This is a genomic window from Frederiksenia canicola (assembly GCF_011455495.1).
GTDB classification, from domain to species: Bacteria; Pseudomonadota; Gammaproteobacteria; order Enterobacterales; family Pasteurellaceae; genus Frederiksenia; species Frederiksenia canicola.
Genome location: NZ_CP015029.1, coordinates 1845485 through 1903155, shown reverse-complemented (window position 1 = coordinate 1903155; position 57671 = coordinate 1845485). Strand labels below are relative to the sequence as shown.

Annotated in this window: 47 protein-coding genes (2 of these 47 running past the window's edge); 30 read left to right on the top strand and 17 right to left on the bottom strand. The window is 42.4% G+C overall.

The features are described from left to right. Together smpB and serS are read left to right on the top strand one after the other, a co-directional pair. Positions 1-77, top strand: partial view of an SsrA-binding protein SmpB gene (gene smpB / locus A4G17_RS09085; RefSeq protein WP_236941048.1) — the 3' end only. Its footprint begins 403 nt before the window's first position; only the last 77 of its 480 coding nucleotides appear in the window; its start codon lies off the left edge, out of view; its stop codon occupies positions 75-77. A gap of 56 nt (positions 78-133) precedes the next feature. Next, positions 134-1438 carry a serine--tRNA ligase gene (gene serS, locus A4G17_RS09080; RefSeq protein ID WP_123955906.1) on the top strand — a complete coding sequence of 435 codons (1305 nt, stop codon included), beginning with the start codon at positions 134-136 and terminating at the stop codon, positions 1436-1438. Between the two features lie 84 nt (positions 1439-1522). Here serS and A4G17_RS09075 read toward each other — a convergent pair whose 3' ends face one another. The 3 genes from A4G17_RS09075 to rhlB form a co-directional block, all read right to left on the bottom strand. Then, on the bottom strand, positions 1523-3010 hold the full coding sequence (locus A4G17_RS09075) for a helicase HerA-like C-terminal domain-containing protein (protein WP_123955907.1): 1488 nt from the start codon (positions 3008-3010) through the stop codon (positions 1523-1525). A gap of 34 nt (positions 3011-3044) precedes the next feature. Continuing rightward, positions 3045-3410 carry a hypothetical protein gene (locus tag A4G17_RS09070; RefSeq protein WP_123955908.1) on the bottom strand — a complete coding sequence of 122 codons (366 nt, stop codon included), beginning with the start codon at positions 3408-3410 and terminating at the stop codon, positions 3045-3047. 71 nt (positions 3411-3481) lie between these two features. Next, the gene (gene rhlB, locus A4G17_RS09065) at positions 3482-4720 is read right to left on the bottom strand and encodes an ATP-dependent RNA helicase RhlB (protein ID WP_123955909.1); all 1239 of its coding nucleotides are present in this window, start codon (positions 4718-4720) and stop codon (positions 3482-3484) included. A gap of 178 nt (positions 4721-4898) precedes the next feature. Here rhlB and argF point away from each other — a divergent pair, with 178 nt between their 5' ends. From argF to A4G17_RS09045, 4 genes are all read left to right on the top strand, one after another. After that, the gene (gene argF, locus A4G17_RS09060) at positions 4899-5909 is read left to right on the top strand and encodes an ornithine carbamoyltransferase (protein WP_123955910.1); all 1011 of its coding nucleotides are present in this window, start codon (positions 4899-4901) and stop codon (positions 5907-5909) included. A 32-nt stretch (positions 5910-5941) separates the two neighbouring features. Then, positions 5942-6391: a hypothetical protein gene (locus tag A4G17_RS09055; RefSeq protein WP_123955911.1), complete on the top strand. Its 450-nt coding sequence runs from the start codon at positions 5942-5944 to the stop codon at positions 6389-6391. Between the two features lie 186 nt (positions 6392-6577). Next, on the top strand, positions 6578-7840 hold the full coding sequence (glyA, locus tag A4G17_RS09050) for a serine hydroxymethyltransferase (RefSeq protein WP_123955912.1): 1263 nt from the start codon (positions 6578-6580) through the stop codon (positions 7838-7840). A 66-nt stretch (positions 7841-7906) separates the two neighbouring features. After that, on the top strand, positions 7907-8185 hold the full coding sequence (locus tag A4G17_RS09045; RefSeq protein ID WP_123955913.1) for a DUF1294 domain-containing protein: 279 nt from the start codon (positions 7907-7909) through the stop codon (positions 8183-8185). A 36-nt stretch (positions 8186-8221) separates the two neighbouring features. Here A4G17_RS09045 and A4G17_RS09040 read toward each other — a convergent pair whose 3' ends face one another. Continuing rightward, positions 8222-8845: a histidine phosphatase family protein gene (locus A4G17_RS09040; protein ID WP_123955914.1), complete on the bottom strand. Its 624-nt coding sequence runs from the start codon at positions 8843-8845 to the stop codon at positions 8222-8224. Between the two features lie 48 nt (positions 8846-8893). On the opposite strand from A4G17_RS09040, the gene A4G17_RS09035 reads away from it, so the two are divergent. Further along, positions 8894-9517, top strand: a complete 624-nt coding sequence (locus tag A4G17_RS09035; RefSeq protein ID WP_123955915.1) for a TIGR01621 family pseudouridine synthase — start codon at positions 8894-8896, stop codon at positions 9515-9517. 50 nt (positions 9518-9567) lie between these two features. On the opposite strand, the gene A4G17_RS09030 is transcribed toward A4G17_RS09035, so the two are convergent. Next, positions 9568-12174, bottom strand: coding sequence for a TonB-dependent receptor domain-containing protein (locus A4G17_RS09030; RefSeq protein WP_236941007.1), 2607 nt, complete (start codon positions 12172-12174; stop codon positions 9568-9570). 153 nt (positions 12175-12327) lie between these two features. Beyond that, positions 12328-13098: a formate dehydrogenase accessory sulfurtransferase FdhD gene (fdhD, locus tag A4G17_RS09025; RefSeq protein ID WP_236941047.1), complete on the bottom strand. Its 771-nt coding sequence runs from the start codon at positions 13096-13098 to the stop codon at positions 12328-12330. Positions 13099-13315: 217 nt separating this feature from the next. Here fdhD and fdnG point away from each other — a divergent pair, with 217 nt between their 5' ends. From fdnG to gyrB, 7 genes are all read left to right on the top strand, one after another. Further along, entirely contained in the window at positions 13316-16381 is a 3066-nt protein-coding gene (gene fdnG, locus A4G17_RS09020; protein WP_148087021.1) for a formate dehydrogenase-N subunit alpha, read from the top strand. A gap of 1 nt (position 16382) precedes the next feature. Continuing rightward, positions 16383-17288, top strand: coding sequence for a formate dehydrogenase subunit beta (fdxH, locus tag A4G17_RS09015; RefSeq protein WP_123955919.1), 906 nt, complete (start codon positions 16383-16385; stop codon positions 17286-17288). Next, a complete protein-coding gene (locus tag A4G17_RS09010; protein WP_123955920.1) occupies positions 17281-17958 on the top strand; it encodes a formate dehydrogenase subunit gamma in 678 nt (225 codons plus the stop codon). Before fdxH ends, A4G17_RS09010 begins: the two co-directional genes overlap by 8 nt. A gap of 276 nt (positions 17959-18234) precedes the next feature. After that, positions 18235-20154, top strand: a complete 1920-nt coding sequence (locus A4G17_RS09005) for an HsdM family class I SAM-dependent methyltransferase (protein ID WP_123955921.1) — start codon at positions 18235-18237, stop codon at positions 20152-20154. Continuing rightward, positions 20147-21811, top strand: a complete 1665-nt coding sequence (locus tag A4G17_RS10320) for a restriction endonuclease subunit S (protein ID WP_165894274.1) — start codon at positions 20147-20149, stop codon at positions 21809-21811. The genes A4G17_RS09005 and A4G17_RS10320 overlap by 8 nt, the downstream gene beginning before the upstream one ends. Before the next feature lie 152 nt (positions 21812-21963). After that, positions 21964-22884 (top strand): formate dehydrogenase accessory protein FdhE, encoded by a 921-nt coding sequence (fdhE, locus tag A4G17_RS08995; protein ID WP_123955923.1) that lies wholly within the window; start codon positions 21964-21966, stop codon positions 22882-22884. A 157-nt stretch (positions 22885-23041) separates the two neighbouring features. Further along, positions 23042-25471 carry a DNA topoisomerase (ATP-hydrolyzing) subunit B gene (gene gyrB, locus A4G17_RS08990; RefSeq protein WP_123955924.1) on the top strand — a complete coding sequence of 810 codons (2430 nt, stop codon included), beginning with the start codon at positions 23042-23044 and terminating at the stop codon, positions 25469-25471. A 43-nt stretch (positions 25472-25514) separates the two neighbouring features. Here gyrB and A4G17_RS08985 read toward each other — a convergent pair whose 3' ends face one another. Continuing rightward, positions 25515-26276, bottom strand: a complete 762-nt coding sequence (locus A4G17_RS08985; RefSeq protein WP_123955925.1) for an alpha/beta fold hydrolase — start codon at positions 26274-26276, stop codon at positions 25515-25517. Positions 26277-26430: 154 nt separating this feature from the next. Between A4G17_RS08985 and lysS the strand changes: the two genes are divergently transcribed. After that, positions 26431-27933 carry a lysine--tRNA ligase gene (gene lysS, locus A4G17_RS08980; RefSeq protein WP_123955926.1) on the top strand — a complete coding sequence of 501 codons (1503 nt, stop codon included), beginning with the start codon at positions 26431-26433 and terminating at the stop codon, positions 27931-27933. 71 nt (positions 27934-28004) lie between these two features. Here the strand turns inward: lysS and sucD are convergent, their stop codons facing one another. The 4 genes from sucD to sucA all read right to left on the bottom strand — a co-directional run bounded on the left by sucD (position 28005) and on the right by sucA (position 34392). Beyond that, positions 28005-28877: a succinate--CoA ligase subunit alpha gene (sucD, locus tag A4G17_RS08975; protein WP_123955927.1), complete on the bottom strand. Its 873-nt coding sequence runs from the start codon at positions 28875-28877 to the stop codon at positions 28005-28007. Positions 28878-28888: 11 nt separating this feature from the next. Beyond that, positions 28889-30055, bottom strand: coding sequence for an ADP-forming succinate--CoA ligase subunit beta (gene sucC, locus A4G17_RS08970; RefSeq protein WP_123955928.1), 1167 nt, complete (start codon positions 30053-30055; stop codon positions 28889-28891). Between the two features lie 126 nt (positions 30056-30181). After that, positions 30182-31402, bottom strand: a complete 1221-nt coding sequence (odhB, locus tag A4G17_RS08965; protein WP_123955929.1) for a 2-oxoglutarate dehydrogenase complex dihydrolipoyllysine-residue succinyltransferase — start codon at positions 31400-31402, stop codon at positions 30182-30184. Positions 31403-31587: 185 nt separating this feature from the next. Continuing rightward, positions 31588-34392 carry a 2-oxoglutarate dehydrogenase E1 component gene (gene sucA / locus A4G17_RS08960; RefSeq protein WP_123955930.1) on the bottom strand — a complete coding sequence of 935 codons (2805 nt, stop codon included), beginning with the start codon at positions 34390-34392 and terminating at the stop codon, positions 31588-31590. A 416-nt stretch (positions 34393-34808) separates the two neighbouring features. On the opposite strand from sucA, the gene nrdG reads away from it, so the two are divergent. The 5 genes from nrdG (at position 34809) to A4G17_RS08935 (ending at position 40596) form a co-directional block, all read left to right on the top strand. Further along, on the top strand, positions 34809-35270 hold the full coding sequence (gene nrdG / locus A4G17_RS08955) for an anaerobic ribonucleoside-triphosphate reductase activating protein (RefSeq protein WP_123955931.1): 462 nt from the start codon (positions 34809-34811) through the stop codon (positions 35268-35270). Between the two features lie 11 nt (positions 35271-35281). Then, entirely contained in the window at positions 35282-37063 is a 1782-nt protein-coding gene (gene nrdD, locus A4G17_RS08950) for an anaerobic ribonucleoside-triphosphate reductase (protein ID WP_123955932.1), read from the top strand. A gap of 121 nt (positions 37064-37184) precedes the next feature. Next, positions 37185-37829, top strand: coding sequence for a uridine kinase (udk, locus tag A4G17_RS08945; protein WP_123955933.1), 645 nt, complete (start codon positions 37185-37187; stop codon positions 37827-37829). 8 nt (positions 37830-37837) lie between these two features. Next, positions 37838-38422: a dCTP deaminase gene (gene dcd, locus A4G17_RS08940; RefSeq protein WP_123955934.1), complete on the top strand. Its 585-nt coding sequence runs from the start codon at positions 37838-37840 to the stop codon at positions 38420-38422. A gap of 104 nt (positions 38423-38526) precedes the next feature. Further along, positions 38527-40596 (top strand): transglycosylase SLT domain-containing protein, encoded by a 2070-nt coding sequence (locus A4G17_RS08935; protein WP_123955935.1) that lies wholly within the window; start codon positions 38527-38529, stop codon positions 40594-40596. Positions 40597-40702: 106 nt separating this feature from the next. On the opposite strand, the gene A4G17_RS08930 is transcribed toward A4G17_RS08935, so the two are convergent. After that, positions 40703-43216 carry a glycogen/starch/alpha-glucan phosphorylase gene (locus tag A4G17_RS08930; protein ID WP_123955936.1) on the bottom strand — a complete coding sequence of 838 codons (2514 nt, stop codon included), beginning with the start codon at positions 43214-43216 and terminating at the stop codon, positions 40703-40705. Positions 43217-43495: 279 nt separating this feature from the next. Here A4G17_RS08930 and rplY point away from each other — a divergent pair, with 279 nt between their 5' ends. Continuing rightward, positions 43496-43783, top strand: coding sequence for a 50S ribosomal protein L25 (gene rplY, locus A4G17_RS08925; RefSeq protein WP_123955937.1), 288 nt, complete (start codon positions 43496-43498; stop codon positions 43781-43783). Positions 43784-43892: 109 nt separating this feature from the next. Here the strand turns inward: rplY and A4G17_RS08920 are convergent, their stop codons facing one another. Together A4G17_RS08920 and yjgA are read right to left on the bottom strand one after the other, a co-directional pair. Then, positions 43893-44240, bottom strand: coding sequence for a SirB2 family protein (locus A4G17_RS08920; RefSeq protein ID WP_123955938.1), 348 nt, complete (start codon positions 44238-44240; stop codon positions 43893-43895). Between the two features lie 4 nt (positions 44241-44244). After that, positions 44245-44781 carry a ribosome biogenesis factor YjgA gene (yjgA, locus tag A4G17_RS08915; protein WP_123955939.1) on the bottom strand — a complete coding sequence of 179 codons (537 nt, stop codon included), beginning with the start codon at positions 44779-44781 and terminating at the stop codon, positions 44245-44247. A gap of 156 nt (positions 44782-44937) precedes the next feature. On the opposite strand from yjgA, the gene pmbA reads away from it, so the two are divergent. Continuing rightward, entirely contained in the window at positions 44938-46287 is a 1350-nt protein-coding gene (gene pmbA / locus A4G17_RS08910) for a metalloprotease PmbA (protein ID WP_123955940.1), read from the top strand. Positions 46288-46445: 158 nt separating this feature from the next. Here the strand turns inward: pmbA and priC are convergent, their stop codons facing one another. Then, positions 46446-46958, bottom strand: a complete 513-nt coding sequence (gene priC, locus A4G17_RS08905; protein ID WP_123955941.1) for a primosomal replication protein PriC — start codon at positions 46956-46958, stop codon at positions 46446-46448. Between the two features lie 449 nt (positions 46959-47407). On the opposite strand from priC, the gene A4G17_RS08900 reads away from it, so the two are divergent. Continuing rightward, positions 47408-48469, top strand: coding sequence for a porin (locus A4G17_RS08900; RefSeq protein ID WP_123955942.1), 1062 nt, complete (start codon positions 47408-47410; stop codon positions 48467-48469). A 100-nt stretch (positions 48470-48569) separates the two neighbouring features. On the opposite strand, the gene A4G17_RS08895 is transcribed toward A4G17_RS08900, so the two are convergent. Further along, the gene (locus A4G17_RS08895) at positions 48570-49343 is read right to left on the bottom strand and encodes an alpha/beta fold hydrolase (protein WP_123955943.1); all 774 of its coding nucleotides are present in this window, start codon (positions 49341-49343) and stop codon (positions 48570-48572) included. 106 nt (positions 49344-49449) lie between these two features. Here A4G17_RS08895 and seqA point away from each other — a divergent pair, with 106 nt between their 5' ends. Genes seqA through aroC form a run of 4 tightly spaced genes read left to right on the top strand, consistent with a single transcriptional unit; the run spans position 49450 to position 55872 of the window. After that, complete coding sequence (gene seqA / locus A4G17_RS08890) at positions 49450-50010, top strand: replication initiation negative regulator SeqA (protein ID WP_123955944.1); 561 nt, start codon at positions 49450-49452, stop codon at positions 50008-50010. Between the two features lie 20 nt (positions 50011-50030). After that, positions 50031-51455 (top strand): o-succinylbenzoate--CoA ligase, encoded by a 1425-nt coding sequence (gene menE, locus A4G17_RS08885; RefSeq protein ID WP_123955945.1) that lies wholly within the window; start codon positions 50031-50033, stop codon positions 51453-51455. A gap of 34 nt (positions 51456-51489) precedes the next feature. Next, on the top strand, positions 51490-54756 hold the full coding sequence (gene mscK, locus A4G17_RS08880) for a mechanosensitive channel MscK (protein WP_236941006.1): 3267 nt from the start codon (positions 51490-51492) through the stop codon (positions 54754-54756). 33 nt (positions 54757-54789) lie between these two features. After that, positions 54790-55872 carry a chorismate synthase gene (aroC, locus tag A4G17_RS08875; RefSeq protein WP_123955947.1) on the top strand — a complete coding sequence of 361 codons (1083 nt, stop codon included), beginning with the start codon at positions 54790-54792 and terminating at the stop codon, positions 55870-55872. 54 nt (positions 55873-55926) lie between these two features. Here the strand turns inward: aroC and A4G17_RS08870 are convergent, their stop codons facing one another. Beyond that, positions 55927-56253, bottom strand: a complete 327-nt coding sequence (locus A4G17_RS08870; protein ID WP_123955948.1) for a DUF496 family protein — start codon at positions 56251-56253, stop codon at positions 55927-55929. Between the two features lie 167 nt (positions 56254-56420). On the opposite strand from A4G17_RS08870, the gene A4G17_RS08865 reads away from it, so the two are divergent. From A4G17_RS08865 to A4G17_RS08855, 3 genes are all read left to right on the top strand, one after another. Continuing rightward, the gene (locus A4G17_RS08865) at positions 56421-57068 is read left to right on the top strand and encodes a glutathione S-transferase N-terminal domain-containing protein (protein WP_123955949.1); all 648 of its coding nucleotides are present in this window, start codon (positions 56421-56423) and stop codon (positions 57066-57068) included. Continuing rightward, complete coding sequence (locus A4G17_RS08860; RefSeq protein ID WP_123955950.1) at positions 57068-57484, top strand: ClpXP protease specificity-enhancing factor; 417 nt, start codon at positions 57068-57070, stop codon at positions 57482-57484. Before A4G17_RS08865 ends, A4G17_RS08860 begins: the two co-directional genes overlap by 1 nt. A gap of 165 nt (positions 57485-57649) precedes the next feature. After that, positions 57650-57671: the 5' portion of an ABC transporter substrate-binding protein gene (locus A4G17_RS08855; protein ID WP_123955951.1), read on the top strand. 938 nt of this gene lie beyond the right edge of the window; only the first 22 of its 960 coding nucleotides appear in the window; its start codon is at positions 57650-57652; its stop codon lies off the right edge, out of view.

The window sequence follows — 57671 nt, the reverse complement described above, 5'->3', positions numbered from 1 at the left end:
ACGATAAACGTGAAGACATCAAAGATCGCGAATGGCAAGTCGCAAAACAACGCATAATGAAACATACAAATCGCTAACAAGCGGTCTGATGTTATAAAAATTTTGCAAATTTAAAATAGAAAGGATAGTTGAAATGATCGATCAAAACCTATTACGAACAAACTTGGCGGAAGTGGCTGAGATTTTAAGAACCAAACGTAAATTTGAATTGGACGTTGCCCGTGTGGCAGCATTGGAAGAGCAGCGTAAAGCGTTGCAAGTCAAAACCGAAACGTTGCAAGCAGAACGCAACACTCGCTCGAAAAATATCGGGGCAGCAAAAGCTCGAGGTGAAGATATTTCTGCATTATTAGCGGAAGTAGATTCAATGGGCAATGCGTTGGATTTAGCCAAAGCCGAGTTAGACAAAGTGCAAAATGAAATGCGTGAGCTATTGCTTTCTGTGCCAAATTTGCCTGCAGATGAAGTGCCAGTGGGTAAAGATGACAGCGAAAATGTGGAAGTTTCTCGCTGGGGTACACCACGCCAGTTTGATTTTGAGGTGAAAGATCACGTGACTTTAGGCGAAAATCTAGCGGGCTTAGATTTCCCTGCGGGCGTGAAATTAACTGGCAGTCGCTTTGTCGTGATGAAAGACAAAATCGCTCGCTTGCATCGTGCGTTATCGCAATTTATGTTGGATTTACATACCGAACAGCACGGCTATATGGAAACGTATGTACCGTATTTGGTGAATCACGACACGCTTTTTGGTACAGGTCAGCTGCCAAAATTTGGGGAAGATCTATTCCATACTCAACCGCTAGAGGGACAAGATCCAAATGCTGTACAAAAACCATATGCATTGATCCCAACAGCGGAAGTGCCTGTCACTAATTTAGTACGTGATGAAATTTTAGACGAAGAAAGTCTACCGTTGAAATTCACAGCTCACACCCCTTGCTTCCGTTCAGAAGCGGGTTCTTACGGGCGTGATACCCGTGGTTTAATTCGTATGCATCAGTTTGATAAAGTCGAAATGGTGCAAGTCGTTGCGCCTGAAAAATCAATGGAGGCGTTGGAGGAACTCACAGGCCATGCAGAAAAAGTGTTGCAATTACTTGGCTTGCCATACCGCAAAATGTTGCTCTGTTCTGGCGATATGGGCTTTGGTTCAGCGAAAACCTACGATTTAGAAGTGTGGCTACCTGCCCAAAACACTTACCGTGAAATTTCCTCTTGTTCAAATATGTGGGATTTCCAAGCTCGCCGTATGGCTGCCCGCTGCAAAGCCAAAGGCGACAAGAAAACTCGTCTCGTTCATACTTTAAACGGCTCAGGCTTGGCGGTTGGTCGTACTCTCGTTGCCGTGCTTGAAAACTACCAAAATGCCGACGGTTCAATCACGGTGCCAGAAGTGTTAAAGCCGTATATGGCCGGGTTAGACGTTATTAAATAATGGATACTCTCTGAATGAGAAAGATAAAGGGAAGGTGACAAGCGGTCACTTTCCCTTAATTTTTTGTGAATTGCGGTAAGCGATTTATTTTCGGCTAATCGCCCCTAAAATCCCACGCATAATTTGCTTGGTGACCTGGTTACGCAAGTTTCTACCAACGGATTGTGCTACGCTACCCACCAACTGTTCAGCAACGGATTGCTGGCTTTTCTTTTTAGTGCCAAAAATACTGCCAAGCATACCACCTAGGAAACTATCTTCTTCCGCTTTTGCATTTTGTTCGGCTTGTTGTACCGCTTGAGTTTGCGCATTTAACGTTTCAAATGCCGACTCATTATCCACAAACTGGCTGTAATGCAAATAGAGATCATCTTGTTTTACAAAATCTAAACGTTCCTGTGCCGAAATCGGTTTGAGCTGGCTTTTTGGCGGGTAGATATAAGCGATTTCTACTGGCGTTGGCATTCCTTTTTCGTCCAGCACCGACACTAATGCTTCACCCACGCCAAGTTGAGTGATCGCTTCCACCACATTGACTTTAGGATTTGCTCGGAACGTTTCCGCCGCCGCTTTCACCGCTTTTTGATCTTTTGGTGTAAAGGCACGCAGTGCGTGTTGCACCCGATTGCCTAACTGACCAAGTACGCTTTCAGGGAGATCAAGCGGATTTTGTGTGACAAAATAAACCCCCACACCTTTAGAACGGATCAAACGCACGACTTGTTCGATTTTATCCACCAACACTTTGGGGGCACCATCAAACATCAAGTGAGCTTCATCGAAGAACAGCACAAATTTTGGTTTATCAGGATCGCCCACTTCTGGCAATTGCTCAAATAATTCTGCCATAAACCAAAGTAAAAATGCCCCATACATTCGTGGTGAGTTAATTAGTCTTTCGGAATTTAAGACATTGATCACGCCACGTCCGTCTCGAGTTTGCATCCAGTCGTGTAAATCTAAAGCAGGCTCTCCAAATAAATGCGTTGCACCTTCGTTTTCGAGTGCCAGCAATGCACGTTGAATTGCCCCAACACTGGCAGCGGAGACATTGCCATATTCTATTTGAAATTGTTTCGCATTTTCCGCCACAAATTTCAGCATTGCCCGTAAATCTTTTAAGTCGATGAGCAATAAACCTTTATCATCAGCAACACGGAAAACTAAATTGAGTAAGCCTTCTTGGGTATCGTTCAAATTGAGCAAACGGGCGAGTAGCATCGGCCCCATTTCAGAAATGGTTGTGCGTAATGGAATGCCTGTTTCACCGAATACGTCCCAAAATGAGACGGGAAAACCTGCTAAATAGCTTTCGCCGCCGAGTTGGAACTGCTCGATACGTTCAGCAATTTTGCCTTGAAAACTCCCCGCTTGGACCAAGCCAGAGAGATCGCCTTTGACATCGACCAAAAACACAGGCACGCCATCTTGGCTAAATGCTTCGGCAAGTTTACGTAATGTGACTGTTTTCCCTGTACCCGTTGCTCCAGCAATCAAGCCGTGACGGTTTGCCATTCGGGAAACGAGTGAAAGTGGAATGCCTTCTTTTGATTGTGCGATAGTATATTGCATCTATTTCTCCTTACCGCAAGCGGTCAGATTAGGTTTAAATTTTGCGATTCTTGCGAATATTTTTGTTTTGATGATGACCGACATGAAAACCTCGCTCCCAATTCATGGCAAACTGTTGTGGCAGCTTTGAAAACTGACAAAAATGCATTCGCTGTTGTAGCATTTGATGTTTTTCGTGGGCGAAAGATTTGCCTACCCGATAACCGTCTAAATACCAATCATCAAGATCGTGACATTGGATCGTATTAAGACGTTTAGTCTTTGCTTGTGCCGTTGGTCTTAGCGTTGGATGTGGTATGTTTTCAGCTTGGTTTGATATGGCGTAGAGATTATTTGAACGACAACCTGAAAGTACCGTGAGCATACTTGCGACAACGATTGCTGTGGTAATAAATTTCATTATTTCCTTATAGAGTGAGACGAAAAAGAAGCGGTAAATGACAAGGGGAATCTTACCGCTTGTCTTGCTATTTAACGACTACGCTTACGAGAATTGTATGGCGAACGCAATTTATTGCTGTTATGACTGCGAGCCGGTTTGGGTAATGGCAATAACGCCTCACTGTCATATTGGCTGACTGGAATTTGATGCCCGATATATTCTTCAATGGCAGGTAAATTCATAGCATAACGTTCGCAAGCAAAACTGATGGAGGAGCCGCTTTCGCCCGCACGGCCTGTGCGTCCAATGCGGTGGACATAGTCTTCACGATCATCAGGTAAATCGTAGTTAAACACATGAGTCACATCGGCAATATGCAAACCACGAGCAGCAACATCGGTGGCGACTAAAATATCCAAATCGCCTTGGGTGAAGCTGTCGAGCAACGCCAAGCGTTTTTTCTGTGGAATATCGCCCGTCAGCAAGCCGACACGATGCCCATCGGCACTCAAATAACTCCAAATTTCTTCGCATTTGTGCTTGGTATTGGCAAACACAATGCAACGGTCTGGCCATTCTTCTTCCATTAACGTCAGCAACAATGCCATTTTGTCTTCGTTAGACGGATAAAAAAGTTCTTCTTTAATGCGGTGTCCAGTGCGTTGTAGTGGCTCAATTTCCACATATTCCGCATTGTGCATATCTTCAAACGCCAACTCTCGTACACGATGAGAAAGAGTCGCAGAGAAGAGCATCGTCAGCCGTGCTTCGGGTTTCGGTGATTTCCGCATCAGATAACGAATATCTTTGATAAAGCCAAGATCGAACATCCGATCTGCTTCATCAAGGACGATCACCTGAATGTGGTCTAAATTGATCACCCCTTGTTTGACATAATCAATCACTCGTCCTGTCGTACCGACTAACACATCGACACCTTTTTCAATCGCTTGCAGCTGCTTGTCATAGCCATCGCCGCCGTAGGCAAGGGCGAGTTTAAATTCGGTATGATCTAAGAAAATGGAGGCATCAGACGCGATTTGCACCGCCAGTTCACGAGTGGGGGCAAGAATTAAGGCTCGAGGCTGATGAGATTTCGTTGGAATCGGGTTTTTATAAAGATGGTGGAACATCGCCACCAAAAATGCGAGAGTTTTGCCTGTTCCCGTTTGGGCTTGTCCTGCAATGTCTTGTCCTGCTAGGGTGAAAGGCAGTGTTTTGGCTTGAATGGGAGTGCAAAATTCAAACCCTTTGCTATCTAGTGCCGCTAATACTTGGTCGCACAGGGGGAAATCAATAAAACGTTGTTCAGTAAGATGTTTCGACATCGTTAGCTCCTTTAACAAGCGGTCAGATTTTGATGTTTTTTTGCAAAATGTTCAGAGAATCTGACCGCTTGTAAGTCGATCTTTTTAGGATAAAAACAGCGGAAAGATACCATAAAAGGCGGTTTTTGAGTAGAATCCTTTTTGCATTTCAATCATAACGTTATTCATTGGAGCCGCTATGTCAGCAAACACCCTCAATCTTAAAGATCGCCATTTTTTACGTTTAATGGATTTCAGTCCCGAGGAAATTCAGTATCTACTTGATTTATCAGCGAAATTAAAAGCGGATAAAAAAGCAAAAACGGAAAAACAGACGATGAAAGGCAAAAATATTGCCTTAATTTTTGAAAAGAGTTCAACTCGCACCCGTTGTGCTTTTGAAGTGGCGGCATTTGACCAAGGAGCGAATGTCAGCTATATCGGGCCAAGCGGTTCGCAAATTGGGCATAAAGAAAGTATGAAAGACACCGCTCGTGTGCTTGGGCGAATGTATGACGGCATTCAATATCGTGGCTTTGGTCAAGAGTTAGTTGAAATTTTGGCGGATTATTCAGGCGTGCCAGTGTGGAACGGTTTAACGGATGAATTTCACCCAACGCAAATTTTGGCGGATTTCTTAACGATGATCGAACATAGCGACAAGCCTCTGAACCAAATCAAACTCGCATATTTGGGTGATGCTCGCAATAACATGGGCAATTCTTTCGTGGAAGGGGCAGCGTTAATGGGCCTCGATCTGCGTTTGGTGGCCCCAAAACCATTCTTCCCAGAGCAAACATTGTTAGAGGAAGTTGCTGAAACCGCTGCGAAGAGCGGGGCGAAAATCACTTGCACCGAAAACGTTGCCGAAGGCGTGAAAGACGTTGATTTCGTCTATACGGACGTGTGGGTCTCAATGGGCGAGCCAGAAAGTGCGTGGGAAGCTCGTATCAATTTGATGAAACCGTATCAAGTCAATGCCGAATTGATGAAGCTGACGGGCAATCCAAACGTGAAGTTTTTACACTGTTTGCCAGCGTTCCACGACGATCAAACCACTGTTGGCAAAGACATCGCCGCCAAATATGGAATGAACGGATTAGAAGTCACCGATGAGGTGTTTGAAAGCGACGCTTCCATCGTGTTTGACGAAGCGGAAAATCGTATGCATACGATCAAAGCGGTGATGGTCGCGACCTTAGGTGAATAGTTTTTCATAAGTTTGCTGAAACGGAGAACATTATGACAGAAAAACAATGGGCCACAATAGTTGCAGTTAGCATGACACTGATTACAACAGTGATTGTGATTGCCTCGAATTATTTAGTATGGCCACCCGAGATGGCGATCGAAGAGCGTCTGCGGTATACCTTTGAAAATTCACTTGGCGTATTGATTCCGTTTGTCTTGTCTTGGCTGCCTTATCTCTTTGTGCGAAGTGCTGCCGTGATTGGTGGCGTACTCGCCTCCTTCGGTTTAATGATAACCCTGTGGTTGATCGATGATACTGGTGGCTGGCTATTAATCATCTATCTCTTTTGGGCGATGGGAGCCTTTTTCGCCGCCCTTTATCCTGCTGTTGCAAAGCCGGCCTTTTTTGTGAAAAGTGCAAAACGTGCTTTTATGTTGAGCGTAGTGTTTACCTTGGTTGTCGGATTTATCATCGGTTTACTTGTTAGCCGTCTTTTCTAAGCGAGAACCAGCGACAAGCGGTCAGTTCCGATCCAAAATTTGCAAAATTTTAGGTGGAACTGACCGCTTGCTGTTCACTTTAAATTTTTGTTAAAAAATGCTATCGTGCTTCCACAAAAATGCGTAGAATGACACGGTTTTTCACTTACGCAAACGATTACTTAACGATTTAATAGGAGTACCCCAATGTTAAGACGTGATATGAATATCGCAGATTACGATCCCGTATTATGGCAAGCGATCCAAGACGAAAATCGACGCCAAGAAGAGCATATTGAATTAATTGCTTCAGAAAACTATGCAAGCCCTCGTGTGATGGAGGCCCAAGGTTCACAATTTACCAACAAATATGCGGAAGGCTACCCTGGTAAACGTTACTACGGTGGTTGTGAATATGCTGATATCGTTGAGCAATTAGCGATTGATCGTGCCAAAGAATTATTCGGTGCAGATTATGTAAACGTGCAACCACACTCAGGCTCACAAGCCAATGCCGCTGTTTATGGTGCATTATTACAACCACACGACACCATTTTGGGGATGAGTCTCGCTCATGGTGGACACTTAACCCATGGTGCAAGCGTGAGCTTTTCAGGCAAAATTTACAATGCCGTACAGTACGGCATTACGGATGAAGGCGTGTTAGATTATGAAGATATCCGCCAAAAAGCATTAGAGTGCAAACCAAAAATGATCGTAGGGGGCTTTTCTGCGTATTCTCAAGTAGTCGATTGGGCGAAAATGCGTGAAATCGCCGACGAAGTAGGGGCTTATTTATTTGTGGATATGGCACACGTTGCGGGATTAATCGCGGCAGGTGTTTACCCAAGCCCACTGCCACACGCTCACGTTGTGACCACAACGACTCACAAAACCTTAGGCGGTCCACGTGGTGGTTTAATTCTTTCTAGTGCGAAAGATGAAGAACTCTACAAAAAACTACAAAGCTCGGTGTTCCCTGCTAATCAAGGTGGTCCATTAGTGCATGTGATCGCAGCGAAAGCAGTCTGCTTCAAAGAAGCCCTTGAGCCAGAGTACAAAGAATACCAAAAACAAGTGATCAAAAATGCCAAAGCAATGGTTGACGTGTTTAAACAACGTGGCTATAACGTGGTGTCAAATGGCACAGAAAACCACTTGTTCTTAGTCGATTTAGTCAGCCACGGCTTAACCGGTAAAGCAGCAGACGCTGCCCTTGGCAAAGCGAACATCACGGTAAACAAAAACGCGGTGCCAAACGATCCACAAAAACCGTTCATCACCTCAGGTATTCGTGTCGGTACGCCTTCTGTGACGCGTCGTGGCTTTAAAGAAGCAGAAGTCGCAGAACTCGCAGGCTGGATGTGTGATGTATTAGACAGCGTAGGTAAAGAGAACGAAGCAGAAGTGATTGCAGCAACTAAAGCGAAAGTGCTAGACATCTGCAAACGCTTACCGGTTTATCCATAATTAAATCATGTTAAACTCTAATGGTCCCCTTTGAAAAAAGGGGACTTTCTTTTATAGGAATACATCATGGCAGACGTTATCGCCAGCTATTTTTTGATTATCAATATTGTCAGTGCTTATTTGATGTATGCAGATAAACAGCGAGCAATCCAAAAAACGTGGCGAATTCCTGAATCGAACTTGCTCTTTATCTGCTTAGTGGGCGGTTTTTTGGGGACTTATGGTGCAATGAAATGGACTCGCCACAAAACGAAGAATTGGAAATTTCACACTGCAGTGATTGTGGCTACCTTGATTTGGTTGATGTTCTTACCATTATTCGTTTTTTGGCTATATTCTCGGTAGGAGACAAGCGGTCAGTTTCTCGCAGCGTTTTGCAAATCAGTCTAAATGGGCCCGATTATTCAATTCTAGCAACTTCGCTTTGCCATGTTCCACTTCCACAATGTTGATTGAGGTGTTGGACACAAAACGGTGTTTTTCAGGATTGCGGAAATCATACCATTCCACGCCATTGAGAATAGCGGTAAGTAAAGTGAGGGTTAAACCGTGAGCAACGATTAAAACTTGTCCGTCTTGTTGGTGGCGGTTGGCAATTTCCCAAAAGGCATGATGGACCCGATGATACAATTGTTCGACAGTTTCTCCTTGGCTTTCAATGGCTTGATAATCTCTAGGCCGGTTTGCAAGTAGCTGATATTCAGGATGACTTTGGAGTTCGGCAATCGCTTTACCTTCCCAAAGACCAAAATTCAACTCATTTAGCCCTTGATGATGAAAATGGGGAATCTCTCGACCATGGATAATGTAATTTGCGGTATCCTGAGCACGTTTTAATTCGCTTGAATAACAAGCGGAAAACGCGACGTTGTATAAAGCCTCGCCGGTACGTTTAGCCGCAGAAATACCTTGTTCAGTGAGTGGTGAATCTCCCCAGCCTTGTAGTAAACCTTTTTCATTCCATTCTGTGCGACCATGTCGAATTAAATAAAGCTGTAATGCCATTTTGCTTTCCTATATGATGTGAACGACAATATAGTGAGAGTATAACAAATGGATCATCAATTTCCGATTATTTACCGTCATACGGATTTTGTCATTATCAATAAACCTGCTGGTGTGAGTGTGCATCGAGATGAACAAGCGGTTGGTTTAACCGAAAAACTTGCAAAGCAACTTGGCGTTGACCAAGTATGGTTAGTGCATCGCTTAGATAAACTTACCTCGGGTTTGTTGATTCTAGCCTTAAATAAAACAGCTGCAGCGACCTTTTATCGTCTTTTTGAAGCACATCAAATTCAAAAAACTTACTGGGCAATCTCAACCCAAAAACCAAAGAAGAAGCAGGGAAGTATTATCGGGGATATGGTGAAAAGCCGTAATGGGGCATGGAAATTGTGTCAAACGCGTCATCACCCTGCGATTACTCAGTTTATATCTTATGCTATTGCGCCGAAGTTACGCCAGTTTATTCTACAACCGAAAACAGGTAAGACACATCAATTAAGAGTAGCAATGAAAAGTCTCGGCAGTCCAATTTTAGGGGATCAGCTTTATCGTGGAGAAGCGGCGGATCGATTGTATTTGCATGCCTATCAACTCGATTTTATCTATGATGGTGAGCCAATATCCGTTTCAGTTGAGCCAACGGGGCAAGATTGGGATGTGAAAAGGTAAAAAAATGGGAGAAACTGACCGCTTGTTGGCTGGCAAGCGGTCAGTTTGTCTTAGAATTTTACACCAAGCCCAAGGACAAAATTCCGTCCCATTTGTGGTACATAAGGTAAGAACGAGGTGTGCGTATAAATTTTTTGATTCAAAATATTATTGGCACTTAAGTTGATATTATATTCCAAGTTCCGCCATTGGCGTTGGTAATTGATACCTAAATTGAGTAGGTGATAAGCGGCTGTTTTGTCCTCGCGAATATATTGGCGAGTAATCGGTAATTCCGCATTTTTTTCTTGTAAACGAATATCTTTTACCACATCCTTAAATTCATCCTCATCAACAATCTCAATATTTAGTGGGTTGTATTTATTTAAGTCAATTCCTTCGAGAAGTTCATCCTCTTCAAAATCATCATGTTTGAGGGGTTTAGGCTCACGAACAGCAACGGACTGAGCTGTTTTATTTTGTGCAAAGGCATAAGTATATTCAATGAAGCCAGAAAAATGAGAGGTAAACTGGCCATTAAAACGGAAACCTAACCGTGTTGGAGGCACACGAGGTGCGTCTCGCTGCGTAATGCCGATAACCTCTTCACCTTTAGGGGTGGCTTTATAGGTGAGAAAACCATCTTCGTATTGCACAGCATATTCATATAATGTACGACGATACTTTGGTTTTAAGTTATATAGTTTGCCTCGAACATAATCACCAAAAATGGTTACTTTATATTCGTCTGTAGGCTTAAAGCTAACTTCACCTTCTAAGCCGTTAAATTGAGCTTCTGATTGCGTATAACGTCGCATAAATAAATTACCATCTCGGAACAGATCTTCGTTATAAATATAGTTTTTAAAACGGTTGTGGTAAGCACTGAGACGATAATCCCAATGTTCGCTATTATAGGCAAAAGCGACTTCAGCGTTATTAGATTGCTCTTTGCGTAGGTTTTTATTCCCATACTCAAATGAATTTGTTGCTAGGTGTTTACCTTGGTAATAAAGCTCCATTGGTGTAGGTAAGCGTTCATTATGTGAGGCGGTGAAGGCTAAACGATAATTATCGTGAAAAAGCCATTCTGCAGAACCTAGATAGGAGAACGCTTGCTGTTTGTAAGTCGATAGATCAGGCTTTGCATCGTCTTTTTTTACATAGGTATTTAGCCAACGTTGATCATATTTAATTGGAATTCGTTGTTTATCTAATCGAGCTCCCACTTCGAAAATAAAATCGCCGAGCACATAGTTTTCAATAGCAAATACGCTTGCGACTTTATTGGTATTAGGAACGAGCGGATAACGGAGATTAATCGCTTTATTTGTGGTCGATTCGACACTCGTTTTAGAATCACTATATTGTACTCCCCACACACCGGTGAGATTACCTAGTGGTTTATGGACAAATTCTAGTTTTCCATTATAGGTTTGATTATCAAAGATACCGGCAGCCTTACCTGCATTTTGCAATGCTCTTTGGTTTTGTCGTTCTTTCCAATAATCGGTATCGAAACGAGAAATACCAGCTTTACCCGCATCTATTTCATCATGGTGATAGTCAGCATACGAAAAACTCGCTCGAATTTTTTCAATACCAGCAAATGCGGTTTTGATTTCTCCGCGTAAATCAAATCGACGTGATTTCAATTTAACCCAAGGTCCAAGTTCGCCTGGGCTATGGACATGATCTTGACCGTATGGGTGGTCATGGCTATGCGAGGGATCATTACCGTGATCTGAAGTACATCCATCAAAATGTGGAAAAGAGATGACATCGGAATCTTCCGCTAAGTGAGGATAAGGAATTAAGTAACTGCGAGCAATAGGAGAATGTTCCCGTATGTCAATCAGATGCCCTTTACAATCGTCAAATTTATGGTTATGTCCAGGTAAGCCATACTTATCTTTTCGATAACTATACGATACCCCCAAGTAGCCTTTATCTTCAATCCACGATAGTCCAACGGTTCCAACTTGGGATTTATTATAAGTATCAGGTACATAATTGAGTTTTTCACCGACGTTAAATTGCCGTACACGATAGTTATCTGAATTACGTGCTAATCCTTCTAAACGTAGAGCAATATGATCACTTAGTTTTGTTGTAATACCTAATGTTGCGACTTTTTCTTTACTTGCGGTATCAAAACGCGTATTGAGCTCGCCCTCATAGCCTTTTTCAGGTAAGGCAGTTGGAATACGATTATCCACAACATTGAGAACTCCAGCGGGAGAGCTTGTGGAATAACGTAGCGTAGATGCACCACGAACTAACTCAACTTGCTGAGCGAGCAAGGTATCTGCAGCAACCGCATGATCTGGTGAGATGGTAGACATATCAACCACATCTAAACCGTTTTGTAGAATTTTAATTCTAGCCCCTTCTTGTCCCCGAATAATGGGTGCACTTGACCCACCACCAAAGGGATTACTATGCACCCCTAATTCGCCTGCGAGTGCATTACCTAGGGTAGCGGATTGGGTTTTCAGCTTTTCTTTTTGTACGACAGTATCGCTAATTTTTTGATAAGCCCCAACCGCAGAGCCCGCTAATGTGGCACTGTTTGCAGTAACGGAAATTTCATCTAATTGAACGGCAGTCTCTTCAGCCATTGCGACTATGCTACTAAGCAGTAACATAGCAGGAAGCAATTTTTCTTGCGTTTTCAAAGGTAAGTCTCCAATAAATAACCATAAAATAAAAAGGGTGATAAGATAGACAAAAAGGCAAGAAATTGCAATAAGTCAATAAAAAAATTGTGGTTATTGAGTCGCAAGAGATAAAAAATGACCGCTTACAAGCGGTCATTTAAAGGGACAGTTTTACCAATGTAGACGATGCTCACCTGAGTAAATGGTCGTTTTATGATGACGAGTGAAGGCGAGTAGGGTGAAATGATGTTGTTGAGCAATAGTTACTGCAAGCTCAGTGGTCGCTGAAATCGCACAAAGCATTTCAATGCCACAAGCGAGGCATTTTTGCACCATCTCAAAACTGGCTCGGCTGGTCACAAACACAAAGCCGAGAGGTGATCCTGCTTTGGCGTACCAGCCGAGAAGTTTGTCGAGTGCAACATGTCTGCCCACATCTTCTCGAATGGCGAGTAATTTGCCGTCGGGTGAGAAGAACGCTGCAGCGTGGCTGGCCCCTGTTTGTTTGGCGAGTTGTTGAGCATTTTCGAGTTGGGTTAAGCAGTGGTTTAAGATCAGTGGGTTTACTTCTTGCAAGCGGTCAGATCGGACAACATTTTTGCAACTTTGCTGCACTTGTTCAAGCTGTTCTACCCCACAAATGCCGCAGCCTGTTCTTCCTGCCATTGAGCGACGTTTTTCTTTCAGTGCCATAAATTGACGACTACTGATTTCCATTTGCACTTCAATGCCGTTACAACTTTCCACGATTTCTAAGCCAAAGAGTTCTGATTTATTGCTAAGAATATTTTCTGCAAGAGAAAAGCCCAGAGCGAAATCCTCCAAATTATTTGGTGTACACATCATTACGGTGTGAGAAATGCCGTTATAAACGAGTGCCACGGGGACTTCGCGAATAAGCTGATCTTGCTTTTTTTCAAGGTAGAGAGAACCATTCTCAATACGGAGGTGATCTACATCAAATTTTGTGAAGAAGTTCACGATTTTTCCTTAAAATACTGTTTATAAAGTAGTTTGTTTTGTTAAAAAAATGTATCATGTATCTGATAATTTTTGGTTGGATTTTATTGAATAGTATCTTATCACAAGGATTAAAGATGTTATTTGGTGAAATTTGGATTTTCGTTAAACAATCACAAAAAGTGATTTAGGAGTGATTATGCAGGTCAATAGAAGGAAGTTCTTCAAGATCTGTGCAGGTGGTATGGCGGGAACGTCAGCGGCGATGTTGGGTTTTGCACCCGCAACGGCGTTAGCGGCTCCGAGAGACTATAAATTATTACGCACTCTTGAAACGCGTAATACCTGTACATACTGTGCCGTAGGCTGTGGAATGTTGTTATACAGCCTAGGTGACGGAGCAATGAATTCAAAAGGTAAGTTAATCCACATTGAAGGGGATCCTGATCACCCAGTCAGCCGTGGTGCATTATGTCCGAAAGGGGCGGGGGCGTTGGATTATGTAAACAGCGACCGTCGTGTAATGTATCCAGAAGTGCGTGAACCAGGTTCAAAAGAGTGGAAACGTATTTCTTGGCATGAAGCGGTTTCTCGTATCGCTCGCCATATGAAAGATGACCGTGATGCGAACTTTGAAGAGAAAAACGCAGTAGGCGAGCCTGTAAACCGTTGGATGACATCGGGATTTTTAGCGGGTTCTGCATGTAGTAACGAAACCGGAATTTTAACTCAAAAATTCGTGCGTTCTCTCGGTATCGTTTTCACAGACAACCAAGCGAGTATCTGACACGGACCAACGGTAGCAAGTCTTGCTCCAACATTTGGTCGCGGTGCGATGACAAATCACTGGGTTGATATTAAAAACGCCGATCTCGTCATCGTAATGGGCGGTAATGCTGCGGAAGCTCACCCTGTTGGGTTCCGTTGGGCGATTGAAGCCAAAAAGCAAAACGGTGCGAAGCTAATGGTAGTTGATCCACGCTTCAACCGAACTGCTGCGGTTGCAGATATCTATATGCCGCTTCGTGCAGGTACAGACATTGCATTCTTGTCTGGCGTCATCCGTTATTTGTTGAAAAATGACAAAATTCAGCACGAATATGTTAAACACTATACCAATGCCTCATTCTTAGTAAATCCAGACTTCAAATTTGATGAAGGTTTGTTCTCTGGTTATGACGACACGATGCGTAAATATGATCGTTCAACATGGGCGTATCAATTTGACGAAGATGGTAATGCTAAACGTGATTTAACCCTTCAAGATCCACGTTGTGTCATCAATTTATTACGTGAACACGTTGAGCGTTATACCCCAGAAATGGTTGAGCGTATTACGGGTACACCACAAAAAGATTTCCAAATTTTCTGTGAAGAAATTGCGAAAACATCGGCTCCGGATAAAGCCGCCACTTTTATGTATGCATTAGGCTGGACTCAACATACAGTTGGATCTCAAAATATTCGTACCATGGCGATGATTCAGCTTCTTCTGGGTAACATCGGGGTATCTGGCGGTGGGGTAAATGCACTACGTGGACACTCGAATGTACAAGGCATCACTGATTTAGGTCTATTCCCTAACCGTTTACCTGCGTATATCGGTTTGCCTACGGAGGCAGATACAAGCTTAGAAAAATTCTTAGGTCGTATTACACCGAAGAAATTGTTAGCTGATCAAGTCAACTATTGGGCGAATACACCAAAATTTATGGTGAGTATGCTCAAATCATTCTATGGTGATAAAGCAACTAAAGAGAATGAATTTGGCTTCCACTATTTGCCGAAATATCCGAAAAAACAAGTGGATCAATTCACTTATATTGAAGATATGTACCAAGGCAAGGTGAATGGTTTCTTCTGCCAAGGGATGAACCCAGTTGCCTCGTATGCAAACTCACAGAAAATCATCAAAGCCTTAAGTAACTTGAAATATTTAGTCATTTTTGACCCATTGATTACGGATACATCAGAGTTCTGGAAAAATCATGGCGAATTTAATGATGTCAAAACCGAAGAGATTCAAACGGAAGTATTCCGTTTACCAACTACTTGTTTCGTTGAAGAAGATGGCTCGATTGCCAACTCAGGTCGTTGGTTACAATGGCACTGGAAAGGGGCAGAGCCGCCGGGTGAAGCAAAAACGGATGGTGAAATTCTATCTGAATTGCGTGCTGAACTGATTCATTTATATAAATCAGAAGGTGGAAAAGCACCTCTTGAGCCGCTAGAAGCGATGATGTGGGATTATGCAAACCCACTTGAGCCAAAAGCGGAAGAAGTGGCTAAAGAGAACAACGGTTATGCATTGGAAGATCTCAAAGATGCCAATGGCAATATCATCTTGAAAAAAGGTCAGTTGCTGTCAAGTTTCGCCCAAATGCGTGATGACGGTACTACTTCCGGTGCGTGCTGGATCTATACTGGTCAATGGACGGAAAAAGGCAACCAGATGGCGAACCGTGATAACTCCGATCCGTCAAACTTGGGTAATACACTAGGTTGGGCATTTGCATGGCCGTTGAACCGTCGTGTGCTTTATAACCGTGCAAGTGCGGACTTAGCAGGTAATCCGTTTAACCCGAAACGCCAATTAGTGAAATGGAACGGTAGGAACTGGAACTATGTAGACGTTGCTGACTTCGGTACTGCACCTCCAAATAGTCCAACTCTACCATTTATCATGCAGCCTGAAGGCGTGAGTGGCTTGTTCGTGCGTGAGCGTATGGCAGATGGTCCATTCCCAGAGCATTATGAACCAATGGAAACCCCAATCGGAACTAACCCACTGCATCCAAATGTGGTACAAAGCCCTGTAGCTCGCATCTTACCAAGCGATAAAGCAGATTTAGGTACAGCAGCAGATTTCCCTTATGTGGCAACAACATATCGTTTAACAGAACACTTCCACTATTGGACGAAGAATGTGTTGTTAAATGTGATTGCTCAACCAGAACAATTTGTGGAAATCGGCGAAGCATTAGCGGCAGAAAAAGGCATTAAGCATGGCGATGTGGTGAAAGTGAGCTCTAAACGTGGCTACATCAAAGCTGTTGCCGTAGTAACCAAACGTATTCGTGCATTAGTGTCGGATGGCAAGCCAATTCATACTGTGGGTATCCCAATTCACTGGGGCTTTGCTGCAACCACAGGGGCGAAAAAAGGTTTCTTTGCCAATAATTTAACGGTTCGTGCTGGTGATGCGAATACGCAAACTCCAGAGTCAAAATGTATGTTAGTTAATATCGAAAAAGTGGGGGCATAAAATGGGTGTAGTTCAATCTCAAAATATCATTAAAGCCTCTGCAACGTCGGGGCTAACACCACCGCCACATGCGAGAGATCATCAAGTTGAAGTGGCGAAATTGATCGATGTAACCACCTGTATCGGTTGTAAAGCCTGTCAGGTGGGCTGTTCTGAATGGAATGATATTCGTGCAGAGCCTGAAGCTTGTGTGGGCGTGTATGATAATCCAATCGATCTTAACGCAAAAGCGTGGACGGTGATGAAGTTCAACGAAGTGGAAGAAAACGACCGCTTAGAATGGCTGATCCGTAAAGATGGCTGTATGCACTGTGCGGAACCTGGCTGCTTGAAGTCGTGTCCTGCTCCAGGTGCGATTATTCAGTATGCTAACGGTATTGTGGATTTCCAATCCGATAAATGTATCGGTTGTGGTTACTGTATTGCAGGTTGTCCATTCAACATTCCACGCATTAACGAAGAAGATCATCGTGCTTATAAATGTACGCTCTGTTCTGACCGTGTTAATGTAGGGCAAGAACCTGCGTGCGTGAAAACTTGTCCAACAGGAGCAATTCGCTTTGGTAGCAAAGAAGAAATGAAAGTCTATGCCGAAAAACGCATTGAAGATCTCAAATCTCGTGGCTACGAAAATGCGGGCTTGTATGATCCACAAGGTGTTGGTGGTACACACGTGATGTATGTATTGCACCACGCAGATAAACCTGAACTCTACTCAGGCTTACCGAAAGATCCGAAAATTGATCCAACCATTACGCTTTGGAAAGATGTGCTCAAACCAGTAGCTGCGGTGGCAATGGGAGGCTTGGCATTAAGTGCGGCAGCTCACTACATTACTTTTGGTCCGAATACGGAAGAGCTAGATGACCATCATGAAGAAGAACACAAAGGGGGCAACAATGAGTAATATCAAGATCAGCGACGATCAACGCATTGTTCGCCACAAATTACCAGCACGTCTAAGCCATTGGACATTGGTGCTTTGTTTCTTTATCACAGGGCTTTCAGGGTTGGCATTTTTCTTCCCTGATTTCTCATGGTTAGTGCAAGTTCTTGGCACACCACAATTAGCTCGGCTAGTTCACCCATTCACTGGTATTGTGATGTTTGTTGCGTTCTTGAATTTGGTTCGCATCTATTGGCGTCATAACTTCCCAGAGAAAAACGACTGGGTATGGTTGAAAAACATTCATGAGGTGTTAAAAGGCAATGAACATGCGGTTTCTGACAATGGCAAATATAACCTTGGTCAGAAAATGCTGTTCTGGACATTGATTTTAGCCATGTTCACCTTATTGATTACAGGGATCATTATGTGGCGTCAATATTTCGCTCATAATTTCTCAATTCCAGTCATTCGTATTGCAATCTTATTCCATTCTGCCTGTGCATTTTTGCTCTTTACTGGGATTATGGTGCACATCTACATGGCATTTTGGGTGAAAGGTTCAATCCGCGGTATGGTTGAAGGTTGGGTAACTGTCCGTTGGGCGAAAAAACACCACCCTCGCTGGTATCGTGAAGAAGTATTGCCTGAACTTGAAAAAGAGCTAGCTGAAAAGCAAAATAAAGTGTAATGACACATAAACAAAAGGGGCGAAATTTTCGCCCCTTTTGTTTTCTACTTTTTCTTGCAAGCGGTCGGATTTTCACGATTTTTTGCATAATATTAGTATTATGATGTTACATAACAATTATACAAAATCAGAGTCTCAAAATGATTTCACTAAGCATTGTGAGATGTTCGGCTTCTTCTGGGATTTTATTCTTGTTTATCAGCTTTTTGTCGCTGTTTTGGTTATAATCCAAAACTTTTTTATTCTAAAAATTCAAGCTCTAATGAGAAACACACGATGGCTAAAAACGAAACTCAAACCGACCTGTGGGTCTATGATTTACTCAAAATCGCAGGGTTGAAATTATCCACACAAGGCAGCGATATTGTTGAAATTGACAATGCCTTAAAAACGGCGTCTAAATCTAAAACAGGTAAAGTTGGTCGCCCTGAATACTGTGGTCTAGTGAAAGATTTTTTGATTGTGGTGGAGGATAAAGCCGATACCGCAAATCATTTAAAATTAAACGATAAAGGACTGATTTGTGATGATGTCGGCAGTGTGCAGGATTTTGCCGTAAATGGCGCATTGCATTACGGTCTACATTTGGCAAAGCATACAAACTACAAGAAAATCATTGCCATTGGCGTATCCGGTGACGAAAAACGCCATAAAATCACCCCGCTCTTTGTGGATGAGCGTGGCAATTACAAGCAGCTTGACGACGTGGAAACATTCACCTTATTCACATCAAAGAATATTGATGAATACTATATTAAAAATATTCTTAAAGAAGAGACTCCCGAAGAAAAAACGACTGCTGAAATTTTAAGTGATGCTAAGGCGTTGCACGAAGATTTGCGTAATTACGGCAGTATTCAAGATAAAGACAAACCCCTGATCGTATCAGGAATCTTACTTGCCCTGCGCGAAATGGAGTATAAAAATTTCTCCATTGACAGTTTGACCGGTGATGAAGTTAAAACGGACGGTGAAAAGATTTATACGGCAATTAAAGACAATCTCGATCGAGCTAAAGTCTCCCCGCAAGTCAAAAAAGATAAGTTGCTCAGTCAGTTTTTGGTAATTAAAGACACTAAAGCCATTAATGAAGTCAATAACAATTTGGGTAAAACGCCGATTAAGCATTACACTGAATTTTTATACGAACACATTTACAAAAACATCAAATATACCCAATCCGCAGAGGATTATTTGGGGCGGTTCTACGGTGAATTTATGTCTTATTCGGGCGGCGACGGGCAAACGCTCGGTATCGTTTTAACACCCAAACATATTGTGGAATTATTTTGTGATTTGGTCGATTTGTCACCTGACGACAGCGTGTTCGATCCGTGTTGCGGCACGGCAGGATTTTTGATTGCCGCCATGCACCATATGCTAAAACAAGCCGATAGCGAAAACCAAAAACGCAATATCCGCAAGCATCAGTTACACGGCATCGAACTGCAACCCTATATGTTTACTATCGCGACCACCAATATGATTTTGCGCGGCGACGGCAAAAGCAATTTGGAGCAGGAGGATTTCTTAAAACAAAATCCGGCGCAATGGCAGAAAAAGGGATTTAGCGTGGGCATGATGAATCCGCCCTATTCGCAAGGTTCGAAAGCCAATCCGAATTTGTATGAAATCGCCTTTACCGAACATTTGCTGGATTCTATTTCCGAAGACGGCAAAGTCATCGTGATTGTGCCGCAATCGTCGATGACGGGTAAAACCAAAGAAGAACAGGCAATCAAAAACAACATCTTAAAATGCCATACGCTCGAAGGCGTGATTACCCTGAACAAAAATACCTTCTACGGGGTTGGCACAAACCCATGCATTGCCGTATTTACCGCAGGCGTACCGCACGATAAAGACAAATCGGTCAAATTCATCAATTTTGAAAATGACGGTTTCGAAGTACAAAAACATCGCGGTTTGGTGGAAACCGAATCGGCAAAAGACAAGAAAAACCATTTGCTCGACGTATGGTTCGACCGCATAGAAGCCGAAACCAAATTTTGCGTTACCACAACCATTGAAGCAGAAGACGAATGGCTGCATTCCTTTTACTATTTCAACGATGAAATCCCCACCGAAGCGGATTTTGAGAAAACCATTGCTGACTATCTTACCTTTGAAGTCAATATGATTACCCACGGGCGAGGCTATTTGTTCGGATTGGAACAAGGAGAAAATAATGCATGAATTGAAATTGACGGATAGAGAATGGCGGGCGTTTAAAATTGGAGAAATTTTTTCTGTTTCTAGGGGTAAGAGATTAATTGAAAAAGATCGTCAGATAGGAAAAATTCCTTACTATTCAGCAAGTAATTCTAATAATGGTATGACTCAGTTGATTAGTAATCCCTTATTTTTAGATCAAAATAAAATTGTAGTATCAACTTTTTGCGATGCATTCTATGCGGAAGGAATTTTCACGGCTAGTGATGAGATGACTATTTTAGGAAATTCATTACTTACAAAATACAATGCTAAATTTATAACAACCTTAATTGTATCAAATAAAGATAAATATGCTTTTGGCAGAAAGGCTTTTACAGAAAGAATAAAAGAACAAAAAATAATGTTGCCAATAGTTCGACATATGGGCGACAATCTTGCCAGTCAGCCAGATTGGGCTTTTATGGAAGACTTTATCAAGCAAAAAGAGCTGTCAAAACTCAGGGAGATTACAGATATGCTAAGTAATCAAGCCCTTGAATTGATGATTGCCAGTGGTGAATTGAAAGATCGTGCGTGGAAAGCATTTAATTTTTCCGATATTTTTCACAAAGTGCAACGAGGAAAGCGTTTAACTAAGAACAAACAAATTGACGGCTCTATCCCTTATGTATCATCCACTGCTGTGAATAATGGTGTAGATAATTTTATAGATAATTCAGACGGTGTGAGAAAATTTGAAAATTGCCTTACCTTGGCAAATAGCGGTAGTGTCGGTTCAACATTCTTTCATCATTATGAATTTGTTGCCAGTGATCACGTTACTAGTTTGCAATTGAAAAATAAGAACAAATACGTTTATTTATTTTTATCCAGCATCATCAAACGGTTGGAAGACAAGTATTCATTTAACCGTGAAATCAATGACAAGCGAATTAAGCGTGAAAAAATAATGCTTCCAATCGACCAAAACGGCAATCCCGATTGGGCATTTATGGAAGCCTTTATGCGAAAAATCGAGCAGGATAAAGTAAAAGCCTTGCTGTCCTATTACGGCAAGCCGACAATTTTTGACGAACGAACGAACGAACGAACGAACGAACGAACGAACGAACGAACGAACGAACGAACGAACGAACGAACGAACGAACGAACGAACGAACGAACGAACGAACGAACGGTAGATAGTGTAACTTGGAAACCGTTTAAAATTAGTGATGTTTGTGAAATAAATTCGGGGCAGGATATTTACGAGCGAGAGCGTGTAGCAGGAAATACACCTTATATTACGGCTACAGCAAATAATAACGGTATTGGTTATTTTGTTAAAAATATCAATACCACAATTGAAAAAGGTTGTATTTCAGTTAATCGTAACGGTTCTGTTGGTTATGCATTCTATCACCCATATGCAGCCTTATATGGGAATGACACAAGAAAACTCAGACCTAAATATACAAATAAATACGTATCCTTATTTATAACTGCGTGTATTTTGAAACAAAAAGAAAAATATGGTTACGGTTATAAAATGGGAACAGAGCGGCTGAAAAAACAAAAAATCTTGCTTCCGACTACTCCACAAGGTGAAATCCATTTTGAATTCATTGAAAAAATGATGATGCAAAAGGAACTTACCCAAGTGATGAGGTTGTTGGCTTATTTTGATGCCAAATACTAACCGAACAACAACCCGATTTAGCTTATGATGTTGTCGAAAGGGTGAGTGAGTTGAGTAAACTACGTTAGTCGCACAATAAAAGGGATTGAGAGCTCCCTTTTGTTCACATTTATGTAATAATACGCTATCTAACAACTTGATAGCAAAGTATTATGAGTATCCGAATTCTACCCGATAACGAAATCAAACAAGCAGCGAGTTCATTCCAACATCCACCGCTCCTTTTTGCTAACCCCAAAAATCTTTATCAACGCCGTGCTAAGCGGCTACGCCAATTAGCGGAGAATAATCCCTTTGGTGATTATTTAGATTTTGCGGCACAATTGGTGGATATTCAGTTGGAACTGTTAGAAAGTCAGCCAATTGCAAATATTTCCGAGGATCTGACCGTTTGTATTACCAACAACCCAAACCAAAAACCACTGAGTGCTAAACAATTTATACGTTCACCAGAGTGGAGAGTGCTTCTATTCGCTTTTGTCGAGAAATGTAAGCCACGTGTTGCGGGTGAGGTGCAAGCCACATTGGAATGGCTCGAGAAAGCTTCCAATTCTGAACTTGAGCAGCTGGCTGATGCCTTGTTAAACGAGCGTTTTGAAGAGGTTGGTGCTGATAAGGCGGTATTTTTATGGGCGGTGTTATCGCTTTATTGGGTGCAGCTTGCTCAACAGTTGCCACGCAACAGCCAAACAGAATACGGTGAGCATCGCCATACTTGCCCTGTGTGCGATTCTGCCCCTGTGGCGAGCGTCGTCCATTTTGGTGATAGTCAAGGGCTACGCTATTTGCATTGCTCTCTCTGCGAAAGCGAGTGGAACGTGGTGCGAGCGAAATGTTCCAACTGTGAACAAACGGGCAAGTTGGAATATTGGAGTTTAGACAGTGCCGAGGCTGCAGTGAAAGCCGAAAGCTGTGGCGACTGCGAAAGCTATTTAAAAGTAATGTATCAAGAAAAAGATCCGCACGTTGAAGCCGTTGCAGACGATCTTGGTTCATTGTTCTTAGATGCTGAAATGGAACAAAAAGGCTTGGCGAGAAGCGGGATCAATCCGTTTTTATTTCAAGTCGAGTAACGCCTATTTGGGCGTGTCACACACGCCCTTTTACTTGCAAAAAATTCGCCGAAACTGACCGCTTGTAGCCGTTCTAATTCCCCCCAATAGCCATTTTTCTGCTATAATCTCGCCAATTTTTTGGCTTAAATGCCACCGCTTTTATAAAGGAATGACAATGTCTGAACAAAACCAAAATAGCTATGATTCTTCGAGTATTAAAGTCTTACGTGGGCTGGATGCGGTGCGTAAACGTCCGGGTATGTATATCGGTGATACGGACGACGGCACAGGGTTGCACCATATGGTGTTTGAAGTGGTGGATAACGCTATCGATGAAGCATTAGCAGGGCATTGTAATGAGATTGTCGTCACCATTCATTCGGATAATTCCGTTTCCGTCCAAGATGACGGGCGTGGCATTCCAGTCGGTATTCACCCAGAAGAAGGCGTTTCGGCGGCAGAAGTGATCATGACCGTGCTGCACGCTGGCGGTAAATTTGATGATAACTCCTATAAAGTTTCAGGCGGTTTGCACGGTGTGGGCGTGTCGGTAGTGAATGCCCTTTCGTCTAAGTTGCAACTGACGATTCGCCGTGAAGGTAAAGTCCACGAACAATTTTATAGCTTGGGCGAACCCGATGCACCGTTAGCGGTCATTGGTGAGACGGACAAAACTGGCACAATGGTGCGTTTCTGGCCGAGCCTTGAGATCTTCAAAAACAAAACTGATTTTGAATACAAAATTTTATCTAAACGCTTGCGTGAGTTATCTTTTTTAAACTCGGGGGTGTCAATTAAATTAGTGGATGAACGTGAAGGAAAAGAAGAGCATTTCAAATACGAAGGTGGCATTCGTTCCTATGTGGAATACCTCAACGAAGGCAAAACGCCAATTCATCCAACGCCATTCTATTTATCTACTGAAAAAGACGGCATCGGCGTGGAAGTGTCGTTGCAGTGGAACGACAGCTACAATGAAAATGTGTACTGCTTCACTAACAACATTCCACAGCGTGATGGCGGGACGCACTTGGCGGGCTTCCGTGGGGCATTAACCCGTGCGTTGAAAAACTATATGGATTCAAGTGGCAAGATCAAAAAAGCCGACGCCAACATTGATGCGTCAGGTGATGATGCCCGTGAAGGCTTGGTGGCGGTGGTGTCAGTCAAAGTGCCTGATCCAAAATTTTCTTCCCAAACCAAAGACAAATTAGTGTCGTCCGAGGTGCGTCCAGCCGTTGAAAGCTCAATGAATGATGCGTTGCAAACCTATTTATTGGAAAACCCGAACGATGCACAAAATATCGTCACCAAAATTATTGATGCAGCACGAGCGAGAGAAGCGGCTCGCAAAGCCCGTGAAATGACCCGCCGTAAAGGGGCATTAGATTTAGGTGGATTGCCAGGTAAACTCGCAGATTGTCAGGAAAAAGATCCGGCCTTATCGGAGCTTTACTTAGTAGAGGGCGACTCTGCAGGTGGTTCGGCAAAACAAGGGCGAGACCGTAAAAACCAAGCGATTTTGCCACTCAAGGGCAAAATTTTGAACGTAGAAAAAGCTCGCTTCGACAAAATGCTTTCTTCACAAGAAGTTGCCACATTAATTACCGCTCTTGGTGCGGGCATCGGGCGTGATGAATATAATATCGAAAAACTGCGTTACCACAAAATCATCATTATGACCGATGCAGACGTGGACGGTGCACATATTCGTACCTTGTTGCTAACTTTCTTCTACCGTCAAATGCCAGAGTTGATCGAGCGTGGTTACGTTTATATTGCTCAGCCACCGCTGTACAAAGTGAAAAAAGGCAAGCAAGAAAAATATATCCAAGACAACGAAGAAATGACGCAATATGAATTAGCGATTGCCTTGGACGGTGCAGCGTTATACGTTAGCGAAAATGCCCCAGCCTTGAGCGGTGTCGCATTAGAGAACTTGATTGCAGAATACAACGGTGTACAAAAATTGTTTGAACGTTTGGTTCGTCGTTACCCAATGGCGATCTTAAATGAATTACTTTATCAGCCAGCGTTGTCGGCGGAATTTGCAAAAAATCAAGAGAATGTGACCGCTTGGAGCCATCGTCTGGTTGAAATGTTGGTCGAAAAAGAGATCAGTGGCAGCGGTTATCAGGCCGCGGTGCAGTTCAATACAGAACGCCATATTTACGAGCCACAAGTGATTGTAACCACTCACGGTATTGATACCACTTATACCCTTGATTTCAACTTTATCGCCAGCAATGAATACGTTCGAATGACTAAACTGGCAGACCAACTGCGTGATTTACTTGAGCCAACCGCCTATGTGATGCGTGGTGAACGCAAACAGCCGATCAACAGCTTTGCTGAAGCCATTGACTGGTTAGTGAAAGAGTCTCGCAAAGGCTTAACCATTCAGCGTTATAAAGGATTAGGCGAGATGAACCCAGAACAACTTTGGGAAACCACGATGGATCCAGTCGCTCGCAAAATGTTGCAAGTGACCATCACCGATGCGATTGCTGCCGATAAACTCTTCACCACCTTAATGGGGGATGAAGTTGAACCTCGCCGTGATTTCATCGAAAGCAATGCGTTATATGCGAATTTGGATATTTAATCTGAATAAAACAAAGCCTCGAATTTTCGAGGCTTTTTTATGGCTATTTTGTTTTACTTTTTATAAAACGGCTTATGCAGTCTGCGAGTGAGGCTGGATTTTCCCAAGACATCGAATGCCCTGCATTATTGACAATCATCGTTTCAACTCCTTGAGCGGATAAATTAGAAAAATCACCATCGGGGAGTGAATGCTCTCCAAAAATGAGTAGTTTGGGGGCTTCTACACTCATAAATTGTGACATCCAGCTTGGTGTTACTCCGTCAACCAGACTTTTAGCACTTCTCCATAGTGCCCAAGGGGCATTACTTAATAAGCTGCCAGCCCAAAGACTTTTTTCTTCTTCAAGCATTTTGCTATAAACGGTAGAAATAAACGTTTCTTCATCATGTTCAATAATTTTTCGGCTGAAGAACCCACCGCCTGCATGGAAATTAGGCTCTGATACAATGAGCCCTAAAAGGTTATCAGGCTTCATCGTGGCGACTTCAATGGCAATACTTCCACCCATACTATGTCCATATAACCAGAATTCATCTAATGATAAATGCTCAATGAGCTCTATAATAACTTTAGCATGCATCGTTGTGGTATAGCTAAAGCTAAGTGGGCGTTCACTAAATCCACTGCCAACACGATCAATAAGTATTGCTCTTGGAATGAAGTTTTGATGAATAATGACATCAGGGTATTCATAAGAACTTGCACAACCTAAACCATGTATAAAAATGCAGGGAACACCATTGCCTGCAAAGTCGTGGTACCTAATACGACAATTCGCAATTTTTGAGTAAAATTCTTTCATTTGATTATGTTGATTAACAATAATGGAAATACAGAGATTATTTATTTTATCATACTGGTTTTATGTTGTTTCATTCCTACCAAAAACATTCAAAATCGCTTATAATCTCGCCCTTTATGAGCCGAATTCATTTAAAAATTTTTAAGGTAATAAGATGTCTGAACAAGAAAACCAAGAACTTGATCTCAACGGTGAAATGCTTGCTCGTCGTGAGAAATTAAACCAACTGCGTGAGAGAGGAAATCCGTTCCCAAATACATTCCGTCGTGAAAATTTAGCCGATGATTTACATAAAACCTATGGTGAGATGGAGGGTGAAGCACTTAAAGCGAAAGAAACTCCTGCGGTGGTGGCAGGGCGTATTATGTTGCGTCGTGCGATGGGGAAAGCGACTTTCATCACGATTCAAGATGTCAGCGGTAAAATTCAACTTTATGTTGCCCGTGATAATTTGCCAGAAGGTGAATATGAAAACACGGTGGGAATGTTGGATTTAGGCGATATTGTGGGCGTGAAAGGCACGCTTTTCAAAACCAAAACGGGCGAATTAACTGTGCGAGCCAGCGAATTGGAGCTACTTACTAAAGCGTTGCGTCCATTGCCAGACAAATACAAAGGCTTGACCGACCAAGAAACTCGCTACCGTCAGCGTTATTTAGATTTGATTGCGAATGAAGAGTCTCGTCGCACTTTTGTAATCCGCTCAAAAGTGGTTTCAGGCATTCGTCAATTCTTCTTAGAAAAAGGCTTTATTGAAGTTGAAACCCCAATGTTGCAAGTGATTCCAGGTGGTGCAGCGGCAAAACCGTTTATCACTCATCACAACGCATTAGACGTTGATATGTACTTACGTATCGCCCCAGAACTTTACTTAAAACGCCTTGTGGTTGGTGGTTTTGAACGTGTGTTTGAATTGAACCGAAACTTCCGTAACGAAGGCGTTTCAGTGCGTCACAACCCTGAATTTACGATGATCGAATACTACCAAGCCTATGCGGACTACCACGATTTAATGGATAACACCGAAGAGTTGTTACGCCGCTTAGCCTTAGATATTCTTGGCACCACGGATGTGCCATACGGTGAATATACCTTCGATTTTGGCAAACCGTTCGAACGTATCACTATGCACGATGCCATCGTGAAATATGGCAACGGTATCAAACGTGAAGACTTAGACAACTTCGACAAAGCGGTTGAAATTGCGAAAGGTTTACATATTGAGATCCAAAAATCGTGGGGGTTAGGCTCTGTGGTGAACGCCATTTTTGAAGAAGTGGCAGAGCACCAATTGATTCAGCCAACGTTCTTAATGGCACACCCAGCGGAAATTTCACCCCTTGCACGCCGCAATGATGAAAACCCAGAAGTGACTGACCGTTTTGAATTATTCATCGGCGGTCGTGAAATCGGTAACGGTTTCTCTGAATTAAACGATGCGGAAGATCAAGCAGAACGTTTCCAAGCTCAAGTTGAAGCGAAAGAAGCGGGTGATGATGAAGCAATGTTCTACGATGACGACTTTGTAGTCGCATTGGAACACGGCTTGCCACCAACCGCAGGCGAAGGGTTAGGTATCGACCGTTTGGCAATGATTTTTGCTAACGCACCGTCTATTCGTGATGTGATTCTGTTCCCAGCAATGCGTCAGAAATAATGAATTCAGAATGAAAAAAGGGAAAGTGACAAGCGGTCACTTTCCCTTAATTTTTTGCAACTGACGTGCGATTATTTATTTAATACTGCTTTCAGTGCTGAACCAATTTCCGCAAGGCTGCGAACGGTTTTTACACCTGCCGCTTCAAGGGCTGCGAATTTCTCATCGGCAGTACCTTTGCCGCCGCTGATGATTGCTCCAGCGTGTCCCATACGTTTGCCTTTCGGTGCGGTGACACCAGCGATGTAACTTACCACCGGTTTAGTCACATATTGTTTGATGAACGCTGCCGCTTCTTCTTCTGCCGAACCGCCGATTTCACCGATCATCACAATGGCTTCTGTTTGCGGATCTTCTTGGAACAGTTTCAAAATATCGATGAAGTTTGAACCTGGAATTGGGTCGCCGCCGATACCCACACAAGTCGATTGACCGAAACCTTCGTCGGTGGTCTGTTTTACGGCTTCGTAGGTCAACGTGCCTGAACGGGAAACGATGCCGATTTTGCCTTTTTTGTGGATATTGCCAGGCATAATACCGATTTTGCACTCTTCAGGGGTAATCACACCTGGGCAGTTTGGACCGATCATTCTCACGCCTGTTTCGTTCAATTTCTGCTTCACTTGCAGCATATCTAAAGTCGGAATGCCTTCGGTAATACAGATTATCAGCTGAATACCCGCATCAATGGCTTCTAAAATCGCATCTTTACAGCCCGCTGCAGGGACATAAATAACAGTAGCCGTTGCACCCGTTGCTTCAACGGCATCACGCACGGTATTGAAAACGGGTAAACCTAAATGGGTTGTGCCCCCTTTACCTGGTGAAACGCCACCGACGAGTTTTGTGCCATAGGCTAACGCTTGTTCAGAATGGAATGTGCCTTGTCCGCCAGTGAAACCTTGGCAAATCACTTTTGTATCTTTGTTGATTAAAATTGACATTTGAATTCCCCTTAGTTTCCGTTTGCTGCGTTAACGGCTTGGATTGCCGCATCGGTCAAAGTGTTCGCAGCGATAATGTTCAAGCCACTTTCCGCTAAAATTTCACGTCCAAGTGGTGCATTGTTGCCTTCTAAACGCACCACGACAGGCACGTTTACGCCCACTTCATCTACGGCGGCGATAATGCCTTCAGCGATTAAGTCGCAACGAACGATACCGCCGAAAATATTCACCAATACCGCTTTAACGGCACTGTCGGATAAGATAATTTTGAATGCTTCAGCAACACGTTCTTTTGTTGCTCCACCGCCTACGTCTAAGAAGTTCGCAGGCTGACCACCGTGCAATTTCACGATGTCCATTGTTCCCATCGCTAAACCTGCACCATTTACCATACAGCCGATATTACCATCTAACGCTACATAGTTGAGCTGGTGACTTTCCGCTAAAGCTTCACGTGGATCTTCTTGGCTTGGATCTTGCATTGCTTTGAGTTGTGGCTGACGATATAACGCATTGCTATCTACCACCATTTTTGCATCTAAGCAAAGTAGGTTGCCGTCTTTGGTGATCACAAGCGGATTCACTTCGAGCAGAGCTAAATCTTTTTCTACGAACATTTTCGCCATTTGCACAAAGATATGGCTGAACTGTTTGATTTGATCGCCTTTTAAACCTAGTTTAAACGCCAATTCACGCCCTTGGTAGCCCATTCCACCGACAAGTGGATCGATCGCCATTTTGTGTAGCAAATGTGGGGTTTTCTCTGCGACTTCTTCGATATTCACACCACCTTCGGTTGATACCATAAACACCACACGTTGTGATGCTCGATCAAGCACCGCACCGAGATAGAGTTCTTTTTCAATACCGCAGCCTTCTTCGATGTAAATCGTATTCACAGGCTGACCATTTGCATCGGTTTGGAAAGTGACTAAACGCTTGCCTAGCCATTGATCCGCAAAAGCACGCACTTCTTGCTCATTGCGAACTAATTTTACCCCTCCCGCTTTGCCACGCCCGCCTGCGTGCACTTGGCATTTTGCCACCCAAACATCGCCCGCAAGCTGTTTGATCGCTTCTGCCGCTTCATCTGCCGATTTACAGGCAATGCCTTTGCCAACAGGAAGTTTGTATTCTGCAAAAATTTGTTTTGCTTGGTATTCGTGTAGGTTCATTGTAGTTTCCTATGTGTGTGTAAATTTGCAAAATATTGCTTGAATTTGACCGCTTGTGATTGATGGGGGCAAACTATGATTTGTCCCAAATCCAAAATGAGGGCGAAAAAGATTTCGCCCTATGGATTAAATTTCCAACAATAAACGAGTTGGGTCTTCAAGTAGGTCTTTAATGGCAACCAAGAAGCCGACAGACTCACGACCATCGATTAAACGGTGGTCGTAGCTGAGAGCTAAATACATCATTGGTCGAATCACCACTTGTCCGTCCACAGCAACTGGGCGATCTTTAATCGCGTGCATACCTAAAATTGCACTTTGTGGTGGATTGATGATTGGCGTCGACATCAATGAACCGAACACGCCGCCATTGGTGATGGTGAAGTTACCGCCAGTTAAATCTTCCACGGTCAATTTACCATCACGACCTTTTTCCGCTAAGGCTTTGATCTGTTTCTCAATTTCTGCCATTGATAGTTTGTCGCAGTCACGCAACACTGGGGTCACTAAGCCGCGTGGGGTGGAAACGGCGATACTCACATCGAAATAGTTGTGATAAACCACATCGTCGCCATCAATTGAGGCGTTCACTTCTGGGTAACGTTTCAACGCTTCGACCACGGCTTTGATATAAAACGACATAAAACCTAAACGCACGCCGTGTTGTTTCTCAAACTTATCGCCGTACTGTTTACGCAGTTGCATAATTGGTTGCATATCCACTTCGTTGAACGTGGTGAGCATTGCAGTGGTGTTTTTTGCTTCAAGTAAGCGTTCAGCAATACGTTTACGCAAGCGGGTCATCGGTACACGTTTTTCGCTACGAGCCGCATAAGCAACGGTACTCACCGTGCTTTCTACTTTCTCGGCCACTTTTTCCACTTTGCGTTTCGCCACAACGGCTTCCACATCTTCACGTGTAATGCGGCCACCTACGCCGGTGCCTTTTACTTCCGAAGCATCGACATTATGCTCTGCAAGCATTCTGCGAACAGCAGGGCTGAGTACATCTGATGCACTGTTATCTGGCTCAAGAGAAGCTGTGTAGCGATCCGCTGGGGTTTCTGCATTTGCAGGCTGAATGGTCGCTTGACTGAAATCACCTGCTTGAGCAGTAGAAAGTACGCCAAGCACCTGTTTGCTGACAACAGTCGCCCCTGTGTCTTGCTGAATTTCGGTAATTACACCGTCTTGAGCGGCAGGTACTTCAAGCACCACTTTGTCAGTTTCGATTTCAACGATCACCTCATCACGTTTAACGGCATCGCCGACTTTTTTATGCCAAGTTGCGACAGTTGCATCGGCAACAGATTCAGGGAGATCGGGAACAAGAATTTCGATAGTCATAGTATTTTCCTTTTTTTGTCAATTCTGCCTCGCCTGTGGGGGGAAGTACTGCTCTAGGCGGGGGAGGGGATTTGCAAAAAATTTGCGAAATCTCACCGCTTGTACCCCTTCGGTTTTGCTTAGTTCTCCTTCGGTACGTTGGCAAAGCCAACGCGTAAACCCAAACGGGGCAGAATTTTATTTCATTAAAGTGTTAATGCATCATCCACCAGCTGTTTCTGCTGTTTGGTGTGGAGCGACATATAGCCAACGGCTGGAGATGCCGATGCTGGGCGACCTGCATATTTGAGTTTCGCATTGTCTGGGATTGACGCCTCAAAATTGTGCTTACTGCAATACCACGCGCCTTGGTTCTGTGGCTCTTCTTGGCACCAAACGTAGTCGGTCACGTGGGCGTATGGCTCGAGTGCTTTTTTCACATCATCGTGTGGATATGGATAAAGCTGTTCGAGACGGATAATTGCCACATCGGTTTGGCTGTTGGCACGGCGTTGTTCGAGGAGATCGTAATAGACTTTACCAGAACAAAGCACCACTCGTTTTACGCCTTTTGGATCGAGTTCGTCAATTTCACCGATGACGTTTTGGAACTCACCATTGATTAACTCATCAAGGGTTGAAACGGCCAGTGGGTGACGGAGTAGTGATTTTGGCGAAATCGCCACTAGCGGACGACGCATTTTGCGGATCGCTTGGCGGCGGAGCATATGGTAAACCTGTGCTGGCGTAGACGGAATGCAGACTTGCATATTTTGTTCCGCACAGAGCTGTAAGTAACGCTCTAAACGGGCGGAGGAGTGCTCTGGGCCTTGTCCTTCATAGCCGTGTGGCAGAAGCATGACTAAACCGCACATTCTGCCCCATTTTTGTTCACCTGAGCTGATAAATTGGTCGATTACAATTTGTGCCCCGTTAGCGAAGTCGCCGAATTGGGCTTCCCAAATGGTGAGCGTTTTCGGATCGGTTGTGGCATAGCCGTATTCAAAGGCAAGTACGGCTTCTTCAGAAAGCACGGAGTCCCATACTTCAAAACGTCCTTGGTTGCTGTGTAATTGGGTGAGTGGTACATAGCCTGTACCGTCATTTTGGTTGTGAATCACGGCGTGGCGGTGGAAGAAGGTGCCACGTCCTGCATCTTCCCCAGATAAGCGAACGTGTGTGCCTTCATCAAGGAGAGTGGCATACGCCATTGTTTCCGCCATCCCCCAATCAAACAACTTATTGCCGTTATACATTTCACGACGATCAGCGTAGATCTTCTCAACGCGAGAGTGTGGACGAACGCTTTCTGGGTATTCGCAAACTCGTTTGGCAATGTCTAAGAAACGTTCTTGTGGGAATGTGCTTTCATACGGATCAGTCCAGTCGTAGTTGAGATATTGTAACCAATCCACGCCTGCCATATTCATTTCACGCCATTCTGGTACCACACGATCACCATTATCCAACGCATCACGGTAGTTATTCATCATCTCAATTTCTTGATCGCTAGTAATGACACCTTCGGAAATCAAACGATCGGCATAGACTTTGCGTGGTGTTGGGTGTTTTTTGATAATACCGTACATCATCGGTTGCGTTGCTAACGGTTCATCGGCTTCGTTATGACCGTGGCGGCGATAAGAGATTAAGTCGATGAAAATATCGCGTTTGAACAAGCAACGATATTCCACCGCCATTCGTGCAGCAAAAGCGACCGCTTCAGGATCATCGCCGTTCACGTGAATGATCGGGGCTTGGATCATTTTTGCAATATCGGTACAGTATTCAGTTGAACGAGTATCGTTCGGGTTAGACGTGGTGAAGCCGATTTGGTTGTTGATCACAATACGAATCGTACCGCCGACTTTGTAACCACGGGCATTGGACATATTCAAGGTCTCTTGCACCACACCTTGTCCTGCCACAGCAGAGTCGCCGTGAACGGTGATTGCGAGTACTTTGTTATGCTCTTTATCGTAAATACGGTTTTGTCTAGCTCGCACTGAACCAATGACCACAGGGCTAACGATTTCCAAATGAGATGGGTTAAAGGCTAGGGCTAAGTGAACTTGTTTATCTTCCACCGCAAAGTCAGACGAGAAACCTTGATGATATTTTACATCGCCAGTACGGTCGCCCGAATGTTTGCCTGCAAACTCATCAAATAATTCGGCTGGTTTTTTGCCGAGTACGTTTACTAACATATTTAAACGTCCACGGTGAGCCATTCCCATCACGACATCAGACATTCCTTGACGCCCTGCGTGGCGAATGATCTCTTTCATCATCGGGATAAAGGCATCACTACCTTCAAGTGAGAAACGTTTTGCCCCTGGGAATTTCGCACCAAGATAGCGTTCTAAACCGTCAGCAGCGGTGAGTTCTTGTAATAGGTTGATTTTTTCTTCTTTAGTGAAAAGCGGCTTGTTCAGTACACTTTCCATTTTTGCCTGTAACCAGTTTTTTTGTGCCATATCTTGAATGTGCATAAATTCAAGACCAATGCTGCCGCAGTAGGTTTCTTTTAAGGCATCGGCAAGTTCGCCGAGTTTGATCATCTCTTTGTTATACACAAAGCGGTTGATATTAAAGGTTTCGTCTAAATCTTTTTCAGTGAAGCCGTGATATTGATAATTCAATTCAGGCACTTGAGAGGTTTTCCAACGGTAGTAGTTGAGCGGGTCGAGATTGGCTTCTAAATGCCCACGGAAACGGTAAGCGTTGATGAATTGCATCACTTTAACCAATTTCGCACTGGCTTCAGGGTCAATGACCGTGACCGCTTCAGCACGGTTTTCTCGAGCTAGGCGACGGAAATAATCCCGCACCGTTGAATGCGGCTGTTCTACCGCCGTTGTCTGAGGTAATTGAGCAAAGATTGCCTGCCAACTCTCATCCACACTGGCAGGATCATCAAGATACTGCTCATAAATTTCTTCAACATAAGATTGATTCGCCCCACCGAGTGCCGTTGAGGAAAGCAATTCATCAAAAGTGTTATGTTGCATACAAGACCTAACCTTATTGTATTTACCGATAAAATGCACTGTGAATTATAGCGAGTTAGATGCCATAAAAGCACAAGGAGCTAAACGATTGCTTATTTACAAAGCAATAATTCAAATAGGCGATATTATGCCTGAAATCAAAATGGAAAACTGTGAAGTAGATCTAGTTTTTCACAAAAATGTAACATCTTTTTTGGGATTTCTTCGACAAGCGGTCAGTTCCTTTAACTATTTTGCAAATTATAGTTTGGTTGATTTTTGTACGAATTATATCTTGTTGATTTCGTGGTGATTCTCAACGAGCTTATCGACCGTGGGAATTTGCATTGATTTTTGTCAAATTTTTTTAGATTAAAAAACTACAAAACACAATATATAGTGTTTATTATATTTAAAAACCACAATATGTTGTGTTTATGTGTCAGTTGAAATTTGTTTCAGAATCCGTTGTTTTTCAAGAGGTGCCTAACGAAGTATCGTTAGCTTTTTTGATTTCAGGCTGCCCACTTGGGTGTAAAGGTTGCCATAGCCGAGAAAGTTGGAATGGACAAAATGGAAAAACGCTCTCGGTTGAATATTTAAAGCAACGTTTGGCTTGTTATCAAGGGCTGATTACTTGCGTACTATTTATGGGGGGAGAATGGCAGCCAGATGCTCTAGTAGAGCTACTTGCCACTGTTCAGCAAACGGGGCTCAAAAGCGGTTTATATACTGGGTTAGAAAAAGAAGAATTGCCGCCTAATTTATTGCCTTTTTTAACTTATTTAAAAACGGGACGTTGGATTCCAGAGCGGGGCGGTTTAAACAGTTTAACGACCAATCAGCGGTTTATTGATTTACGCACGGGCGACATATTGAATCATCTATTTATCAAATAAAGGAGAGCAAAATGATTAGACTTCAACCCGAACAGTTACAAGCCAAATTGGTATTTATTGAGGAATATCTTGCTGCGAAAAATGCGGCGGATGGTTCCAAAATGGATGCTAACGCAAATGTGACACAAAAAAACATTGCCACGATGGAAAATGAACTGATGAAAGATTTTTTCGTGCAGATCAATCGGGCAAAAGTAAGCGGCAAAATTGCCGAACTGTTTGGGCAGGCACTGGCAGATGAATATTTGCGTCAAATTGAAGATCATGAAATTTATGTACATGATGAAACCAGTTTGAAGCCCTATTGCGTCTCGGTTACTTTGTACCCTTTTTTACTTGACGGTTTATCAAAATTGGGTGGTGAGTCAAAAGCACCGCAACATTTAAGCTCCTTTTGTGGATCGTTTATCAATTTGGTTTTTGCGATTAGCTCACAATTTGCTGGGGCGGTTGCTACCGTTGAATTTCTCACTTATTTGGATTATTTCGCCCGTAAAGATTATGGTGATAACTATTTGGAAACCCATTCAAAAGAGATCGCTAATCATCTTCAACAAGTAGTTTATAGCATTAACCAACCCGCTGCTGCACGCGGATATCAAAGTGTTTTTTGGAATATTTCGGTTTACGATCAATATTATTTCAATGCGATTTTCAGTGATTTCGTCTTCCCTGACTTCAGCAAACCGAACTGGGACAGTGTATCCGGATTGCAAGATTTCTTTATGGATTGGTTTAACCAAGAGCGAACCAAAGCGATTTTAACCTTTCCTGTGGTGACTGCCGCTATGCTCACCGAACAAGGCAAATGCAAAGACACGCACTTTGCCGATAAAATGGCGAAGTCTTTAGCGGAAGGGAATGCCTTTTTTATTTATCAATCGGATAATCCCGATTCTTTAGCTTCTTGTTGCCGATTACGCAATCAGGTGGATGATCACACTTTTTCCTATTCTCTTGGGGCTGGCGGGGTAGCAACAGGCTCAATAAATGTGATCACCTTGAATATGAATCGGTTAGTGCAAGATGGGCGGGATTTAGCGAAAGAAGTCGGCAAAATTCATCAATATCAATATGCCTATCGACAGCTGATGGAAGAGTATCTCGCAGCAGGTATGTTGCCCGTTTATGATGCGGGCTTTATTTCATTAGACAAGCAATTTTTGACAATTGGCATTAACGGAATGGTTGAAGCGGCAGAATCGCAAGGGATTGCCGTGGGGTATCACGCTGAATATGTTGAATTTGTCCAAAAACAGCTCAAAACGATTTTCACCGCAAATCAACACGCCAGTAAAAAATATGGGGTGAAATTTAACACCGAGTTTGTTCCTGCAGAAAACCTCGGCGTCAAAAATGCCAAGTGGGATCGTCAAGCAGGCTATCAGGTGCCGAGAGAGTGTTATAACTCCTATTTTTATGTGGTTGAAGATGAACACATCAATACATTGGATAAATTTTTACTGCACGGCAGAGAGTTGGTTGAATGGCTCGATGGTGGCTCTGCATTGCATCTCAATTTAGAAGAAGCGTTAAACCAACAAGGTTATCGTGCATTGCTCGACATTGCCGCCAAAACGGGCTGCAATTATTTTTGTGTGAATGTCAAAATTACCATTTGCAACGACTGCGGACAAATTGATAAACGCACCTTAACTTGCTGCCCTTGCTGTGCTTCGACAAACATTGATTATGGCACAAGGGTGATTGGTTATTTAAAACGGGTCTCTGCCTTTAGTTCATCACGCCAGAAAGAGCATCAACTTCGTTACTATCATCGACAAGCGGCATAGAATTTCCGCTTGTATTTCCAGAAAATGGATTTTACAAGCGGTCACTTCTACGCAATTTTTTGCAAATATTGTATAATTGCGAAAATTTTTCCCCGCCACTGTTACGTTAATAGGAACTACTATGTCTGAAAATAAAAACTGTATTGTTATTGCTATTGCGGGTGCTTCTGCATCAGGTAAAAGTCTAATTGCTTCAACGATTTATAAAGAACTCAAAGAAGAACTCGGTCAAGACGACATTGGCATTATTTCAGAAGATTCCTACTATAACGATCAAACGCACCTTGCGATGGAAGAACGGGTCAAAACTAACTATGACCACCCCAACTCAATGGATCACGACTTACTTGTTTCTCATCTCAAAGCCTTAAAACAAGGGCAATCCGTTGAACTACCTGAATATGATTATACCGAACATAACCGCAAATCCACCGTTACGCCTTTCTCTCCTAAACGTATTATTATTTTAGAAGGCATTTTGTTGCTGACAGATGAAGCTATTCGTAATGAAATTGATGTCTCTATTTTCGTTGATGCACCGCTCGATATCTGTTTTATTCGCCGTTTACAACGGGATATGGAAGAACGTGGACGTACCATGGAATCAGTGGTGAGCCAATATCGCAAAACCGTTCGCCCAATGTTTTTACAGTTCGTTGAGCCATCTAAGCAATATGCAGATGTGATTATTCCAAAGGGCGGGAAAAACCGTATTGCAATCAATATTTTGAAAGCACAAATCAAACAGCTCTTAAAGCAAAAATAGGATAAATTATGCGTTTATGTGACATCGACATCGAACGTTATTTAGACGAGGGCATTATCAGCTTAACGCCTCGTCCGGCTAACGACAAAATCAACGGGGCAACCATTGATGTGCGACTAGGCAATTCTTTTCGTGTATTCCGTGAGCATTCCACACCCTATATTGATTTAAGTGGTAAACGTGAAGAAATGGCCGCTCAGCTTGAACAAGTCATGAGTGATGAAATTCTGATTGCAGACGGCGAAGCCTTTTTCTTGCACCCGGGTGAATTAGCGTTGGCGACCACATTGGAATCGGTCAAATTGCCAGCGAATATTGTGGGTTGGCTTGATGGCCGCTCATCTTTGGCTCGTCTTGGTTTGATGGTTCACGTCACCGCACATCGCATTGATCCCGGTTGGGAAGGCAAAATTGTGTTGGAATTTTTTAATGCAGGCAAATTGCCGTTGGCATTACGCCCCAATATGGCGATCGGCGCCTTGAGTTTTGAAATTCTTAGCGGCGATGCTCAACGCCCCTATAATGTGCGTAAAGACGCAAAATACAAAAATCAGCAGAGTGCGGTTTCCAGCCGTATTAACCAAGACGAATAATTTGCAAAATTTTCTTCGGAACTCACCGCTTGTTAGGCAACTTCAAGCGGTTTTTGTTTACTAACCACAAGCAATCTTTTATTTGTTTTTAAGGGCAGCCAACGATGTGGAAAAAAACCTTATTAGTTTTATGTATTGCCAATTCAGCTTGGGCAAGAACCGAAGTCCAAACAACGCTAGCAGAACTAAAACAGCAGTGGCAAGCGGAGCAACAACAAACCGAAAAGCAGCTTCGTCAGCAACGCGAAAATTTTATACAGCTTGAATCCCTACTCAATGCGGCGGAAAAGCAAGGCAACGTGTCAGATCATCTTTTACAGTTAGCCGAAAAATTGCAAGATCCCACCTATCCATTATTCGATGAATTGCAATGGGCATTACTGAAAGCCAAATTGACGACTGAAGCGGCGAAAAATCCTGCCGTGTTAACGCAGTGGATTGACGATTTCACCGCAAAATTTCCGGAAATTGCCAAGCGTAACCAATTGCCACAACGTCTCTTTCCTGCTTTGTACGATACGCAACAATTTTCTGAATTAGTGGAATATGCTAAGCAACATAAGCCAGATCAATCGAATCAATGTCGCCTGTTTTCGGCAAAATTTCAATTGCTTGCGGAACAGCTTCAACCGAATCCGGAAGCAGAACAAGCGGTCGGTTCCAGCAAAAGTTTTGCAACGCTGCAGACATTGCTTGCCGAATTTGAGCCGTTTTGGTTACAAACAGATAGGCTGTCGAGCGAATGTAACGGCATTGAAGCCTATTGGCGAGACCAAGGCTTAAAAACAGCAGACAAAGTGCAGTTAAAAGCAGTCCATTTATTTCAACAGAAAAGTCAAAAAGGCTTAGAGATCTTGTCGTTAAATGCATCGGGAGATTTAGCGAATTGGTTAAAGACGGTTCAACACTTGCTGGCTTCCCCGCAAAATTTGCAACATTTTGCTGAGAACCAACCGCTTGCAGCTCATAATAAAGCGATTTTACTCGCTGCCTTTCCAGCTATGGTGAAAACCTTACCTGAGCAATTAGAAAACCCAGATTTCTCTCGTTATCAACAATGGGCGGAACGTTGGCAACTGTCGGAAGCAGAGCAGCGTGAATGGAAAATCGTGTTTCTAAACCGTTTGTTTGACAATGCCGATCCTATCTTTCAGTTATGGCGAGACGAGCAGATTACGCAGTTGAAAGCGGATAATCTCACGGAGCGTCGTCTGCGTTTGGCAATTTGGCAACAAACAGATCTCAAACCGTGGTTAGCGTTACTTTCAGATGAGACAAAAAATAAACAAGAGTGGCGATATTGGCAAGCCAAAGCCGATCCAACGCAACGTTTGACAATACTGAAAACATTGGCGAGCGAGCGAGGTTTTTATCCGATGCTTGCAGCGAATAGATTGAAACAGCGTTATCTGCCAACGCTCCCGAAAACTCAGCCGTTGTCGGATTTGCAAAAAAATCAGCTAAACCGATCGCTTGCCAAGGTAGCAGAACTACGCAATTTAGCTCGCTTTGGTTCGGCAAAGTTGGCGTGGATTGAATTATTACAACGTGTCGATTTTAATGAGAAAGTGGCGTTAGCCGAATATGCGATTACGCAGGAATGGTTTGATTTAGCAGTAGAGGCTACCATTCAAGCGAAAGCATGGGATTATCTGCCATTAAGATTACCAAATGCCTATGCCGAATGGTTTAAAGCAAATTTAACTAACAGTGCGGTTCAACCAAGTTTTGCAATGGCGATAGCCCGCCAAGAGAGTGCGTGGAATCCACAAGCACGTTCTCATGCAAATGCAATCGGTTTAATGCAGATGTTGCCAACCACAGCCCAAGCAACGGCAAAAAATCGGAGTTTACCGTATCAACAAGAGCGAGATTTACTTTCTCCATTTAGAAATATTATGCTAGGCACGGCCCATTTAGGGGAGCTAAATGAGAAGTACCCGAATAATCGTATTTTGATTGCCGCTGCCTACAATGCGGGGCCACATCGAGTAGAACGCTGGTTGGCACGAGCAAACAATAAATTGGAAATGGACGAATTTATTGCGTCTATTCCGTTTTATGAAACTCGTGGTTACGTGCAAAATGTGTTGGCGTATGACTTCTATTATCAAATGTTGTACGGTACAAAACCGCCTATGCTTTTCTCTCCAGAAGAACAGCAGCGTTATTAAACAAAAAATGCTCCCAAACGGGAGCATTTTAGTTTGTAAAATAGACTGAGTTATTTACCCTCTCCTCTGAGGGTTGTTCACTTCTCGGGATGTGTGTCCGCTTTTGCTATTTAATCAGCAATAAACGGCTTGACTCACTCATCATATCAGCAATTTTTGGTTGCTCATCTAACTGTTTCTCGCTCATTGGTTCAATTTTCCAAATGTCGCGAGCGTAGTCGAGAACGGAGCGGTCTGACGAGAAGTAGCCCATATTGGCGATGTTAATAATCGCAGAGCGGGTCCATGCTTGCTTATCACGGAAGTAAGTTGCTACTTTTTCTTGAGCATCAACATAGCTGCGGAAATCCGCACAGGCTTGATAGTAGTCGCCAGAGTTCAAGATTAAGTCTTGGTAACGATATGGATCTTCTGGTGAGAATTTGCCGCTGAGAATTTGTGAAATGGCTTCATTCAATTCCGCATCATTCTCAAAATAGTGATATGGCGAGTAGCCATTACGACGTAATGCTTCTACTTGCTCTACGGTATTACCAAAAATAAAGATATTGTCGTTGCCAACACGATCTAAAATTTCTACATTCGCCCCATCAAGAGTCCCAATCGTCAATGCACCATTGAGAGCAAATTTCATATTGGAAGTGCCCGATGCTTCGGTACCCGCTAATGAAATTTGTTCAGAGACATCTGCCGCTGGAATAATCAACTGTGCAAGGCTAACACTGTAGTTTGGGATAAATACCACTTTGATTAAGCCACGGATGCGTTCGTCGCTGTTGATGACTTTTGCAACATCATTGATTAAGCGGATGACTTTTTTCGCTGCATAGTACGCACTTGCCGCTTTACCTGCAAAAATGAATACTCTAGGCTGCCAATCGGCTTCAGAATTTTTCAAAATGCGGTTGTAGTGTGCAATGATATGCAGCACATTGAGCTGTTGACGTTTATATTTGTGAATACGTTTGATCTGCACATCAAAAATGGCCTCAGGGTCGAGCTTGATGCCTTGGGTTTGCTCCACGTAAGCGGCTAATTTGCGTTTATTTTCAATTTTCACCGCAGAAATTGCCGCTTGTAGATCTTTATCATCCACAAATTCGTTTAATTTGCTTAGTTCAGTTAGCTCAGTACGCCATTTTTTACCGATATATTTGTCTAAAATTACGGCTAAACCTGGGTTGGCGATTTGAATCCAGCGGCGTGGAGTGACACCGTTAGTTACGTTAGTAAAGCGATCTGGGTAGATTTTAGCGAAATCAGCGAAAATAGACTCCACCATTAAGTCGGAGTGAATTTTTGCCACGCCATTGACTTTACCTGATGCCACAACAGCCAACCATGCCATCCGAATGCGGCGATCACCATGTTCATCAATTAATGACACTCGTTTAATCAACTCTTCATCACCTGGGAATTTCTCACGTACTTCTTGTAAGAACCAATCGTTGATTTCAAAAATAATTTGTAAGTGACGAGGTAATACTCGAGCCACCATTTCTACTGGCCAAGTTTCTAAGGCTTCACTCATCAAAGTGTGGTTAGTGTAGAAGAACGTTTTGCGGGTAGTATTCCATGCTTGTTCCCAGCTGTAACCTTTTTCGTCAATTAAAATACGCATTAACTCAGGAATGGCAAGGGTTGGGTGAGTGTCGTTTAGGTGGATAGCGACTTTATCCGCTAAATTCAAGCAAGATCCAGATTCTTGTTCATGACGGCGGATAATATCTTGTACTGATGCAGAGCAAAGGAAATACTCTTGACGTAAACGCAACTCACGACCGTTATAAGTTGAATCGTCCGGATAAAGTACACGAGACACGTTTTCAGATGTATTTTGTTGCATCATTGCAGCAAAATAGTCGCCACGGTTGAAGTCCGCTAAGCCAAATACTTTTTCCCCAGCGTGAGCTGACCACAAACGCAAGCTATTAGTTGCAGTAGTTTCAAACCCAGGGATTAATTGATCGTGGGCTTGCGCAACGATTTCTTCATCAGGTTGCCACACGGTTTTTTTGCCTTCTTGCCAAGTGCGACCACCAAAACGAATTGGGAAACGTTTACTTGAGCGTACATATGGCCAAACAAACGTTTGTTCTAACCAATCATCTGGAAGCTCAATTTGCTCACCATTTTTGATTTCTTGGCGGAACATACCGTATTCGTAGCGGATACCATAACCAATTGCAGGAATTTTCATGGCAGCAAGACTATCCATATAACAAGCGGCTAAACGACCTAAACCGCCATTGCCCAAGCCGGGATCACCTTCTTCGTTGATGATGTTTTCTAAATTTTGACCTAATTCGTCGAACGCCGCTTTGATCAGCTCATAAACGCCTTCTGCAATCATCGCATTACTGAAGGTGCGTCCCATCAAAAATTCCATTGAAAGATAATAGACTCGGCGGCTCGTATTCGCTGCTTGGTTACGACGAGTTTGTAGCCATGATTCAGTAGAAAGGTCACGCACAACACGCAATGCTGCATTTAACCAGTTACGACGGCTGGCTTCTCGAGGTTCAACGCCTAATGCGAAAACCAATTTATGCAAAATTGCATTTTTTACATTTTGAATGTTTTCGGGACTCAGATGGGTATCTGTTTGGTAACTGCCCATTTATTACTCCTGATATGTTGAATTTATCAATAAAAAATGGCGATATTTTACCAAAAAAATTCGATTTACAGCGTAATTCTTCAGAGAAATCATTTTTTTGTGAGCTGTTTCAGAAATTTAAGAAAAAGTAGAAAAAAAAGTTGGCTTTTTGTTGATTTTTCCTTAGAATTCGCTCTCGGCTTTTCTGAATGGAAAGCCATTTATTTTTATGGGAATAGCTGGGTCGCCTGCTATTTTTTATTCACAGAGCATTATGCTCACCTTATAGAGAATGAAACAATGTCATTTAAATTTGAAGCTGAAGTACGTTTAGCGCAAGGTAAGGGTGCGAGCCGCCGCCTGCGTCACGCTGGTCAAGTTCCTGCCATCATCTACGGTGGTAACGCAGAGCCAGTATCTATCGTTTTAGACCACGACAAAGTAAACAACGCACAAGTACACGATGCGTTTTACAACGAAGTGTTAACTATCGTTGTTGGTGGTAAAGAAGAAAAAGTAAAAGTGCAAGCAATGCAACGTCACCCAACCAAACCAAAATTGGTTCACTTGGACTTCAAACGCGTTTAATGCTTAAACATAAAAAGCTCTCTGAAATACAGAGAGCTTTTTTCGTATCGAGACTTCATACAAGCGGTCAGATCTTTGCAACATTTTGCAAGAATCTGACCGCTTGTTGCTAGTGCATCACTGCAATCAACAGCACCAACATAAAACTTACCACCGCCAACAAGAAATGTTTAAGTGAAAAGCGTTGGTTTTTCTTGAAGGCTTTAGCGGCGAAGATGACATACAGCACCAAAAATAGCAGTTTCGACCAAATCCATGTTTCTGCCCACGAAAAGCCGAAAGCGAAGAAAATCGTGATCCCCGAAATGAGCAGTAAGGTATCGACAAGATGTGGGGCGATTTTCAGCAATTTATATTGACGCCAATCTACCATTTTTGCTGACAGTACGCCTCGAGTCAGTAATAAAATCAAGCTGATATACGCCAGCCCGATGTGTGCGAGAAAAACTTGTTGCATGGTGTTATCCTTGTTCTGCGATCATTTGTTTTAGATATTGAAAAATTTCACGGTAATTTTTTGGTGGTTTGTTTGCTTGTTTCTCTTTTTGAGCAGAGCGAATCAAATTGCGTAAATGTTGGCGATCTAAGTGGGGATACTCATCCAACAATGGATTTAACGCCCCATCGCCTTGTTCCAACAGGTGATCACGGGTCTGTTCCAGTTTTTGCAACAACGCCAGCTGTTGATTATGGCGATTTTCCACTTTATCTAACGCCTCTTGAATCGGTTCAGGATCACGATTACGCAACAATTTGCCAATATATTGAATTTGACGGCGGCGTGCTTCTAAACGCAAACGTTGAGCTAACTCAATCGCCTCACGCAGACTATCGTCTAACGGAATTTTGGCCAAATTCGCAGGGGTAAGGTGGATTAAATTTTCCCCCAATTTTTTCAGTTGTTCTGCATCACGTTTAATTTCGCTTTTGCTCACCCAAATAATTTCTTCTTCATCGTCTGTCCAGTCGATTTCATTATTACGCTGTTTACGAGCCATCGTTTTTCCTTATGAATAAAAAGCCTATCGCACAGGATAGGCTTTTCTGATATGATTTTTCGCTTTGCATTTTAGGCATAAATGGCGGTTTGGTCAAACGATACAAGCGGTCAGATTCTCTCCATTTTTTGCAAATTTCATCACAGTGAAATCATTATGAGCTTAACTACCAAAACTGAATTACAGCAGCAAGAACAAATTTTAAAAGACGCAGTACAAACGGCGTTGCAATTAGCCGAAAAAGCAGGCGCGACTGCCGAAGTGGGTGTCACCAAAGTTGCGGGGCTGTCCGTTTCTACCCGTTTAGAGCAGATTGAAAACATCGAATTTAACAATGATGGATCGCTTGGCATTTCTGTCTATCTCGGCAAACGCAAAGGCAACGCCTCCACTTCCGATTTACAGCCGAAATCTATTCAACAAGCGGTCGAGTCTGCCCTTGCGATTGCAAAATATACCTCCGAAGATGATTGCACAGGCTTGGCTGATCAATCCCTAATGGCATTTGATGCCCCCCATTTAGATCTCTATCACCAAGCGGAAATTGATGTTGATCAGGCAGTCCAATTGGCGATTGAAGCGGAACATCACGCTTTAAATGCAGACGAAAATATCGTCAATAGCGAAGGGGCAACGTTCAACTCACATAGTGGCATTCGAGTGTATGGCAATACACATGGAATGTTACAAAGCTATCTTTCAAGTCGCTACTCGCTTTCTTGTAGTGTGATTTCGGCTTATCAAGACCAACTTGAGCGGGATTATGAATACACCATTTCCCGCCGTTTTGACCAACTTGCTACGCCAGAATGGGTCGGCAAACAAGCGGCGATTAAAGCGGTCGATCGCCTTAATCCGCAACAATTACCGACGTGTGAAGTTCCCGTGATTTTCTACAATGATGTTGCTACTGGCTTAGTTGGACATCTTGCAGGGGCGATCAGTGGCGGGGCGCTATACCGCAAATCCAGTTTCTTATTAGATAAGTTAGGCGAACAGATTTTACCAAACTGGTTCGAAATTGTTGAACGCCCACATCTATTGCAACAGCTTGCATCATCGCCATTTGATAGCGAAGGGGTGATCACGCAAAATCGCAATATCATCACTGATGGCATTCTACAAACCTATTTATTAACTAGTTATAGTGCTAAAAAACTCGGCTTACAAACCACAGGGCACGCAGGCGGCATTCACAACTGGTTAGTGAAACCAAACCGCACAGGTGGCTTACAAACGTTGCTTAATGAAATGGGAACTGGCTTGCTCGTCACGGAAATGCTCGGTAGTGCCATCAATGGCGTAACAGGTGAATACTCACGTGGAGCGGCGGGTTTTTGGGTGGAAAATGGCGAAATTGCATACCCTGTTGCCGAAATCACCATTGCAGGACAACTGCAAGAAATGTACAAAAACCTTGTTGCTGTGGGCGATGACATTGAACACCGTTCTAACATTCAAACAGGTTCAATTTTGCTCGACAAAATGAAAATTTCGGGAATGTAACAAATAGTGGCAAGACCGTTTCTACGAAAAGATAGAAACCATGATAAAGGTGATAGATAGCTGCAAGAACGTAAAAAGAACAGTTGCAGCTGGTTTATGATGTTATGGGAAAAAACGTAAAAATCTTAACCGTTGTAGACAGCCGTAGACTTTTTCCCTTAATTTTCTTTCCCACTTAATTCCTCAATCGCTATCAGACATTTCTGTTTGCGATACTCTGTTTCCGCAATTTGGGCCTCGAAATAGTTTTTCAATTCTGCTGTTTGGCTTTGTTGCGCCTGTTCGATCAACCAACTAATTTTCTCATTCAAGGCTCTTAATGCTTTGTGATATTCCTCTCGTTTCTTACAAGCGGGTAGATACGCCAAATTTTTTGCAAATCGGTAGTTGGATTTAAAGTTGGGCATTTTTGTGTTTTTTGCATTTTGTAAGTTCTTAACCACTTTGTTAAGTAAATCGAATTGCTCGACTAGCCGCTTAGCGTAAAACGCAGTATAGAGCGGTTGGGATTGTTCGGTGACAAGTTGGCAGGTTTTTTCTATTTCCTGCAAAAAATCAGCCACTTGTCCTTCGGAAAGTTGGAAGAGAACGGATGAAATTTGAACCTTATGGGTGAGATAAGGAGCGAAAATGGTACATTTTTCCAAAATACTTTGTGTAAAATTTGTCATAAGTCTCTAAAAAATAGCGTTTTTTGCCATTATAAAGGCTTGTATTGGCTTTTCAATACTAAGTTTTTGCTTAAAAAATAGACTAAAATCAAAATTGTTTTTAAAAATGTGACTTGGCTCACATTTTTAATGAACTTTTTTGAATTTATTAAATAATCTAATTTTTTCAATGGGTTATGTTTTTTCTTGATATGGAGTGATACTCTTTTTAATCTGTTTTTTTGCTCCGTGTGAAACTGTTTTTTTATAACTTATTGATTTTTAATCATAAAACATAGATTGTTAAAAAAGTGTTTAATGATTGACATAAATTTCAGATTCTGCCACTATTTGCCCGCAATCAGCATTTACCCAAACTTACAATTGACGTAAATGATCGATTCTGGCGATTACTCTTATACCTTAACGAGAGTGATTTGACGAAACTAAAATAATTTAAGGTGAACACTATGAAAAAAACACTTGTAGCATTAGCAGTAGCAGCATTTGCATCTTCAGCTTCAGCATTAACGGTTTACGAAGCAGACGGTTCAAAAGTTGATTTTGACGGTTCTATTCGTTTACGTTTAGACAAGGGCGACTCAAAAGTTGATAAAGGTCCTAAAAAAGAAAAACACTCAAACTTACATAATGATGGCTCACGTTTCGGCGTTCGTATGAAGCACAACATCGCAGAAGATTTCTATGCGTTAGGTCGTGTTGAATTCCGTTTCAATGATGAAATTGAAGGTAAAACAGACCAATTCGGTGACTTGTATGCTCACCGTGCTTATGTGGGTTTAGGTAGCAAACAATTCGGTGAATTAACTTTCGGTCGCCAAGTATTAATTGGTGATGATATCGCTCAAGCTGGTTTTGACTATGCATACGGTACTTTCGATGGCACATTAGCTGCAAGTGGTAAAGCGGCGGTTCGCTATGATTATAAAGGTATTGAAGGCTTACAGATTGGTTTAGATTATCGTTTTGCTGAAAAACGTGATGCAAACCAAAATGTTACTGTTGACGAACTTAAATCGGGCTATGGCGTTGGTGCTGTATATGACTTCAAAGTAGCAGAAGGTCAATCAGCGACTGTTGCTGCAGGTTATACCCGCGATAACTATGCAACGGGTACTAACGTGAAAAGACATAAAGATGCATGGCAAGCTGGTGCAAAATACACTATTAATGCATTAACTTTAGCTGCGGACTATGCAGGTTCATTTGAAAAAACAGGTTCAACCAAAGATCGTTTCAATGGTTTCCGTTTAGGGGTTAAATATCAAGTAACGCCAGCGGTTTCCGTTTACAGCAACTTTGGTCACAGTGTAAGTAAAGACAAAGAAGGTCAAACTACAATCAGCAAAACCACGGGTAACAAATACATGGTGGGTGCAGCCTATAAATTACACAAAAATGTGTTAACTTATGTGGAAGGTGCTGTTGATAAATCTAAAGTCAAAACTTCAACTGGCACAACTAAAACCACTTCTAAAGATATCGGTGTTGGTTTACGTGTAAGCTGGTAATATATTTAGTTAATTTAATAGAAAACGAGCAACTTCGGTTGCTCGTTTTTTTGTTTGTGTGAAATGGAGTTGCAAAAAATAGGAGGGAACTGACCGCTTGTTAGCTCAGAAATTTCTGAATAGCCCGCACTACGGTTTCTGGTTTTTCAGCGTGTACCCAGTGATCGGCATTACTTACCACAAACAGCTTCGCGTTGGGAAATTGGCGTAATACCGTTTCGGTATCTTTGGTTTGCAAATAATCGGAGAGCTCCCCTTTAATAAACAGCGTTGGTATGTCTGCTTTAACAGGCTGCCAATCCATTAAATTGTGATAATTTTGTTGAAGCCCAGAAAGATTGAATTTAAACGAATCAGGGCTTTGCGGATCAAAGGATTTCAACATAAACTGCTGTACGCCTTCATCACGAATAACTTTGGCAATTTCTATTTTCGCTTGCTGGCGGTTTTGTGGCCTTGCGGCTTTTACTGCAAGCAACCCGGCAAAAATACTTTCGTGGCGATTACCTTGGTAAGCTACAGGGGCTATATCGATTACCACTAATTTTTCCACTAATTCAGGTTTTACCGCGGCTAATGCCATAGCGGTTTTCCCGCCCATCGAATGCCCGACGGCGATCACGTTTTTAATTTGCAACTGCTCAAGCACATTCACCAGATCTTCAGCCATCAAAGCATAATTCATTTCATCACTATGAAACGACTGCCCATGATTGCGTAAATCAACCCGTAATATTGAATAATCATCTGCAAAAGCACGAGCAATTACACCTAAATTGTTTAAATCGCCAAACAAACCATGTAGAAAAAGCAGGGTTTTAGTTGTGTTTTCGTTTTTTTGAAATTGATAGTGAAGTGTCGGTTTTTTGTTCATAAAATTGAGAAAAATGCGTTAAATTTTGGATCGAGATCCTGTTAAAAAGAACGGAAATGCGTATAATGCCTAAACATTTTGCTATTACATCTTTAAGGGGAAATCGATGAAAACAATTGAAATTGATGATGAATTATACCATTACATTGCCAGCCGCACACAAGCGATTGGTGAAACGGCATCAGATATTTTACGCCGTTTACTTCGTTTACCTGCCTCTCCACAGCCTTTTGTGCTTGTTCAAGAAACAATGCTGAATGAGCTGAAAGATTTAGCGAAGTTACCCAAAAATAAGAAAAACCTCTCTCTCCAAGAAAAGATTATTAAGCGAATTGAGTTCGTTCTAACATCAGGTCAATTTATTGATGAAACGAAAGTGGTTAATCGTTTCTTACAACTGCTTTCTGCACTGTATATCACCAATCCAGAAGGTTTTGCCCATGCTACGGAAAATGTGCAGGGCAGTGAGCGAATTTACTTCGCCCGTGATAAAGAAGTGATTCTAGCAACTGGCAGCAGTGTGAAAGCCAAACAAATTCCTGATTCGCCATTTTGGGTGATCACCAATAATAATACTGAACGTAAAGGGATCATTTTGGGTGGATTGATGACGGCAATGGAGTTGCCAGAAGAGTTGATTGAACGTGTGAAAGCGTCTTTAGCGTAAATTTATTTTGTGTTGTTGATATGGCAGAATTTGCTTTATTTCCTACGGCACACTGGGCGGAACATTCCGCCCAAGCCATTGCTGTGAGTTGGAAAAAAGGCGATTCTGCCCTTTTTTCATTTTTACCTGCACAAATTTCATGGCAAGAGTGGCACACGTTGGTGCAACAAGCGGTCAGTTTCTTGCAAAAAAATGCAATTCAAGCAGGGGATTTGGTTGCCTATTCAGGCTCGCATAAATTGGCGGGATTGCTTTGTTATTTAGCAGTGTTGCAATTGGGGGCGAAGATCCTAATGCTCAATCCTGCAATGGCAGAATCACAACGCCAGGCGGTGTTACGTGAAAATGGCGTTGCAAGGCTATTAACCGATGACGCATTTGCAAAATTTTCTTCGGAACTGACCGCTTGTCAGCATGAAATTCTCCCTTTGCCAGTAAAATGTGAACTAAAATCGTCTCTGCCCGCAACATTTACGCTCACTTCGGGGTCATCAGGCAGTCCCAAAGCGGTTGTGCATTCGATTCAGAATCATTTAGATAATGCTCAAAGCGTTTGCGAGTTAATGGAGTTTCAACAAAACCATTCTTGGTTGTTGAGTTTGCCGCTGTTTCATGTATCTGGGCAAGGCATTGTATGGCGGTGGTTATTGCAAGGTGCAACGTTGCATCTTGCCGAAAATAAAGCAGATTTTTGGCAAACATTGGCACAAGTCAGCCATGCATCGCTTGTGCCAACCCAGTTACAGCGGTACTTAGCGAGAAATGATTTGGTTTCATCGACTTCGCAAAAAATATTATTGGGCGGTGCGTTTATTCCACCTGAGCTGATTTCTGCCGCACAAGAAAAACATATTGAGACTTTTACTGGTTATGGAATGACGGAAATGGCGTCCACCATTTGTGCCGTGCAAGGGGAATTGGATAATGTAGGCTCGCCTCTAAAAGGGCGAGATGTGCGAATAGAACAAGGCGAAATTTGGGTGCGTGGAGCAGGGCTTGCTTTAGGTTATTGGCTCAATCAGCAACTTGTGCCACTCGTTAATCAGTGTGGTTGGTTTGCGACAAAAGATAAAGGTGAGTGGAAACACGGCAAATTAGTGGTTTGTGGGCGGTTGGATAACCAATTTATTTCTGGCGGTGAAAATATTCAACCTGAACAGATTGAACGGGTACTGTTCCAATCAGGCATAGTAAAACAGGCTTTCGTTGTACCAATTGCGGATAAGGAATTTGGGCAACGGCCTGTTGCAGTGGTGGAGTTTGTCGAGCCATTTTCGCAACAAGCGGTCAGTTCCTTGCAAAACTTTGCAATTCAACATTTAGAAAAATTTAAACTTCCAGTGGCGTATTTTCCCCTTGAGATCACGGCTCAAGGTGGGGTAAAAATTTCACGCCGACAACTTCAACAAGAAATTGCTCAAAAAAGAGAGTTATACAATGTTTAAGCGATTATTTGCTGTTTTTACGTTATGTTTTTGTATGGCTGCGTCGGCTGAGGTAGATGATCTCGTGCCTGTCAATGAACTTCGTCAGCAGTTAGATACATTGAAAAATAATGGTAACTATTCGCCAGATGAAGCAACCTTATTAGCACAAAATTTGGAAGGTGCTTTGGTATTTGTGGAGAAAACCAAGAAACAGCAAGCAGACATTGAAGCTCTTGAACGTAAAATTAAGAATGCACCGAATACCCTAACGCAATATCAAAAACGGATTGACCAGCTCAAAAAGGAATTAGAGTCGGAACAAAACGGGTTTGGTAATCTAGACAATGCCACATTAGAAATTCGACAAACAGACATTCAGCAAAATCTGCAAAATACACAAACACAGTTAAATGAAGTGAGCTCAAGTTTGGCGAGTTATCGTGCGGCATTGGAACAGACACGTAAGCAAATCACAGAAAATAACGCAAAATCAGATAAATTAAACCGTTGGAAATACAATAGCCAAGCCAGTAAATCGTTGATTGATAAATATAATGCGGAATTAAAATACTTAGAAAGCAATAATCGTTATAACCTCATTTTAGGGCAGAATATTGATTTGTTGATTTCTATTGATGAGGCGAAGAAAAATGAGCTGAGTCTGAAACAACAGCTGTTACAAAAACAGTTGATTAGTTTGCAGGACGTGTTGAATGCCAATCGTTTAAAAGCGTTTGAAGCTCAAGCAAAACAAGCAGAACAACTGAAGGCAGAGAATAAGGCGGAGAATCCGATTATTCAGGAAGAACTAAGCTATAACACCGATCTCAGCCAATATTTAGTGAAGCAAACACAAAAAGCGAATAAATTATCGCAGGATAATTTACGGGCGAAAAATGTGTTAGATGCGTTAACTCAAACCAAACGAAACATTGAAGAACAAATTAGTGCGTTGCAAGGCACTCTTGTGCTTTCTCGGGTGATCTATCAACAAAAGCAGACTTTACCGACAGAAAGTGTGATTAAAGGGCTAGCCAAAGACATTGCGAAATTGCGTGTTGAGCTGTTTGAATTGACACAAACTCGAGATCAACTTTACAACATTCCGAATGTGATCGAGCGTCTTCAAACGGAACATAAAGTGTTATTTGATGACGGTGAACGCCAGACCTTGACGGATATTCTCAAAGAGCGGGAAAAGATTGTCATTGATTTAGTCAAAACCTTGAATGCACAGCTTAATCAGTCAAATGAAATTGAAGCAACACAGCGACAAATTGTTGAGCTTAGTGATTCATTACAGCGAGAGTTGCAGCAACAAAGCTTTTGGGTGCCGAGTAATAATCCGATTGATTTATCATGGTTGGAAAATTTTCCGCGTTTAGCAATTGCAGAAGCAAAGAAATTATCGTCTTACTTTGGGTTTGAGAATATTAAACATGATCTCTTTTCTAAGCTCAGTTTTTTATCAAGTTTATTATTGCTTTATGGCTTAATTTTATGGAAAAAGACGGCAATAAAACAGCGACTTGCAGAGATTGCTAGCCAAGTTAATACGTTAAAAAGTGATAGCCATTGGCATACCCCTGAGGCGATGTTTTGGACGATTGCTCTTGTGCTGCCAAACACCTTGTTATTTTTGATTATTGCTACGGTACTGTTAGCGTTATTTTTCAATAATCCGCTAACGGCTTCACAATGGCTGACGTCAATGGCGGGCTATTGGGTCTTTTTTGCTACTGTTCTCGCATTGCTTCGTCCACATGGCTTAGCCTACGTGCATTTTGGTATGCCACCAGCGAGTAATGAAATTTTCCGACGGATTATTCGTTACTCGGTTTGGATTGTTTTTTTATTGTTATCCGTTACGCTGATTTTCTCTCAAGTCGATAGCATTGATTTTACCGATGATGTGATTGGACAAGTCATGATGATCATTGCCCTTGCATTGTGCTTGTTCGTGATCAGACCCTTGCTTGATCGAGGTATTCGAGAATACCAAAATGCGATGTTGGAAGATGGTACAAACCGTAATGTGAATTTGTTCAAATTATTGCGTTTAGTCTTAATCATTATTCCAATTACCCTTATTGTGTTAATGATATTGGGCTATTACTACACCACAATTTATATTGTTGAACACATCATAAAAAGTTACTTGGTGGCATTGGTTTGGGTGTTTGGGCGTTATTTTGCGTATCGTTCTTTAACGATTTCGTCACGTCGTATGGCGTATCGCCGTTTGCAGAGTAAGCGAGAGAAAATTCGTGAGCAGATTTTAGAACAAGGAAAAACTGATAGCCCGAGCATAAAAGAAGAACATCGTGAAGAAAAAATCAAAATTTCGACGGTTAATCAGCAAATTTTCCGTATGGCGGATTTGATCGCTTGGGTGCTTTTATTTATTTCGCTTTATGCGATTTGGTCTGATTTACTGAGTGTGGCTTACTATCTCAATGGCTTTGTACTTTGGGAGCAAGTTGAGACCACCAGTAAAGGTACAGTGGTTGAATCCATCACGTTGCTAAATGTATTGCGTTCCACGCTTTATGTCACAGTGACTTATGTTTTGGTAAAAAACATTGCTGGGATTTTAGAAGTTACCGTATTTTCACGACTAAAACTATCTAAAGGGACGCCGCATACAATTACGGCTGTGATCACCTATTTTATTGTGACCTTTGGCTGTATTTTAGCCTTTACTTCTTTGGGGATTTCGTGGAGCAAAATTCAATGGATTTTCACCGCCCTTTCTGTCGGTCTCGGTTTTGGGGTAAGGGAAATCTTCGGCAGTTTTGTTTCTGGCACGATCTTACTTTTTGAACGCCCAATTCGAGTAGGCGATAAAGTCACCGTAGGTAACTACACTGGGGTGATCAGCAAAATTCGGCTACGCTCAACTACGCTTCAAGATGATGAACATAAAGAGGTCGTGCTACCTAACCAAGCTTTTGTCACCGATCGTTTCATTAACTGGACGTTGAATAATACGGTCACTCGCTTACAAATTGCGATGAAAATTAGCTCAACGAGTCAGTTGGGGTTAGTGCGTAAGTTACTGTTGCAAGCGGCAAGTGAAGCACCAAAGGTAATGAAAGATCCTGAACCAAGTGTGAATTTAGTCGGGTTCGGTGAAGGGTGGATAGATCACGAGTTGAATGTTTATGTGCCAGAACTTGACGATCGTTCTGATACGAGAAACTTTCTCTATCAGCGGATTGATGAACTATTTCGAGAACATCATATCAAGATGGCATTCAAACAGATGGACGTTCACTTGTATAACAGTGAGCAACAAGCGGTCAGATTCAACCAATAATTTGCAAATCAACAGAAAATAAAAAGGATAATTATGGCAGGAAATAGCATTGGACAACTTTTTAAAGTCACGACCTTTGGGGAGTCACACGGCATCGCATTAGGTTGTATTGTAGATGGCGTGCCGCCTAATATGTCATTGAGTGAAGCGGATATTCAGCCCGATCTTGATCGCCGTAAACCCGGTACATCACGCTATACTACGCCACGCCGTGAAGATGATGAAGTACAAATTTTATCAGGGGTATTTGAAGGCAAAACCACAGGCACAAGTATTGGCTTGTTGATTAAAAATGGTGACCAGCGTTCGCAAGATTACAGCGAAATTATGGATAAATTCCGCCCAGGGCATGCAGATTACACTTATCAGCAAAAATACGGCATTCGGGATTATCGTGGTGGTGGCCGTTCCTCAGCACGTGAAACCGCAATGCGAGTCGCAGCGGGAGCGATTGCGAAAAAATACTTGCGAGAACAATTTGGCATTGAAGTACGCGGCTTTTTGTCTCAAATTGGTTCAATCAAGATTGATCCGGCATCTGTAGAAAAAATAGAAAATATTGATTGGCAGCAAGTAAATAGCAATCCATTTTTCTGCCCTGATCCAATCGCCGTTGCACAGTTTGACGAATTAATTCGTGATCTGAAAAAAGAAGGCAATTCCATTGGGGCGAAATTGACCGTGATTGCGGAAAATGTCCCAGTTGGCTTAGGTGAGCCCGTTTTTGATCGTTTAGATGCGGATTTAGCTCACGCATTGATGTCGATTAACGCCGTTAAAGGGGTGGAAATAGGGGATGGCTTTGCGGTGGTTGAACAAAAGGGTTCAGAGCATCGTGATGAAATGACGCCAAATGGCTTTTGTTCTAATCACACAGGTGGAATTTTAGGGGGAATTAGTTCGGGGCAACCGATTATTGCTCATATTGCATTTAAACCAACATCCAGCATCACTATCCCCGGCAAGAGCGTCAATTTGAACAATGAAGCAGTGGAGTTGGTGACGAAAGGTCGCCATGATCCTTGCGTAGGCATTCGTGCCGTACCGATTGCAGAGGCTATGATGGCAATCGTATTGCTCGATCATCTTTTGCGTTTTAAGGCACAATGCCGTTAGTTGGACGCTAAAAAAGTGGTAAGAAATTGTTGTTTCTTACCACTTTTTGTTTGCTTAGTAATCGGTTTTCTTTTTCGCGTGTTCTGCCATTTTTTGACGAATGCCGCGACGTTCTTGAGAAAGCTCTGCATTGCGAATAGTGTAATCATCAACACGAGTTTCATAGTCTTCACGCATACTCGCAATAATGGCTCGAATTTCTTCAACTGACATTGAATCGTTAATGTACTGATTTAAATTATCTAATAATAAAATGCGTTTTTGGTTGTCTCGAATTTTGCGATCATTATCTGCAGTTTCACGCAACAATTTGTTTTTTAAACGATATAGATGCACATATTCCAGCATATCTTGGAATGACTGTTTTTTATTGTTTTCCATAAGTAATTTCCTTTAGATGAAAAAATGATAGGTGAATGCTAGTCCTTTTCTTTCGTTTCGTCAAAGGTTTATACGCTTCTTTCTCAACAAAATACCACTATTATTTTGAGTATGAATTATGCTAAACTGCAAAGATTATTTTTAGATTTAAATTATTGGGAGAGAAAATGACGAGTGCAAATAAACGTTCTGTGCCAACTCTTTTTTCAGAAAAAAGTGATATTTATAGCCATCAAGTACGAATTGTGTTAGCAGAGAAAGGTGTTGCGTATGAAATTGAGAATATCCAGCCGGGTACAATTTCAGAAGATTTAATGGAAGTGAATCCTCGTGGTACCATCCCAACGTTAGTCGATCGTGATTTAGTGTTATCAAACGCTCGTATTATTATGGAATATTTAGACGAGCGTTTTCCACACCCACCGCTCATGCCAGTTTACCCTGTATTGCGTGCGCAATGTCGTTTAAATATGCACCGTATTCAAAATGATTGGTATGCATTAATTGATTTAGTGGATAGAAACCCAAATGCTTCCATGGCTCAAAAACAGAAAGCATTGAAACAGTTGCGTGAAGAAATTTTGGCCCTTGCCCCAGTATTTTCAGACACACAATATTTTTTAAGTGATGAATTTAGTCTTGTGGATTGCTATGTTGCTCCACTTTTATGGCGTTTACACAACCTTGGCGTCGAATTCACGGGAACAGGGAGTAAAGCAGTTAAAGCCTATATGAGCCGCGTATTCAAACGTGAAAGTTTTATGCAATCTGTTGGTGGGAGTGCACCGAAAAATTTAATGGATGACAAAGATTAATGAAGCCTTTACGTCCTTACCTTTACCATGCTTACTATAATTGGTTGATCGATAACGATCACACGCCTTATTTACTGGTAAATGCGGAGTATCCAAATGTGGATGTGCCAAAAGAGTTTGTGCGTGAAGGTAAAATTATTCTGAATATTTCACCCCGTTCGATTGGGCAATATTGTGTGAACGACGAATCAATTAGCTTCAGTGCTCGCTTTCAGGGTATGTTGCGAGATATTTATATTCCTTTTGGTGCAGCAGAAGCGATTTATTCTCAAGAAACCAGCGATGGTGTAATGTTCCAAGACGAACCCTACTATGATGAGCAAGTTTACCTTGTGCGTCAGGAAACACAAACGCTAAGCGAAAAACCAAAAAAAGTGGTGAAACGTAAAGCAACACATCTTAAGTTAGTGAAATAACGTGTTCTACAAGCGGTCAGATCCTGCAAACGTTTTGCAAATTTGGTCGCTTGTTTTTTATTTTCAAATTTTTATAAAAAGCAGTTGCATTGGTTTTAAAATTCAATTATTTTATATGCACTATTTTAATAGTTCAAAAATACAATCTAATATAAGGACATTTATATGAAACGTCGCAACGCATTAC

Bases quoted from the DNA above. Each gene is read 5' to 3' on its own strand.
- serS (WP_123955906.1), top strand. From the start codon at position 134: ATGATCGATCAAAACCTATTACGAACAAACTTGGCGGAAGTGGCTGAG.
- A4G17_RS09075 (WP_123955907.1), bottom strand. From the start codon at position 3,010: ATGCAATATACTATCGCACAATCAAAAGAAGGCATTCCACTTTCACTC.
- A4G17_RS09070 (WP_123955908.1), bottom strand. From the start codon at position 3,410: ATGAAATTTATTACCACAGCAATCGTTGTCGCAAGTATGCTCACGGTA.
- rhlB (WP_123955909.1), bottom strand. From the start codon at position 4,720: ATGTCGAAACATCTTACTGAACAACGTTTTATTGATTTCCCCCTGTGC.
- argF (WP_123955910.1), top strand. From the start codon at position 4,899: ATGTCAGCAAACACCCTCAATCTTAAAGATCGCCATTTTTTACGTTTA.
- A4G17_RS09055 (WP_123955911.1), top strand. From the start codon at position 5,942: ATGACAGAAAAACAATGGGCCACAATAGTTGCAGTTAGCATGACACTG.
- glyA (WP_123955912.1), top strand. From the start codon at position 6,578: ATGTTAAGACGTGATATGAATATCGCAGATTACGATCCCGTATTATGG.
- A4G17_RS09045 (WP_123955913.1), top strand. From the start codon at position 7,907: ATGGCAGACGTTATCGCCAGCTATTTTTTGATTATCAATATTGTCAGT.
- A4G17_RS09040 (WP_123955914.1), bottom strand. From the start codon at position 8,845: ATGGCATTACAGCTTTATTTAATTCGACATGGTCGCACAGAATGGAAT.
- A4G17_RS09035 (WP_123955915.1), top strand. From the start codon at position 8,894: ATGGATCATCAATTTCCGATTATTTACCGTCATACGGATTTTGTCATT.
- fdxH (WP_123955919.1), top strand. From the start codon at position 16,383: ATGGGTGTAGTTCAATCTCAAAATATCATTAAAGCCTCTGCAACGTCG.
- A4G17_RS09010 (WP_123955920.1), top strand. From the start codon at position 17,281: ATGAGTAATATCAAGATCAGCGACGATCAACGCATTGTTCGCCACAAA.
- A4G17_RS09005 (WP_123955921.1), top strand. From the start codon at position 18,235: ATGGCTAAAAACGAAACTCAAACCGACCTGTGGGTCTATGATTTACTC.
- A4G17_RS10320 (WP_165894274.1), top strand. From the start codon at position 20,147: ATGCATGAATTGAAATTGACGGATAGAGAATGGCGGGCGTTTAAAATT.
- fdhE (WP_123955923.1), top strand. From the start codon at position 21,964: ATGAGTATCCGAATTCTACCCGATAACGAAATCAAACAAGCAGCGAGT.
- gyrB (WP_123955924.1), top strand. From the start codon at position 23,042: ATGTCTGAACAAAACCAAAATAGCTATGATTCTTCGAGTATTAAAGTC.
- A4G17_RS08985 (WP_123955925.1), bottom strand. From the start codon at position 26,276: ATGAAAGAATTTTACTCAAAAATTGCGAATTGTCGTATTAGGTACCAC.
- lysS (WP_123955926.1), top strand. From the start codon at position 26,431: ATGTCTGAACAAGAAAACCAAGAACTTGATCTCAACGGTGAAATGCTT.
- sucD (WP_123955927.1), bottom strand. From the start codon at position 28,877: ATGTCAATTTTAATCAACAAAGATACAAAAGTGATTTGCCAAGGTTTC.
- sucC (WP_123955928.1), bottom strand. From the start codon at position 30,055: ATGAACCTACACGAATACCAAGCAAAACAAATTTTTGCAGAATACAAA.
- odhB (WP_123955929.1), bottom strand. From the start codon at position 31,402: ATGACTATCGAAATTCTTGTTCCCGATCTCCCTGAATCTGTTGCCGAT.
- sucA (WP_123955930.1), bottom strand. From the start codon at position 34,392: ATGCAACATAACACTTTTGATGAATTGCTTTCCTCAACGGCACTCGGT.
- nrdG (WP_123955931.1), top strand. From the start codon at position 34,809: ATGTGTCAGTTGAAATTTGTTTCAGAATCCGTTGTTTTTCAAGAGGTG.
- nrdD (WP_123955932.1), top strand. From the start codon at position 35,282: ATGATTAGACTTCAACCCGAACAGTTACAAGCCAAATTGGTATTTATT.
- udk (WP_123955933.1), top strand. From the start codon at position 37,185: ATGTCTGAAAATAAAAACTGTATTGTTATTGCTATTGCGGGTGCTTCT.
- dcd (WP_123955934.1), top strand. From the start codon at position 37,838: ATGCGTTTATGTGACATCGACATCGAACGTTATTTAGACGAGGGCATT.
- A4G17_RS08935 (WP_123955935.1), top strand. From the start codon at position 38,527: ATGTGGAAAAAAACCTTATTAGTTTTATGTATTGCCAATTCAGCTTGG.
- A4G17_RS08930 (WP_123955936.1), bottom strand. From the start codon at position 43,216: ATGGGCAGTTACCAAACAGATACCCATCTGAGTCCCGAAAACATTCAA.
- rplY (WP_123955937.1), top strand. From the start codon at position 43,496: ATGTCATTTAAATTTGAAGCTGAAGTACGTTTAGCGCAAGGTAAGGGT.
- A4G17_RS08920 (WP_123955938.1), bottom strand. From the start codon at position 44,240: ATGCAACAAGTTTTTCTCGCACACATCGGGCTGGCGTATATCAGCTTG.
- yjgA (WP_123955939.1), bottom strand. From the start codon at position 44,781: ATGGCTCGTAAACAGCGTAATAATGAAATCGACTGGACAGACGATGAA.
- pmbA (WP_123955940.1), top strand. From the start codon at position 44,938: ATGAGCTTAACTACCAAAACTGAATTACAGCAGCAAGAACAAATTTTA.
- priC (WP_123955941.1), bottom strand. From the start codon at position 46,958: ATGACAAATTTTACACAAAGTATTTTGGAAAAATGTACCATTTTCGCT.
- A4G17_RS08900 (WP_123955942.1), top strand. From the start codon at position 47,408: ATGAAAAAAACACTTGTAGCATTAGCAGTAGCAGCATTTGCATCTTCA.
- A4G17_RS08895 (WP_123955943.1), bottom strand. From the start codon at position 49,343: ATGAACAAAAAACCGACACTTCACTATCAATTTCAAAAAAACGAAAAC.
- seqA (WP_123955944.1), top strand. From the start codon at position 49,450: ATGAAAACAATTGAAATTGATGATGAATTATACCATTACATTGCCAGC.
- menE (WP_123955945.1), top strand. From the start codon at position 50,031: ATGGCAGAATTTGCTTTATTTCCTACGGCACACTGGGCGGAACATTCC.
- mscK (WP_236941006.1), top strand. From the start codon at position 51,490: ATGGCTGCGTCGGCTGAGGTAGATGATCTCGTGCCTGTCAATGAACTT.
- aroC (WP_123955947.1), top strand. From the start codon at position 54,790: ATGGCAGGAAATAGCATTGGACAACTTTTTAAAGTCACGACCTTTGGG.
- A4G17_RS08870 (WP_123955948.1), bottom strand. From the start codon at position 56,253: ATGGAAAACAATAAAAAACAGTCATTCCAAGATATGCTGGAATATGTG.
- A4G17_RS08865 (WP_123955949.1), top strand. From the start codon at position 56,421: ATGACGAGTGCAAATAAACGTTCTGTGCCAACTCTTTTTTCAGAAAAA.
- A4G17_RS08860 (WP_123955950.1), top strand. From the start codon at position 57,068: ATGAAGCCTTTACGTCCTTACCTTTACCATGCTTACTATAATTGGTTG.